At 66.2% G+C, this 57671-nt stretch carries 48 protein-coding genes and 1 pseudogene (1 of these 49 running past the window's edge); 20 read left to right on the plus strand and 29 right to left on the minus strand.

The features are described from left to right. Positions 1–1380 (plus strand): sugar porter family MFS transporter (locus tag AC5Y5W_RS10410; protein ID WP_500009365.1); only part of this gene is annotated, 1380 nt, incomplete at its 5' end. Positions 1381–1388: 8 nt separating this feature from the next. On the opposite strand, the gene AC5Y5W_RS10415 is transcribed toward AC5Y5W_RS10410, so the two are convergent. Next, on the minus strand, positions 1389–2363 hold the full coding sequence (locus AC5Y5W_RS10415) for a hypothetical protein (protein ID WP_500009366.1): 975 nt from the start codon (positions 2361–2363) through the stop codon (positions 1389–1391). Between the two features lie 89 nt (positions 2364–2452). Continuing rightward, positions 2453–4111, minus strand: a complete 1659-nt coding sequence (locus AC5Y5W_RS10420; protein ID WP_500009555.1) for an acetolactate synthase large subunit — start codon at positions 4109–4111, stop codon at positions 2453–2455. Positions 4112–4166: 55 nt separating this feature from the next. Between AC5Y5W_RS10420 and AC5Y5W_RS10425 the strand changes: the two genes are divergently transcribed. After that, complete coding sequence (locus AC5Y5W_RS10425; RefSeq protein ID WP_500009367.1) at positions 4167–5540, plus strand: NADP-dependent succinic semialdehyde dehydrogenase; 1374 nt, start codon at positions 4167–4169, stop codon at positions 5538–5540. A gap of 33 nt (positions 5541–5573) precedes the next feature. Here the strand turns inward: AC5Y5W_RS10425 and AC5Y5W_RS10430 are convergent, their stop codons facing one another. After that, the gene (locus AC5Y5W_RS10430) at positions 5574–6512 is read right to left on the minus strand and encodes a R2-like ligand-binding oxidase (protein WP_500009368.1); all 939 of its coding nucleotides are present in this window, start codon (positions 6510–6512) and stop codon (positions 5574–5576) included. After that, the gene (locus AC5Y5W_RS10435; protein WP_500009369.1) at positions 6509–7192 is read right to left on the minus strand and encodes a TetR/AcrR family transcriptional regulator; all 684 of its coding nucleotides are present in this window, start codon (positions 7190–7192) and stop codon (positions 6509–6511) included. Before AC5Y5W_RS10435 ends, AC5Y5W_RS10430 begins: the two co-directional genes overlap by 4 nt. A 314-nt stretch (positions 7193–7506) precedes the next feature. On the opposite strand from AC5Y5W_RS10435, the gene AC5Y5W_RS10440 reads away from it, so the two are divergent. The 3 genes and pseudogenes from AC5Y5W_RS10440 (at position 7507) to AC5Y5W_RS10450 (ending at position 10978) form a co-directional block, all read left to right on the plus strand. After that, positions 7507–8958, plus strand: coding sequence for a cytochrome P450 (locus AC5Y5W_RS10440; RefSeq protein ID WP_500009370.1), 1452 nt, complete (start codon positions 7507–7509; stop codon positions 8956–8958). Continuing rightward, a pseudogene (locus AC5Y5W_RS10445) lies at positions 8952–9043 on the plus strand (hypothetical protein); the annotation flags it as partial. The gene AC5Y5W_RS10440 and the pseudogene AC5Y5W_RS10445, both read left to right, overlap by 7 nt. 522 nt (positions 9044–9565) lie before the next feature. Further along, positions 9566–10978 carry a cytochrome P450 gene (locus AC5Y5W_RS10450; protein ID WP_500009371.1) on the plus strand — a complete coding sequence of 471 codons (1413 nt, stop codon included), beginning with the start codon at positions 9566–9568 and terminating at the stop codon, positions 10976–10978. Positions 10979–11190: 212 nt separating this feature from the next. Here AC5Y5W_RS10450 and AC5Y5W_RS10455 read toward each other — a convergent pair whose 3' ends face one another. The 3 genes from AC5Y5W_RS10455 to AC5Y5W_RS10465 all read right to left on the minus strand — a co-directional run bounded on the left by AC5Y5W_RS10455 (position 11191) and on the right by AC5Y5W_RS10465 (position 14983). Beyond that, positions 11191–13377, minus strand: coding sequence for a carbamoyltransferase C-terminal domain-containing protein (locus tag AC5Y5W_RS10455; RefSeq protein WP_500009372.1), 2187 nt, complete (start codon positions 13375–13377; stop codon positions 11191–11193). Further along, complete coding sequence (locus AC5Y5W_RS10460; RefSeq protein ID WP_500009373.1) at positions 13374–13652, minus strand: hypothetical protein; 279 nt, start codon at positions 13650–13652, stop codon at positions 13374–13376. Before AC5Y5W_RS10460 ends, AC5Y5W_RS10455 begins: the two co-directional genes overlap by 4 nt. A gap of 482 nt (positions 13653–14134) precedes the next feature. Next, the gene (locus tag AC5Y5W_RS10465) at positions 14135–14983 is read right to left on the minus strand and encodes a DUF5996 family protein (protein ID WP_500009374.1); all 849 of its coding nucleotides are present in this window, start codon (positions 14981–14983) and stop codon (positions 14135–14137) included. Between the two features lie 121 nt (positions 14984–15104). Here AC5Y5W_RS10465 and AC5Y5W_RS10470 point away from each other — a divergent pair, with 121 nt between their 5' ends. Continuing rightward, complete coding sequence (locus AC5Y5W_RS10470) at positions 15105–16085, plus strand: phosphotriesterase family protein (RefSeq protein WP_500009375.1); 981 nt, start codon at positions 15105–15107, stop codon at positions 16083–16085. Next, positions 16082–17560, plus strand: coding sequence for an AMP-binding protein (locus tag AC5Y5W_RS10475; RefSeq protein ID WP_500009376.1), 1479 nt, complete (start codon positions 16082–16084; stop codon positions 17558–17560). The genes AC5Y5W_RS10470 and AC5Y5W_RS10475 overlap by 4 nt, the downstream gene beginning before the upstream one ends. Here AC5Y5W_RS10475 and AC5Y5W_RS10480 read toward each other — a convergent pair. Further along, positions 17526–18680: an acyltransferase family protein gene (locus AC5Y5W_RS10480; protein ID WP_500009377.1), complete on the minus strand. Its 1155-nt coding sequence runs from the start codon at positions 18678–18680 to the stop codon at positions 17526–17528. The genes AC5Y5W_RS10475 and AC5Y5W_RS10480 overlap by 35 nt on opposite strands. A 173-nt stretch (positions 18681–18853) precedes the next feature. On the opposite strand from AC5Y5W_RS10480, the gene pgfA reads away from it, so the two are divergent. Beyond that, the gene (gene pgfA / locus AC5Y5W_RS10485; protein ID WP_500009378.1) at positions 18854–20110 is read left to right on the plus strand and encodes a cell envelope lipid trafficking protein PgfA; all 1257 of its coding nucleotides are present in this window, start codon (positions 18854–18856) and stop codon (positions 20108–20110) included. Between the two features lie 8 nt (positions 20111–20118). Beyond that, positions 20119–21855 (plus strand): MmpA family trehalose lipid delivery protein, encoded by a 1737-nt coding sequence (locus tag AC5Y5W_RS10490; protein ID WP_500009379.1) that lies wholly within the window; start codon positions 20119–20121, stop codon positions 21853–21855. 44 nt (positions 21856–21899) lie between these two features. Here AC5Y5W_RS10490 and AC5Y5W_RS10495 read toward each other — a convergent pair whose 3' ends face one another. The 5 genes from AC5Y5W_RS10495 to AC5Y5W_RS10515 form a co-directional block, all read right to left on the minus strand. After that, positions 21900–22289 (minus strand): type II toxin-antitoxin system VapC family toxin, encoded by a 390-nt coding sequence (locus tag AC5Y5W_RS10495; protein WP_500009380.1) that lies wholly within the window; start codon positions 22287–22289, stop codon positions 21900–21902. Further along, positions 22286–22513, minus strand: coding sequence for a FitA-like ribbon-helix-helix domain-containing protein (locus AC5Y5W_RS10500; RefSeq protein ID WP_500009381.1), 228 nt, complete (start codon positions 22511–22513; stop codon positions 22286–22288). Before AC5Y5W_RS10500 ends, AC5Y5W_RS10495 begins: the two co-directional genes overlap by 4 nt. Before the next feature lie 151 nt (positions 22514–22664). Further along, positions 22665–24098: a PPE family protein gene (locus AC5Y5W_RS10505; RefSeq protein ID WP_500009382.1), complete on the minus strand. Its 1434-nt coding sequence runs from the start codon at positions 24096–24098 to the stop codon at positions 22665–22667. Between the two features lie 211 nt (positions 24099–24309). Continuing rightward, positions 24310–25494: a cupin domain-containing protein gene (locus tag AC5Y5W_RS10510; protein ID WP_500009383.1), complete on the minus strand. Its 1185-nt coding sequence runs from the start codon at positions 25492–25494 to the stop codon at positions 24310–24312. 3 nt (positions 25495–25497) lie between these two features. After that, complete coding sequence (locus tag AC5Y5W_RS10515) at positions 25498–26688, minus strand: glycosyltransferase family 4 protein (RefSeq protein ID WP_500009384.1); 1191 nt, start codon at positions 26686–26688, stop codon at positions 25498–25500. Positions 26689–26726: 38 nt separating this feature from the next. Between AC5Y5W_RS10515 and AC5Y5W_RS10520 the strand changes: the two genes are divergently transcribed. Both AC5Y5W_RS10520 and AC5Y5W_RS10525 read left to right on the plus strand, forming a co-directional pair. Next, the gene (locus AC5Y5W_RS10520) at positions 26727–27512 is read left to right on the plus strand and encodes a class I SAM-dependent methyltransferase (protein WP_500009385.1); all 786 of its coding nucleotides are present in this window, start codon (positions 26727–26729) and stop codon (positions 27510–27512) included. Between the two features lie 51 nt (positions 27513–27563). Further along, positions 27564–29039 (plus strand): aldehyde dehydrogenase, encoded by a 1476-nt coding sequence (locus AC5Y5W_RS10525; RefSeq protein ID WP_500009557.1) that lies wholly within the window; start codon positions 27564–27566, stop codon positions 29037–29039. An 80-nt stretch (positions 29040–29119) separates the two neighbouring features. Here the strand turns inward: AC5Y5W_RS10525 and AC5Y5W_RS10530 are convergent, their stop codons facing one another. Further along, positions 29120–29923 carry a crotonase/enoyl-CoA hydratase family protein gene (locus AC5Y5W_RS10530; protein ID WP_500009386.1) on the minus strand — a complete coding sequence of 268 codons (804 nt, stop codon included), beginning with the start codon at positions 29921–29923 and terminating at the stop codon, positions 29120–29122. A gap of 207 nt (positions 29924–30130) precedes the next feature. Here AC5Y5W_RS10530 and AC5Y5W_RS10535 point away from each other — a divergent pair, with 207 nt between their 5' ends. Further along, positions 30131–30277, plus strand: coding sequence for a hypothetical protein (locus tag AC5Y5W_RS10535; protein ID WP_500009388.1), 147 nt, complete (start codon positions 30131–30133; stop codon positions 30275–30277). A gap of 8 nt (positions 30278–30285) precedes the next feature. After that, complete coding sequence (locus AC5Y5W_RS10540; RefSeq protein WP_500009389.1) at positions 30286–30900, plus strand: TetR/AcrR family transcriptional regulator; 615 nt, start codon at positions 30286–30288, stop codon at positions 30898–30900. A gap of 72 nt (positions 30901–30972) precedes the next feature. On the opposite strand, the gene AC5Y5W_RS10545 is transcribed toward AC5Y5W_RS10540, so the two are convergent. From AC5Y5W_RS10545 to AC5Y5W_RS10560, 4 genes are all read right to left on the minus strand, one after another. Further along, positions 30973–31269 (minus strand): hypothetical protein, encoded by a 297-nt coding sequence (locus AC5Y5W_RS10545; RefSeq protein WP_499887845.1) that lies wholly within the window; start codon positions 31267–31269, stop codon positions 30973–30975. Beyond that, positions 31266–32774, minus strand: a complete 1509-nt coding sequence (locus tag AC5Y5W_RS10550; RefSeq protein ID WP_500009390.1) for a class I adenylate-forming enzyme family protein — start codon at positions 32772–32774, stop codon at positions 31266–31268. Before AC5Y5W_RS10550 ends, AC5Y5W_RS10545 begins: the two co-directional genes overlap by 4 nt. A gap of 75 nt (positions 32775–32849) precedes the next feature. After that, the gene (locus AC5Y5W_RS10555) at positions 32850–33671 is read right to left on the minus strand and encodes an arylamine N-acetyltransferase family protein (RefSeq protein ID WP_499989326.1); all 822 of its coding nucleotides are present in this window, start codon (positions 33669–33671) and stop codon (positions 32850–32852) included. Positions 33672–33691: 20 nt separating this feature from the next. Beyond that, positions 33692–34507, minus strand: a complete 816-nt coding sequence (locus tag AC5Y5W_RS10560; RefSeq protein WP_499989324.1) for a crotonase/enoyl-CoA hydratase family protein — start codon at positions 34505–34507, stop codon at positions 33692–33694. 98 nt (positions 34508–34605) lie between these two features. Between AC5Y5W_RS10560 and AC5Y5W_RS10565 the strand changes: the two genes are divergently transcribed. Both AC5Y5W_RS10565 and fadD12 read left to right on the plus strand, forming a co-directional pair. Beyond that, entirely contained in the window at positions 34606–35412 is an 807-nt protein-coding gene (locus AC5Y5W_RS10565) for a 1-acyl-sn-glycerol-3-phosphate acyltransferase (protein WP_499989322.1), read from the plus strand. A gap of 5 nt (positions 35413–35417) precedes the next feature. Continuing rightward, entirely contained in the window at positions 35418–37007 is a 1590-nt protein-coding gene (gene fadD12, locus AC5Y5W_RS10570; protein ID WP_500009391.1) for an acyl-CoA ligase FadD12, read from the plus strand. A 90-nt stretch (positions 37008–37097) separates the two neighbouring features. On the opposite strand, the gene AC5Y5W_RS10575 is transcribed toward fadD12, so the two are convergent. Continuing rightward, the gene (locus AC5Y5W_RS10575; RefSeq protein ID WP_500009392.1) at positions 37098–38516 is read right to left on the minus strand and encodes a WS/DGAT/MGAT family O-acyltransferase; all 1419 of its coding nucleotides are present in this window, start codon (positions 38514–38516) and stop codon (positions 37098–37100) included. Between the two features lie 43 nt (positions 38517–38559). After that, positions 38560–39744, minus strand: a complete 1185-nt coding sequence (locus AC5Y5W_RS10580) for an alpha/beta hydrolase fold domain-containing protein (RefSeq protein ID WP_500009559.1) — start codon at positions 39742–39744, stop codon at positions 38560–38562. Positions 39745–39864: 120 nt separating this feature from the next. On the opposite strand from AC5Y5W_RS10580, the gene AC5Y5W_RS10585 reads away from it, so the two are divergent. Continuing rightward, entirely contained in the window at positions 39865–40749 is an 885-nt protein-coding gene (locus AC5Y5W_RS10585) for an alpha/beta hydrolase (RefSeq protein ID WP_499989317.1), read from the plus strand. 80 nt (positions 40750–40829) lie between these two features. On the opposite strand, the gene AC5Y5W_RS10590 is transcribed toward AC5Y5W_RS10585, so the two are convergent. From AC5Y5W_RS10590 to AC5Y5W_RS10600, 3 genes are read right to left on the minus strand one after another with little or no spacing between them, the layout of a single operon-like run. Further along, the gene (locus AC5Y5W_RS10590) at positions 40830–42134 is read right to left on the minus strand and encodes an amidohydrolase family protein (protein WP_499989315.1); all 1305 of its coding nucleotides are present in this window, start codon (positions 42132–42134) and stop codon (positions 40830–40832) included. Further along, a complete protein-coding gene (locus AC5Y5W_RS10595; RefSeq protein WP_499989313.1) occupies positions 42128–43315 on the minus strand; it encodes a CoA transferase in 1188 nt (395 codons plus the stop codon). Before AC5Y5W_RS10595 ends, AC5Y5W_RS10590 begins: the two co-directional genes overlap by 7 nt. A 51-nt stretch (positions 43316–43366) precedes the next feature. Further along, positions 43367–44365, minus strand: a complete 999-nt coding sequence (locus AC5Y5W_RS10600) for a MaoC family dehydratase (RefSeq protein ID WP_499989311.1) — start codon at positions 44363–44365, stop codon at positions 43367–43369. Between the two features lie 14 nt (positions 44366–44379). Between AC5Y5W_RS10600 and AC5Y5W_RS10605 the strand changes: the two genes are divergently transcribed. Then, positions 44380–45534 (plus strand): acyl-CoA dehydrogenase family protein, encoded by a 1155-nt coding sequence (locus tag AC5Y5W_RS10605; RefSeq protein WP_500009393.1) that lies wholly within the window; start codon positions 44380–44382, stop codon positions 45532–45534. 5 nt (positions 45535–45539) lie between these two features. Here the strand turns inward: AC5Y5W_RS10605 and AC5Y5W_RS10610 are convergent, their stop codons facing one another. From AC5Y5W_RS10610 to AC5Y5W_RS10630, 5 genes are all read right to left on the minus strand, one after another. Continuing rightward, positions 45540–46415 (minus strand): enoyl-CoA hydratase/isomerase family protein, encoded by an 876-nt coding sequence (locus tag AC5Y5W_RS10610; protein ID WP_500009561.1) that lies wholly within the window; start codon positions 46413–46415, stop codon positions 45540–45542. 11 nt (positions 46416–46426) lie between these two features. Next, positions 46427–47944, minus strand: a complete 1518-nt coding sequence (gene fadD4, locus AC5Y5W_RS10615; RefSeq protein WP_500009394.1) for a fatty-acid--CoA ligase FadD4 — start codon at positions 47942–47944, stop codon at positions 46427–46429. 75 nt (positions 47945–48019) lie between these two features. Continuing rightward, positions 48020–49840 carry a phosphoenolpyruvate carboxykinase (GTP) gene (locus AC5Y5W_RS10620; RefSeq protein ID WP_500009395.1) on the minus strand — a complete coding sequence of 607 codons (1821 nt, stop codon included), beginning with the start codon at positions 49838–49840 and terminating at the stop codon, positions 48020–48022. Between the two features lie 126 nt (positions 49841–49966). Next, positions 49967–51451, minus strand: coding sequence for a hypothetical protein (locus tag AC5Y5W_RS10625; RefSeq protein ID WP_500009396.1), 1485 nt, complete (start codon positions 51449–51451; stop codon positions 49967–49969). After that, complete coding sequence (locus AC5Y5W_RS10630) at positions 51448–52407, minus strand: hypothetical protein (protein WP_500009397.1); 960 nt, start codon at positions 52405–52407, stop codon at positions 51448–51450. The genes AC5Y5W_RS10625 and AC5Y5W_RS10630 overlap by 4 nt, the downstream gene beginning before the upstream one ends. A 196-nt stretch (positions 52408–52603) precedes the next feature. On the opposite strand from AC5Y5W_RS10630, the gene trmB reads away from it, so the two are divergent. From trmB to mmpL3, 3 genes are read left to right on the plus strand one after another with little or no spacing between them, the layout of a single operon-like run. Beyond that, the gene (gene trmB, locus AC5Y5W_RS10635; protein ID WP_500009563.1) at positions 52604–53380 is read left to right on the plus strand and encodes a tRNA (guanosine(46)-N7)-methyltransferase TrmB; all 777 of its coding nucleotides are present in this window, start codon (positions 52604–52606) and stop codon (positions 53378–53380) included. Continuing rightward, positions 53377–54078: an NYN domain-containing protein gene (locus AC5Y5W_RS10640; protein ID WP_500009398.1), complete on the plus strand. Its 702-nt coding sequence runs from the start codon at positions 53377–53379 to the stop codon at positions 54076–54078. Before trmB ends, AC5Y5W_RS10640 begins: the two co-directional genes overlap by 4 nt. A gap of 49 nt (positions 54079–54127) precedes the next feature. Further along, positions 54128–57037, plus strand: a complete 2910-nt coding sequence (gene mmpL3 / locus AC5Y5W_RS10645) for a trehalose monomycolate exporter MmpL3 (RefSeq protein ID WP_500009399.1) — start codon at positions 54128–54130, stop codon at positions 57035–57037. On the opposite strand, the gene AC5Y5W_RS10650 is transcribed toward mmpL3, so the two are convergent. Beyond that, positions 57034–57671, minus strand: the 3' portion of a protein-coding gene (locus tag AC5Y5W_RS10650; protein ID WP_500009400.1) for an AI-2E family transporter. 502 nt of this gene lie beyond the right edge of the window; only the last 638 of its 1140 coding nucleotides appear in the window; the start codon falls outside the window, past its right edge — the gene reads right to left on this strand; it ends in the stop codon at positions 57034–57036. The two genes, mmpL3 and AC5Y5W_RS10650, sit on opposite strands and share 4 nt — an antisense overlap.

Genomic DNA, 57671 nt, shown 5'->3' on the forward strand with positions numbered 1-57671 from the left:
CCCGTCCGGCCAAGCCTGCTGGTAGGCCTCACCGCGGTGAGTATCGGCCTGATTTCCGGCTATGACGTCTCCAGCGTGGGCGGAGCGTTGCTGTTCATCACCGATGAGTTCAATTTGACCGCAGGCCACCAGGAATTGGTGACGACAGCGCTGGCGATTGGTGACATGGCCGGAGCAATCGGTGCCGGTGCCCTCGCCAACGCGATCGGACGGCGAAAGTCGCTGATGCTAGTGGTCGCGACCTACGCCGGCTTTGCGGTGCTCGGTGCGGTATCGAGTTCGTTTTCGGTCCTCGTCGCGGCGCGACTGTTAGCAGGCTTGTCCATCGGAGCGTCGTATGTGGTGGTTCCGGTGTTTGTGGCTGAGTCAACGCCGGCCGGCGTGCGGGGTTCCTTGTTGGTCGCATATCAGGCTGCCAACGTAACCGGCATGGTCGTCGGCTATCTCGCCGCCTATCTGCTGGCTGGTACGCAAAGCTGGCGGTGGGCGCTCGGGTTGGCTGCCGTTCCGGCCGTGTCGGTGTTGGTGCTGTTGCGGCACGTGAACGACACCCCTCGGTGGTACATGGTCAAGGGCCGCATCGCCGACGCGCGGCGCGCCCTGCAACAGGCGGAGCCTTATGCAGACCTCGCCGCTGGCCTCGCCAGAATCAGCCGCGCACTCGGCGAAGAGAAAGCAGGTAGCGGCGCGCTCATTGAGATGGCGCGAGCACCGTATTTACGGGCGACCGTCTTCGTCATCACTCTCGGATTTCTGGTTCAGATCACTGGCATCAACGCGATCGTCTCGTACAGCCCGCGCCTCTTCGAGGCGATGGGCATGCGCGGCAATTTCGCCCTGCTGGGTTTGCCCGCGCTCGTCCAAATCTTCGCCTTGGCTGCGGTATTCGTTTCGATGGTGCTCGTCGACCGGGTCGGCCGACGGCCGCTTCTGTTATCTGGAATCGCCATGATGATCGCTGCCAACCTCCTGCTGATCGGCTTTTTCGCACTGGGCGACGGCTCTAGCGGCGCGCTTGCGGTAGTCGGGTTTTTCGGCGTGCTGCTTTTCACGCTGGGCTTCAATGTCGGCTTTGGCCCGTTGGCATGTGTGTACGCCGGTGAGAGTTTGCCGTCGCGACTGCGGTCGATTGGATCGGCGGCGATGCACACCGCGAACCTTGGAGCCAACGCGATAGTCGTCGCCGTCTTCCTCACACTGTTGACTTCGCTCGGCGGCGCAGCCACGTTCGCTATCTTCGGCGTCCTGGCGCAATTGAGCTTCGTCTTCGTCTACCGGTTTGCTCCCGAGACCAAAGGCAGGCAACTGGAGGACATCCGGCATTTGTGGGCCAACCGCGGCGAAAGCTTTGCTGCCCTCAGGGCGGTCGACGCGGCGTGACCGTTCGGTTACGGTGCGGCTTCCAGCTTCTCGACCTGAGCGTTGAACAGCTTCACCACATTGCTCGCCGCGTCGGGGTCGATCGAGGCGCCGCCCGTCGACCGGGGATTGAGCGCGTTGTAGGCAGCGACGACGAATACGCCACGGTAATAGCCCGTGATTGTGGCGGCCGCCATCGTCATGGTGCCGGGGATGCGGGCGGTAGACGCGGTGGAGCTTTTCATCACCACGCCGACCGCCCAGGGCGGCACGCCCGACGCGTCAAGAGGGTCGACCTGGGTCTCCAGAGTGATGGTGTGCCCCGGTGCCTCGAACGAGGCCGTAAACGTCCGGCATTTCTGCAGAAAATCCTTCAAACTCAGCCTGTCCGGAGTGATGGCCAGGTGCACTTCCACCATGCGCATACCGTTGGGCCCCGCACCGGCGAGCGTCGCGGCCGCGGCTTGGGTGGCTGATTGCGGGTTGCCATACAAGTTCGCACATTCCCGGGGGTTGATCGTCAGATCCGACGGGCCGTGCCGCTTCGGCCCGGTGTCGCTGAGGCCGCTGCGCCAGGTAGTCGGACCCCCGGGATCGGGGAACGCCGATTTCCCGACCAGAAGACCTTGGGTCAGTTGCGTGATATCGGACTTCTTGGACGGTTTCTCACCACCGGCGGAGGTTGCTCCGCCGCCCGGGCCAAAAACCACTACCGCAACAACAACCGCGATGGCCACCACAGCGACCGCGGCCACCGACGCCCAGAGCGCAATGCGCGCTTTGGGCCTGGCCGCCGGCGGGGGCGGCCATTGCGGCGGGTACATGGGCGGGAATTGGGCTGGATAGTCAACAGCGAACTGCGACGGATACTGCGGCGCCGCATCGTCGACCCACAACGGCCAGCCGGACGGTGGTGGCGGCAACGACGGATCCGGAACCCAGTTGCTGTCCGGCGCCCAGCCTGGCGGAACCGGCGGCCAGTTGGGTGGCGGGTTGAAGCGCATCTGGTCTTTCCCCTGTCGGCGTATTGAGGCTGGCTTGGCCGGAGCCTACGCCCGGCCACGTGCATTACGGGCGAAGCTAAGTCGCTCCGTCACAGCGTGGTGTCCAGTTGGCCGAGCCGGTCGGTCAACCGCAGGTTCTCCGAGTAGTCGACGGGACAAGAAATCAGCGACACACCGTCGCTGTCGAGCGCGGTTTTCAGCGTCGGCAACAACTCGTCGGCACTGTTGACGCGATAGCCCTTTGCACCGAAGCTTTCCGCGTAGCTGACCACATCGGGGTTGCCGAACTTGACGTAGTAGTGGTCGCCGAGTTCGAGGTCCATCTTCCATTCGATGAGCCCGTAGCCGCCGTCGTCCCAGATCAGCACAACCAGCGGTATCCGCTCCCGCACGGCGGTCTCGATTTCCTGAGAGTTCATCAGGAAGGCGCCGTCGCCGACGACGGCCAATACTTTGGACTCCGGCCGCGCCAGCTTGACTCCGAGAGCTCCGGGCAAGGCAAAAGACATGGTGGACAAGCCATTCGAAATCAGACAGGTATTGCGCTGGTAAGTCGGATACAGGCGGGCCATCCACATCTTGGTGGCGCCGGTGTCGACCAGCACGATGTCGCTGCGGCCCAGCGCGGCGCGGGTGTCGGCGACCACCCGCTGCGGTGCCATTGGATACCTCGAATCCTGTTGTCCGCGAGCGAATTCCTCCGTCAACAGGTGGCATCCCGGCGTCGTGGCGTCGGTGTCGAAGCGCTGCCCGGCCAATGCGTCGGTCAGTGCGTTCACCGAGTCGCTGATGTCCCCGATGATGCCGACGTCGACCGAATAGTGCACGTCGACCTCGGCGGGGAAGCGATGCACATGGATGATTCTCTTGTCGGCCGTGGGGTTGATCTTGGTGGGATCGAACTCCTGCAGCTCGTAGCCGACCGCGATGACGACGTCGGCGTTGTCGAAGCCGAAGTTGACGTAGTCATGGGCCATGAAGCCCATCGTTCCGATGCTGTTGGGGTGGTCGTCGGGCATCACGCCCTTGCCGTGGAAGGTGTTGGCGACCGGGATGGCCAGCTCCTCGGAGAACCGGACCAGCGCGGCCGTCGCGTCGTTGCGGGCAGCGCCGTGGCCGGCCAGCACCACCGGCCGCTGCGCGCTGCGCAGGATCTCGACCGCCCGCTCGACTTGACCGACGGCCGGCGCGTCGGCGCGCACCACGTTGCGCGGCAGCGGCGCCAAGTCGTAGTCGGTCTCGTCGACATCGATGTGCTCGGGCACCGCCAGGTAGACCGCGGCCGGGCGCTCGGTTTGGGCCACTTTGAACGCCTTGCGAAACATCTCCGGTATTGCGCGCGCAGTGGGAACGGCGTCGGCCCAGCGGGTGATCGGCCGGTACATCGACACCAGGTCGACGTACTGGTGCGACTCTTTGTACTGGCGGTCTTGGCCGACTTGGGCCGAAATCGCGACCAGCGGCGTGCTGTTGGTGGTGGCGTCGGCCACCCCGAGCTGCATGTTGATCGCGCCGGGGCCCAGCGTGGCGGACACCACGGCCGCCCGGCCGGTGACCCGGCCGTACATCTCGGCCATGAATGCCGCCGCCTGCTCGTGGCGGGTGAGCACATAGCGGATGTCGGATCCGGCCAGAGCTCGGACGAACCGGATGTTCTCCTCGCCGGGCAGCCCGAAGACCACCGACACACCCTCGTTTTCCAGGCACTTCACCATCAACTCAGCGGCTGTACTCACAGTCGCCACCATAGTGGCAGGCTGGATGTCGAACATCCCGCCAGACCAGCCAGCAGAGGAAGTCAGCGTGTCCATCGCCACGATCAACCCGGCCACCGGAGAGACTGTCAAAACCTTCACGCCCGCCACCGCTGAGGAGATCGACGCCGCGATCGCCCGCGCCCATGACCGCTTTGTCGACTATCGGCGCACCAGCTACGCGCAGCGCGTCGAGTGGACCAACGCGACCGCCGATTTGCTGGAGGCCGAGGTCGATGAGGTCGCAGCGATGATGACCCTGGAGATGGGTAAGACGCTGGCGTCGGCGAAGGCTGAAGTACTCAAGTGCGCCAAGGGCTTTCGGTTCTACGCTGAGCATGCCGAGCGGTTTTTGGCCGACGAGCCGGCCGACGCCGCCGCGGTGGATGCGGCCCAGGCTTACACGCGGTATCAGCCACTTGGGGTGGTGCTGGCGGTAATGCCGTGGAACTTTCCGCTGTGGCAGGCCGTGCGGTTCGCAGCGCCCGCGTTGATGGCCGGCAACGTCGGCATCCTCAAGCACGCCTCCAACGTGCCGCAAACCGCGCTCTACCTCTCCGACGTGATCGCCCGCGGCGGGTTCCCGGATGGCTGTTTCCAGACGTTGCTCGTCCCCTCGAGCGCGGTGGAAGACATTCTGCGCGACCCGCGGGTCGCGGCGGCCACCCTGACCGGCAGTGAGCCGGCCGGCCAGTCGGTTGCCGCCATCGCCGGCGACGAGATCAAGCCCACGGTGCTGGAGCTCGGCGGCAGCGACCCGTTCATCGTGATGCCGTCGGCCGATCTCGATGCGGCGGTCAGCACCGCGGTCACCGCTCGGGTGCAGAACAACGGCCAATCCTGCATCGCCGCGAAACGCTTCATCGCGCACGCCGACATCTATGACGAGTTCGTGGACAAGTTCGTCGAAAAGATGGCCGCGCTGCGCGTGGGTGACCCGACCGACCCGGACACCGACGTCGGTCCGCTGGCCACCGAGTCCGGCCGCGCTGACGTCGAAAAACTCGTCGACGAGGCGGCCGCGGCCGGTGCGGTGATCCGGTGCGGCGGGAAGCGGGTCGACGGGCCCGGCTGGTTCTATCCGCCGACGGTGATCACCGACATCAGCCGCGACATGCCGCTCTTCTCCGAGGAGGTGTTCGGGCCGGTGGCGTCGGTGTATCGCGCCGCGGATATCGACGAGGCGATCGAGATCGCCAACGCCACTACCTTCGGGCTGGGGTCCAACGCCTGGACCAGTGACGAGGCCGAGCAGCAGCGTTTCATCGACGACATCGAAGCCGGCCAGGTCTTCATCAACGGGATGACGGTGTCCTATCCCGAGCTGCCGTTCGGCGGTGTCAAGCGTTCCGGCTACGGGCGCGAACTCGCGGGCATGGGCATCCGCGAATTCTGCAACGCCAAAAACGTGTGGGTCGGGTAGTTAGCGCCTGCGGGCCGCGCCTTGCTCGCGCCATCAGACCGCCGCGAGAGCCTTCCTGTCCTCGTCGGCGAAGCTGTCCTCCAGGTCCACCGGCGAGTAGTCCAAGTCGATTTCTTCGACGGGCCGGCCACGGGCGCTGCTGATGGTGCCGAACCGTCGCATCCCCTTGTCGCTGGCGTAGGCCACGAACTCCGCTGGATTCAGCCCAAAGGGCACGTCGTCGCCGTAGATCGCAAACCCCTCTTCGGTGAGACGTAATGCCAGCGGCATGAGCTCGTTCATCCGCGTTTCGAACACTGTCCAGTTGGCGTCGTCGGCGGCGACGTGGCGCCGGCAGGTGAAGGTGCCCCATGCCATGTGGCGTCGCTCGTCGTCGCCGATGTGCCGGATCAGTGCCTGCATGCCGGGCAGGATGTCACGCTCCACGCAGATCTTGTGCCAAGCGTGGTAGCCGGTCAGCGCCAGCATGCCCTCGACGATGTGGTTGTACGTCACCGAGGCCCGCACCTGGGCCGCCGGTGAGGGATCGCTCGAGAGCGTGGCCAGCGATGCGGGCAGTTCCTGGTTGAACATCTGCACATACGCCGGGAGTTCGTCGAGGAAACTGTGCAGGTCGTCGTCGATGCCGACGGCGTCAAGCCACATGCGGAACACCTGGGTGTGTTTGGCTTCCTCGAACGCGAACTGGGTCAGGTACATCTCGTCGCCCAACCGGCCTTCGCTGCGCATTGCGGCCATGAACGGCTGGATGTCTTGGGTGACCGCTTCCTCGCCCGCGATGAACTGGGCGCACAGTCGGGTGGCTTGATCGCGCTCCCGGTCGGTCAACGCTTCCCAATCGGCGCGGTCGCGAGAGAAGTCGATGTCGGCGGGGTTCCAGAACTTTGCGTTGCCGCCGGTAAAAAGCTTGAGCGGCAGGCTGTTCCAGTTGAGCCCGCCCGCACCGAGCGAGCCGTAGCGTGTCCGTGTCATGCGTTGACCTCCTTCAGACCATTCCGGTGGGCTTGCGGCAGCGCGGAGAATGCGGCCGCCAACACGGCGACGAGCCGGCGCACCGCGAGGGCGGGCTGTTCGGGTGTGGGTTCGTCGAGCCCGAGGATCGGATCCATCCCCCGCACATAGGGGGCCAGCGCCAGATGCGGAAAGATCAGCAGCAGCAGCGACAACAACACTTCGGTATCGGAATCGCGACGCAGATCGCCCCGGGCATGCGCATCGCGCACTAACGGCCTCAGCACCTCCAGGTAGTGGCGGTGGATCACGGATCGCACGCTGATGCGGGCGTCGGTGTCGACCTCCAAGCTCGCTGCGGCATGCAGCGAACGCTCGCGGGGGTGATCGGCGAAATACCGGACCCAGTCGTCGAGCAGATCGGTGAGGAAGTCGAAAAATGGTCTGCTGGCATCCAATTCGCGGATGCGATCCTCCATGTAGGCACGCACCCGCTGGCTGCCGACGTCCGCGATGAACGCATAGAGGTCGCGCTTGTCGGCGAAGTACTGGAACAAACTGCCTTTGGCCACCCCGGCGCGCCGGGCGATGACGTTGAGGCTGCCGCGGGAGAACCCGTGCGCGCCGAACTCAGCTTCGGCGGCTTCTATCACCGCGGCCCGGCGAGCCGGGTCGACGCGGGCCCACGTCACCGTCGGCATCGGTCTCCTCACGTCGATGACCACTGGTCATTCTACTGTGAGGCGCGTCACTCCTCAAGGCTTTTCGCTAGAACGGCGCACCGACTGGCGCACCATTCACCGCGGCAGCTGCCGCCATGTTCTGGGTCTGTCCCGCGCGCGCACGGGAGCGTTGCGACTCATGCGGCTCAGTAGTGCCAGCACCGAAACCGCGTGAAATTGCAGTAGGGCGCTACTGGGCTCGCCGTAGCCAACGCAAGCGACGATTTCCATCACGGAACTCGGAGCCCGGCGTGGCGGCCATGTTCCGCGGTGACATCGATGGAGGCACCACGATGGGTAGCGCAACGTACATCGATCGGGTCGGCCGCACCGATTCGCGTCCTCGGGCGGCCCCGGCCAAACGGCTGAGCACCTGGACGATGACCCGCGAGGCCCTCACCGTCGGATTCCACGCCGGCGACGGTTTCCTGGGCCGGACGCGAGGCAGCGATATCACCCGATTTCGTTGCGCTGGACGATGTTTCGTATCCATCAGTCACCCTGACTATGTGCATCACGTGCTGCACGAGGCCCGGCTCAAATACGTCAAGTCAAATGAATATGAGTCCCTCCGAGCCGGCGCGATCACTAATCTGTTCACCGAGGAGGGCGATTCCTGGGCCGCCCACCGCGGGGTGCTGAACCCTACCTTCGCCCGGCGCCACCTCAACGACATCGTCGACCTGATGATCGACCCGATCAGCGACGTCGCCGACGCGCTGCCAACGGGCGCCCAGTTCGACATGCACGAGGCGATGGTCGAGGCAACCCTGCGGTTGGTCGCCAATTCCCTGTTCAGCCACGACTTCGGGCCGTTGGTCCATGCCATGCATGACCTGGCGGCCCGGGGGTATCAGCATGCGGAGCGGCAGCAGCGACTTGGGCTGTGGGGCCTCATGCCGCGTCCGGTCTACGCCGTGCTGCGCTGGTTAATCTTCTCTGGGCTACGCCTGCCGCCACCGTTGGGCGACCTGCAGGACGTCGTGCTGACCCTCTACCGCGCCGCCAACACGCTGATCGATCAGCGATTGGAGCACCCGACCGACTCCGCTGACCTGCTCAACGTGTTGCTGCGCGCCGACGGCGGAACGTGGCCGCGCCGGCGGATCTGCGACGACGTCCTGACGTTCATGATCGCCGGTCACGAAACGACTGCGAATGCCATGTCCTGGTTCTGGTATCTGATGGCCCTGCATACCGAGGCCCGCGAGCGGATGCTCGCAGAGGTCGACGATGTGCTGGGCACCCGCCGCCCGGGCGCCGGCGACCTGGGCAGACTGCCGTGGACGACCGCGTGCCTGCAGGAATCGCAGCGCTACTTTTCTGCGGTGTGGCTCATCGCGCGGCGGGCCATCGAGGACGACGTCATCGGCGGGCATCGCATTCGGCGTGGCACCACCGTTGTCATCCCGATCCACCACATTCACCACGACCCGCGCTGGTGGCCGGACCCGGAAACCTTCGATCCCAGCAGGTTCTTGCAGGGAGCCAAGGACCGTCCCCGCTCGGCATATCTGCCGTTCGGCGGTGGTCGACGCAGCTGCATCGGGCAGAGCTTCGCGTTAATGGAGATGGTTCTGATTGCGGCAATCATGAGTCAGCGCTTCACCTTTGACCTACCTTTCGCGCTAGCGTCCGAGCACCCCGTCGAACTCGAGGCGACGATGATGCGGAGGCCCAAGAACGGAGTGCACCTGATCGCGCGCTGTCGCACCGGAGGACCGCACCCGATTAGGACGTGCTGATCGAAGCCGGCGAGGGTGGGGCGGCACTTGGCACCGGAACACCTATCCCGGTATCGCCGTAAACATGCCGTCGTTCTTCAGCCAGTGTGGTTCTGTCCACGGCCGATCTGGGCCGCACCATCCCCTCGACCTGGGCCACTCGCCGCCACAAACAACCCGGCACCCTGCGACGCCTCCGCCGGATCATCCGGCCCTCACCGACAGTGACGACTGCACCTCAACTGAGGGTAGTTCCGGCAGCGTCAGCGACCTGAGCAATGGCTGTTCGTAGCGGTCAGTGCCCGCGAGCGTACAGCCGAGCAAGTCCCTGCCGAAATCCCCATAGTGCCCTCCCGTTCGCTCAATTGTTCACCACTCTGCAATGCCAAGACTGCCGCTATTGTGCCGCACTCCAACCGCCCTGGCGGTTGCCGCCGGCAGCTTCTGGGTCTGTCCCGAGCGTGGAAGGGGAACGTGTGGGACTCAGTGCCCCAACCGAAACCGTGCGAAATTGCAGTAGCGCGCTACCGAGCTCGTCGCAGTCAACGCAAGCGACGATTTCCATCACGGAGCCCGGCCGCCCGACGTGGCGGCCATATTCCGCCATGACATCGATGGAGGCACCTTGATGGACAGCGCAACATACATCGATCGGGTCGGCCGCACGGATTCGCGCCCCCGGGCGGCACCGGCCACACGGCTGAGTACCTGGACGATGACCCGCGAGGCCCTCACCGTCGGATTCCACGCCGGCGACGGTTTCCTGGGCCGGACGCGAGGCAGCGATATCGCCCGATTTCGTTGCGCTGGCAGACGGTTCGTATCCATCAGCCATCCTGACTACGTGGATCACGTGCTGCACGCGGCCCGACTCAAATACATCAAGTCGAACGAGTATGAGCCCATTCGAGCCGCGGCTAGCATCAATTTGTTCACCGACGAGGGGGACTTCTGGGCCGCCCATCGCGCGCTGCTGAACCCTACCTTCGCCCGGCGCCACCTCAACGGCATCGTTGACCTGATGATCGACCCGATCACCGGCGTCGCCGACGCGCTGCCAACGGGCGTCCAATTCGACATGCACGAGGCGATGGTCGAGGCATCCCTGCGGTTGGTCGCCAATTCCCTGTTCAGCCACGACTTCGGGCCGTTGGTCCAGATCATGGACGACCTGGCGACCCGCGGGCATCGGAAGGCGGAGCGGCTGCAACGACTCGGACTGTGGGGCCTCATGCCGCGTCTGGTGTACGACACAGTGCACCGGCTAGCCTTCTCGGGCCTGCGCCTACCGCCGCCGTTGCGTGACATGCAGGTCATCACCCTGACGCTCGAGCGCGCGGTCAACGCGGTGATTGATGAGCGACTGGCGCACCCGATCGACTCCGCTGACCTGCTCAACGTGTTGCTGCACGCCGACCGCGGCACGTGGCCACGGCGGCGGATCCGCGACGACATCCTAACGTTCATGATCGCTGGTCACGAAACGACTGCGAATGCGATGTCCTGGTTCTGGTATCTGATGGCCCTGCATACCGAGGCCCGCGACCTGATGCTCGCCGAAATCGATGATGTGCTGGGCTCCCGCCGCCCGGGCGCCCACGACCTGGGCAGACTGCCGTGGACGACCGCGTGCCTGCAGGAATCGCAGCGCTACTTCTCCGGGGTGTGGGTCATCGCGCGACGGGCCATCGAGGACGACGTCATCGGCGGGCACCGCATTCGGCGCGGCACCACGGTCATCATCCCGATCCACCACATTCACCACGACCCGCGCTGGTGGCCGGACCCGGAAACCTTCGATCCTCACAGGTTCTTGCAGACCACCAAGGACCGTCCTCGCTCGGCATATCTGCCGTTCGGCGGCGGTCGACGCATCTGCATCGGGCAGAGCTTCGCGTTAATGGCGATGATCCTGATTGCAGCAATCATGTGTCAGCGCTTCACCTTTGAGCTTGCGTCCGATTCTCCCGTTGAGCTAGAGGCGTCGATGACGCGGCGGCCCAAGAACGGAGTGCACCTGATCGCGAGCAGCCGCTCATGAGAACCACATCCGATTACGACGCGCTGATCGTCATGCGCGGAACGCCGCGGCGCAACTGCGGAAAAGGAGACCCGCAGCACCACAGCACCTGAGCCGTGGCCATCGCCATGAACAGGACTGACATGATCCGTGGCGCAGCGATGACGATGGGGCCAACGCGTTGCCGCCCGGACATCACCGCAAGGTTGGTGTCGCCGTGCGCTCGATGCTCTTCAGTAGTTCGCGATCGACGGCGGACATTCAAACGCGTTCGCGCTGTTTGTCCACGCCGACAGCCACCCGGTAAACCGGCCGCTGTCGCGCTCGCCGTGGTGCCATGCCGCGTGCACGACGCCATCGTTTGCCACCAGCAGCACCACGTCGAGACCCTTGGCGCGGCGCAGCGTGTCGATCGCCTGAACCGGGGTCTGCGCGATCGGGCCGGCGACATTGAAGGAAGTATTGACCGACATTTCCACGCCGATGCGACGGCCGAGCGCCTTCAGGTAGGCGTAGGTGAGGGGATCGTCTTCATGGCGCACAATCTGGATCCGGCCGGTGCCGTCGGCGTGAATCACCGCCGGAATCTTGTCGCGGGCGAGCGGCTTCGCGTGCGCCGTGAAAACCATGTAGTTGTAGGCGTTGTAATCGGCGTCGGATGCGCCCGGATGCAGCTCGAAATATTCATGCGCCGCTTCCAGTGTCGCCATCGGCGCCAGCGGGCGGATCGCCTCGCGGTATTTGACGCGTTCGTTGAGCCGCTCACGCGTCTCGGGGTCGCAGGGGTTGGCGAAAATCGAGCGATGCCCCAGCGCGCGTGGTCCAGTCTCGGCCGGCCCCTGATACACCGCGATGACGGCGTTCTGCGCCACCATGAACGCCATCAGATCGGCGACGGCATCGCGACCCTGGGGTGTCGAGATGTCGCCGACCCGGCGCGAGGCAATATCGTCAGCCGCGAGCGCCGCCGCGATGTCATCACGTGACGGCGCGGTGCCGCAGTAAAACGCATGCGTCATCGCTGCGCCGCGCGGCGCACCGGCGATACGGGCGAACAGCCAGGCGGCGCCGATGGTGACGCCGGGGTCGCCGGGAGTCGGCGGCACCCACAGATGCAAGCGGGCTTTGCGCTGCTGCGCTGTCGCGAACCACGCCTCGTCGAAATGTTCGAGCAGCCGCATGTTGCCGACGGCGTTGAGCGCCACGCCGCCGGTCAGCACCACCCGGCTGGCGCCGGTCGTCCGCAGCAAATGATCGACGACATGGATCAAAGCGTCCTCGAACACCAGTTGCGTCGCCGCCGCCTTATCGAGGCGGTCCTTGGTGTCGGGCCGATGATCGATGTCCTCGACGCGCAACATCGCGTCGGGGTTCCAGAGCTGGTCGGCCGTCAACGGCTCGCCGAGGATCTCGATCAGCGGGGCCTTGTAAGGATTGTCAAGGACTTGGCAATACCAGTTGGCCATCGCGCGGTTGAGCTTGATCTCGCCACCGTCGCCGAAATGCAGGACCTCTTTCAGTCCCCGATAGTACGGATTGCTCGCGCGATCCATATCTCCCCAGGCCGCGGCGCCCATGTAGCGTCCCTCGCTGGAGAGGATGGTCCAGCCGCCCTGGGTCGCGGAGATCACGCCGTAGAAGGCGCCGAGTGAGTCGGACACGCTTGCATTGCAATACAGTTGACGCATCGCGCCATGCTCGGCGACGTACAGCGAGACCGATCCGCGGTCGCCGGTGCCGTCGAGCACCGCGATCGCGACCGGCTCCTGATCGTCGGCGAAGGGCGAGGCCGCGAACGAAAACCACGCGTGATTGTCATGGTGCGGCATGCAGATCAGCGGCACCGGTTTCTCTAATCCCAGTTGCCTGGCGAGAATTCTCGGTGTGCGCCAAATCTGGACCAAACGGCGCTTGTGTATGCCGGCGAAATTGGAAACACCGAGCAATCTGAGGCTGGCCGGCGCTTCTTCGACGACCGTACGCGTCAGCGTGGCGAAAAACGTCGGATAATCCCAGGTGGTGACAAAAGCGGCGATGTCGCCGACGTCGCGCCCCATGCTGCGCAGCGTCGCGACCATCGCGTCGAGCGATTGGCGCGGATATTCGGTGGTGTGCTTGTTTCCCGAAAAGCGTTCTTCTTCATTATTGACGATGATGCGCGGACCGTTCGACTGCGTCACCTCAACGAGCGCGACGCCGGTGTTGTGGGTCCCCGGTGCCGCAAGGCCCGTGAGATAGACCGTCTCGCCGCGATTCAATTTCTCCCGGATCGATGCGATCCGCTGATTGGCGACTTCCGACCCAAGGCCATGAAAACCTACGCGCGCCATCGACCGGGCGGCAATCCAGCGCACAAAATGAAAGCTTGCGGCGCCAAGTTTCGGGCGGCGCGGGCCAATTCTTATGTCCGGCCGGGTCAATTCGGATGCTTGGGATATTTTGCGTAAAACTGGTAGCACCCTTGTGAAATCCCGCACCCGGCGACGACTGAAATAGGAATCTGGCCGCAGTCGGTGACCCACAGCACCATCCCGGCAGCTGGTGGAATTGGTCGAAATACGATCGGCGCGAGTTCTGTCCGACACGTCGCCCAGGCCGTACCAACGGCGAGCGATGCGTTGGCTGCGACCTGATACTTGGTCTTGATACTTGGTCTTGCTTTGCCGACGTCGCGACATTGTTCGATCACCTCCATATGTCAGACATCCGGTACCAGTGGTTCGCCATTGAGCGCAGGTTAGGAGCAGCCCCTGCACTCTTGCGTCAGTGGTCAGGTACTGCAATTAGTCCCGCGTGTTGGCTGCCGCTACTGAACCGGCCGCGCTTCGACCCGTCGCTGGCCCCGCCCGGACACCAACTGCTCACCGTGTGCCCGCTAGCGCCGACGACCGTTAACGAATTGTCCAGTCCGCCAGCGGAATGGGAAGAAGCGAGCCTCGCTGCGATGCGCAAGATCGTGTCGGGACTCGACGGGCACGTGTTGTTCATCGATCGCACCACCACGAGCTGGATGGCGTACTGGATAGGTATCCGGCCCGGCCATCTCCACCGCCCAGACACCCGGTCGGGTCGGTGGTATGCGCCCCACCATTGTCACGCCAATCACCGGTCTAAACCTCGCCGGGACGGCGCCGGTGGCTGCGGTGTCGGGACGGAGTTGGCGGCGAGCTCCGGAAGTTAGCGCTGCAAGACGTCGGCGTCCGGGTCATTGGCGGTGCGTACCGCCTCGTACGGCAGGATGAATTCTCCGTGCTCCGCACTGAAGTGCGCGGCTTCCGGTGCTATCGGATAGTCGGTGAAGCCGTCCGGCTGCGGGTAAGCGTAGCTGTAGAAAGCACCCTCAGCGCCACCCCCGGGCCAAAAGCCGCAGCTGCTCAACTCGTGTGAATAGCCCTCTACCATCACCCAATCACCACAGTTTGGCGCGCCGCCAGGGTGTTTGGGGGCCGGTCGGCCGGAGAAACGGGTACATGCTAAATCCATAGCCCCCCAGAAGAAATGGACTGGACTGACTTTGCCGGCAAACCGCGCGCGGAACTGGCCGATGATTCGACTTGCCTGCACCAACTGTTGCCAGAACATCCGTGCGCTGTCCGGGTCGTAAGACGCGTGCTGATAGTCGTCGGCAAACGGGATAGCCGGCTCTACCTCGTTGGGGCGAGCGTCGATCCAGGTCGCGACCCCCAAACTGTCCAGCGCCGACATGGTTTCGCCGTAGAACTCGGCGACCGGTTTGGCGGTCATCGGCACCGAGCGTTGGCGGCCGTCGCTGTGCCGCATCATCAGAGCGTTGTCGATGAAATCGAACTCCAGCTCAAAAACCCCAGTTTGGTGGGGGATCGCGTGCGTGGTCAATCCACGCGGACTGACATATAGCGTCACCTGCCACCAATGGTTGACCATCAGCATGTGTGCCAGCCGGATCTTGCCGACGATCTGGGTCCACATCTGCAAGGTTTCGCGGGTGGGCGCCCAATCGTCGACCCGTAGCGATGGCCATCGATCGGTCCTGGTTTCGGCCGCCATGTCTGCTCCTCTCACACTGGGCTCGGTCATCGAGTACCCGACGCGGTGATGTCGCTACCCAGACGGCGTCTTAACCGGAATCTCGACGAACTTAGGGCGCCATCGCCCTAGCATCGGATGCGTGTCGCAACTGAATACCGCACGAGGATCGATCGATACTGCCGACCTCGGTGTCACGCTCATGCACGAACACGTGTTCGTCATGACCACCGAGATAGCGCTGAACTATCCCGAAGCCTGGGGTGACGAGGAACAGCGGGTGGCCGACGCCATCAGCCGGCTCAACGAGCTGAAAGCCCGCGGCGTGGACACCATCGTGGACCTGACCGTGATTGGGCTGGGCCGCTATATTCCGCGCATCGCACGGGTGGCCGCGGCGACCGAGTTGAACATCGTTGTCGCAACCGGGCTCTACACCTACAACGATGTCCCGTTTCGTTTCCACTACGAGGGCCCGGGCGGAATGCTGGACGGTCCGGAGATCATGACCGAGATGTTCGTCCGCGACATCGAGCAGGGCATCGCCGACACCGGCATCAAGGCCGGCATCCTGAAATGCGCCACCGACGAGCCGGGGATCACCCCGGGTGTGGAGCGGGTGCTGCGCGCCGTCGCCCAGGCACACAAGCGCACCGGGGTGCCGATCTCCACACACACCCATGCCGGGCTGCGCCGTGGGCTCGAGCAGCAACGCATCTTCGAAGAGGAGGGCGTCGACCTGAGCCGGGTGGTCATCGGGCACTCGGGCGACAGCACCGACGTCGGCTACCTCGAGGAGCTCATCTCCGCGGGCTCATACCTGGGCATGGACCGGTTCGGCATCGACGTGATCCTGCCCTTCGAGGAGCGCGTGGGCATCGTGGCGACCATGTGCGAGCGCGGCCACGCCGACAAGATGGTGCTTTCGCACGACGCCAACTGCTACTTCGACGCGCTGCCCGAAGCCCTGGTGCCACAGATGGCGCCGAATTGGCACTACCTGCACATCCACAACGACGTGATCCCCGCACTCAAGCAGCGCGGCGTCACCGACGAGCAGTTGCAGACCATGCTGGTCGACAATCCGCGCCGCATCTTCGAACGGCAGGGCGGCTACCAGTGACCCAGGCCGAGCCGGTCCCGCCGATCGGCACTCAGATCTCACAGCTGGCCCAGCAGGCTCCCGACGAGCCGGCCGTCACCTGCGACGGGCACACGATTACCCGCGCCGAACTCGACGCGTCGACCAACCGGCTGGCCCGCGCGTATGCCGAGCGCGGCGTCGGCCTCGGTGACTACGTGACGATCCTGCTGCCCAACTCGATCGAATGGATCCAGGCCACGGTGGCGTGCTGGAAGCTGGGCGCCGTGCCCCAACCGCTGTCCGCACGGTTGCCCGCCGCGGAGTTGCAGGGCCTGCTCGACTTGCGACCACCCGCCTTGCTGGTCGGCCGCGACCATTCAGACTTGTCAAGTGTGCCAGCAGGTTTCACACCGGACCCAACCCTGTCTGACGCCGCATTGCCCGAAGCGGTCTCGCCGGTGTGGAAAGCGATGGGCTCGGGTGGCAGCACCGGTCGGCCCAAACTCATCGAAGCCGGCAACGACAGCCGGATACCAGCCCTCATCGGCTATCCACTCGGCGCGCAAGAGGGCGATACCACGCTGGTAGCGATACCGCTGAGCCACAACACCGGCTTCACCACCGCGACGATCGCTTTGTTGATGCGCCATCACCTGGTGCTGATGAGCCGATTCGACCCGCAGGAATATCTCCGGCTGATTACCGATCACCGGGTGACGTTCCTGACCACCGTGCCCACCATCATGCAGCGGATGCTGCCGGTCTACCGCGCCGACCCGGACGCCTATGACCTGACGTCGATCCGGCGGTTCTGGCACTTGGGCGCACCGTGCCCGCCGGCGATCAAACAGGCCTGGATCGACATCCTGGGTCCCGAGGCGGTCTGGGAACTCTACGGCGGCACCGAACTTCAGGCGCTGACCTTCATCTCCGGCGACCAGTGGCTGACCCACCCCGGCTCCGTCGGAATCGTCGTGGCCGGCGAGATGAAAGTGCTCGACGACGACGGCCGGCCCTGCCCACCCGGCGTGGAAGGCGAGATCTACATGCGGCCCAGCCCCGGCAGCCCACCGACCTACCGCTACGTCGGCGTCGCCGCGAAATCTCGCGACGGCTGGGACTCGCTGGGCGATCTGGGCTATTTCGACGAGGACGGGTTTCTCTATCTCTCCGACCGTCGCGTCGACATGTTCACCGTCGGCGGGCGCAACGTCTACCCGGCCGAGATCGAGGGCGCGCTGTCGGAGAACCCGGATGTGTTGTCGTGCTTGGTGGTCGGCATACCGCATGAGGACCTGGGCCAGGTACCGCACGCCCTGGTACAGACGATCGCCGACTCGGCGCTCGACGAGGAAGGCGTGCGCACGTTCCTGGCCGAACGCATCGCGTCCTACAAAGTGCCGCGCAGCGTGGAACTGGTCGATACCCCCCTGCGCGACGACGCCGGCAAGGCTCGCCGCACGGCGGTGCGCGAGGCCGTCATGGCGCGATTGCGTCCTCTTGGCGCTGGCTGACCGCCTCCCGTCGACGGATTTCCCACTGCCGCAACGCTTCCCGGCACGGCGACTCGACCAATGCGTAACTCACCGCGGCGATCGCGATCGCAAAGATCAACGTCAGCACCAACACCAGCGGCATGTGGCCCCGGAACGAGAACTCGCCGATCACCGGGAACACCATGGTCAGCGCCGCCAAATGCCAGATGAATATCCCGTAGGACCAGCGCCCCAATGTCACCATGGGCGCGGCCGCCAGAACCCGGTGGTCGGTGTCGGGCCGGTCCAGCACCAACGGCGCGACCAGCGCCGCCGCCAGCAGCGCGCCCATCGCGGTCTTCACCGCGAATTGCCCGGCTGTGCTCGGCGTCAGCCCCGCGGGCCCGGCCAGCGGAGAGGCGGCCACCAGATACGCCGTCGCCGCGACGAGAGCCATCAGCACCCGACGCCGCGCCAACCTGTGCGGCAGCGCGGCCGGGCTGTAGACCCACTCCGCGAGCAGCATTCCGGCCGCGAACCAGGAGAAGAACGCCGGCGGCCAGTTCAACGGGTTGAGCCCGGATGGCGCGTGAAACGGAATCCACCCCCAGAACCAGCTGGCGATCGCCAGACCGCCGATCACCGGTACCCGGGCACGCACCGGCAACCGCCAAGCCAGCAGCGCAAGGATCGGCAACGCCAGATAAAAGGTGACCTCGACCGACAGACTCCACATCTGGGTCAGCCCGGCGGTCAGCGTCAACGGCACATACACCTGGGTGAGGGAGAGATTGGCCAGCCAGACGGTCAGGCTCGGATGGTCGGCGTCGGGCAGCAAGGTCAGGATCACCACCGCGGCCACCACGTACGCGGGCATGATGCGGACCACGCGCGATCGCAGATAGTGACCGGTCGATGGACGGGACCCCAGGCCCCGCGCCGCCGCGGCGTGCCCGCGCCACAGCAGAAATCCGGACAACGCGAAGAACACCGCCACCGCCAGGTCGAAGCGTCCGAACAGGCGGCCGTCGACCCCGCTGGAGTGCCCGGTCTGGAACGCCACATGGGTGACCACGACCCCGATGGCCGCACATGCCCGCATGCCCTCGACGGCGGGCAGGAACCGGCGCGTGCCGCCCACCACGTCGCGGTCGATCATCAGCACAGTCTGCCCTGAGGCAATGTGCAGCGAAGTGGGTACATCCAGAAAGGCGCCTCCAGAGCGCATAAGCCAGGACTTTAAATTGTGCTGTTAGGGTCAACTGGGTTTTGTGTCGCCAGCAGGCCGGGGCCGTGCGAAACCGAATCACTCCAGAAGGAGGTCACGGCAGCGTGAACCGAGCAGTCATGTTGCGGATCGCCGCGTGCGGACTCATGGGGCTCGGCGCCGCCCTGCTGATCGCCGCGCTGCTGTTGTGGACCTATACGGCCAGCCGGGTCAGCAAAATCCCGCTCGATCTCGACACCACCCTGGTCAGCGACGGCAGCGGCGCGGCACTCGACGCGGGGTCGTTGTCCAGCGAGCGCGTCGTCGTCGACCAGAATGTTCCGCTGGTGTCCCAGCAGCAGATCAGCGTGGAATCGCCGGCCAACGCCGATGTGGTCACCCTGCAGGTAGGCACGTCGGTTCGGCGCACCGACAAGCAGAAGGACAGCGGGCTGCTGCTGGCGATCGTCGACACCGTCACCATGAACCGCAAAACGGCCGAGGCCGTCTCCGACGAGACCCATCCGGGCGGCGCGGTGCAGAAGCCGCGTAGCGTCAAAGACGAAAATCCGCCCACCAACATCGCGCTCCCGCATGACGGGTTGTCCTACCGGTTCCCGTTTAACACCGAAAAGCAGACCTACCCCTTCTTCGATCCGATCGCGCAGAAGGCGTTCGACGCCAACTACTCCGGTGAGGAAGACGTCAACGGGCTGACCACCTACCGGTTCACCCAGAACGTCGGCTACGACGCCGACGGCAAGTTGGTCGATCCGGTCAAGTACCCCTCGCTCTACGCCCACGACGAGGACAGCAAGGCTGCCGAAACCGCCGGCAGGTGGGGAATTGAAGGCGACCCGGACGAGAAGGTCAGCATGACCCGCTACTACGCGGCGCAGCGCACCTTCTGGGTGGACCCCGAGTCGGGCATAATCGTCAAGGAAAAAGAACACGCCAATCACTATTTCGCCCGCGACCCGCTGAACGCGGAAAAGGTAGTGGTGGCCGACTACACGGTCACCTCCACCGAAGAGACGATCGAGGCGCAGGTCAACGCCGCTCGCAACGAGCGCGATCGGCTCGCCTTGTGGTCACGCGTGCTGCCGATCACCTTCACCGCGACCGGCTTGGTCGCACTGATCGGCGGGGTGCTGCTGGGCATGTTCAGCCTGCGGACCGAGGCGGCGTTGCTCGACCCCGGCCTGGACACCGCCGACCACGGTTTCTTCGGCCGTGGCGGACCGCCACGCGAACCGGTGCCGGGCGCCGAGGCCGAGACCGAGAAGCTGCCCACGCCGCCCCCTGACTTGCAGGGAGGCACCGGCCCGCCTAATCCGCCCGGCTCGGGCCCGCCCCCCGCAGGTCCGCCCGACCGCCCCTGATCGCTCGAGTGGCCGGGACAGGCCGCTGGGTCCTACGGTGGTCCCGCCCCGGATACGCACTGGCGCTGGCGCTGCTGGTGACCGCGCCGCTGCTGTCCCCCGGTTATCTGCTGCTGCGTGATGCGGTCACCACTCCGCGGTCCTATCTGACCGACAGTGCGCTCGGCCTGATGTCCGCGCCGCGGGCGGTGCCGCAAGATTTCGCGGTGGCACTGGCCGCACGCGGCATCGATGGCGGCGTCGTGGTGAAGGCGCTGCTTATCGCCGCGCTGTGGCTGGCAGGTTGGGGCGCTGCCCAACTGGTCGCGACCGTAACGCCGGAGGCCGGGGCGAGCGGCCAGTTCGTCGCAATCACGCTGGCGATCTGGAATCCCTATGTCGCGGAACGGTTATTGCAGGGCCATTGGAGCCTGCTGGTCGGCTACGGCTGCCTGCCCTGGGTGGCGACGACGACGCTAATGCTGCGGTCGGAGGCTCCGCCGGCCCGGTCGCGATATTTCGCGCTGGCGTGGTGGATCGCGTTGGCCGGGTTGACGCCGACCGGGTTGATGCTGGCAGCGACGGTGGCGCTGGTCTGTGCGGCAGCGCCGGGTGCCGGGCGTCCGCGTTGGCTGTGTGCCGCTATCACGCTGGCCGCTGCCGTGGTGGCAGCGCTGCCGTGGTTGACGGCCTCGGCGCTGAGCTCCACGCTGCCCGCACAACAGGATTCGGCGATCAGCGCGTTCGCGGCGCGCGCCGAACCCGGGCTGGGGACACTCGGCAGCCTGGCCGGCCTGGGCGGAATCTGGAATGCCGAAGCAGTACCGGATTCCCGCACAACGCTTTTCGCGGTGCTGGGCACCGCGGTGTTACTCGGCGTGGTTGTCACCGGGCTACCGGTCTTGCGGCAACACCGGGCGGCGCTGCCGCTGATCGTCGTGGCAGCGGTGGCGGTGCTGGTGCCCGCGGGCCTGGCCACTGGTCCGGGGCTGGCCGTGCTGCGCGCCGTGGTCGATGCCGCGCCCGGGCTTGGTGTCGTGCGCGACGGGCAGAAATGGGTGGCGCTGGCGATGCCCGGGTACGCGCTGGCCGGCGCGGGTGCGGTGCAGACATTACGGCGGTGGCTGCACCCGGCGGTGACAGCGCTGATCTGCTGCGCGGCACTGCTATTGGCGCTACCCGACCTGGCTTGGGGCGGCTGGGGCAAGGTCGAACCGGTGCATTACCCGCCAGGGTGGCGTGCGGTGGCCGCAGCGATCAACGCCGACGCCGGACCGGTGGCGGTGTTGCCGGCCGGCACCATGCGCCGCTTCGCCTGGTCGGGTCCGCAACCGGTGCTGGATCCACTGCCGCGCTGGTTGCGAGCCGACGTGCTGACCACCGGTGACCTGACCATTTCCGGGGTTGCCGTTCCTGGCGAAGGCCGCCGGGCCCGGGCCGTCGAGCAGCTACTGCTGTCGGGAGCCGAGCGCGATGCGCTGGCCCGAGCGGGCGTGCGGTGGCTGGTTGTCGAAGGCCGAACTCCCGGCGAACTAGGCGCGGCGGCAGGGGTTTTCGAACAACTGCCTACCGTCTACCGGGACGGCGACCTGGCGTTGTACAGCGTCGGCGGCGACGCTCCCGGCGCCTCCACGGGCCGCCGGTCAGCCGTGCTGATCGCGCATCTGGCGTGGCTGGCGATGCTGGGTGTCGGAGCCGTCGGTATGGCGGCTGCGGGATGGCGTCGGTGGGTCGGTCGGACCGCGCGGCCCGACAGAGGCGACTGAGGAACGTTTTGCTTCTATGTGGTTGCGGGGGCCCGCGGCGATGATCAGGCGATAAGTTCTATTTCTGCGTCATGCCCGTGGGATTGTGCGAGTCGCCCGTCGCAAGTGATGAGCGGCGCAGCAAGGCCCTCAGCGAGCGCGACGTACACGCCGTCGGCTACGGTGTGGGTGCTGCGTAAGTGGTAGGCGCGCTGGACGAAAGGCTTTGTAGGCCAACGTCGGAGCGGCAGACCCTGGAAGTCGGCAACAGCCACGAGCCCCTCGTGATCGCTGATCAACTGGCGCACGACCGCCCGACGGATGGCACCAATCACCTCGACGTCGAAGTGGGCGGGGGCATGCACTGTCTCGCCCCGCAAGCGCCGCCCCACCACCGCGCCCGGCCGCGTCGCAAGGACGAGTTCGACAGCCGCCGAGGCGTCCAACACGATCACTCGGACCGAGCTTCGTCACGCAATTCAGCCGCAGTCACACCGAGTTCCCGGCGCGGCAACGCGGCGAGGCGATCGAGAACTTCGTCGAGGGCTGGTTCTTCAGCGATTTCGCCCAGTCGGGCAAGCAGGAAATCGCTGAGGCTCATCCGGTGTGCCGCGGCCCGGGCCTTCAACTCGTGGACAAGTCCATCAGGCACGTTCCGAACCTGAACCATTCTCGACATGCTACGAACATAGCACGCATGCATCTAACATGTATTCTCTATATCCAGGTTTCACCCAGGGGAGGTTGACGCTTTGCAACGAAGGTCGAATTCGTCACCCTAAGGCTGTCTGCCGGTTCCGACCGACCGCGCTCGGCTAACGGTCAGGTCCTCACTGGTTAGAGTCGGCGCCGTCTGCGTAGGGTTCGTCGGTATCAGCACCCCAACTGCTCGGCATCATCGGCGTAGTCGGTCTGCTACCGGATGGGACACCGGCCACCGTGGTCAGTCCCGCCGCCGGCCGGGCACCGGCCTTGTCGGCGGTTCCGGCGAACCCCAACGGGCCCGCGCCCTGATCCGAAGGCGCTACCGCGGCAAACCGCTCCGCGGGGGCCGGTGACCCGTCGGAGTCCGCGTCCAGGAATTCGTAGCGATGCCCGCGGTCGATCAATCCCGCCCGCTGCCGTCGGCGCCGGACCAGTTCCCCAGTGGTCGCAGCGGCTGCCGCCGCGGCGGTGTCGGGCGCCGCCGCCGTCTGCTTGGCGCTGGCGCTGACGCTCATCGCCGCGCCGAATCCAATCCCGGGCGGACCAACCACGTAGGGGTAGGCAAAACCTTCGCCGCCAGTGGCGGGCGCCAGCGGCGCTGCGGTGCCGGCTACCGCCGGTGCGGTTGGGGCGGGCGCAGGCGCCGGTGCGGGCGCAGGGGCGGCGGCGGGCGCGGGCAGAGCCGGTGCCATCGCGGCGACCGGTGGCGTGCTGGGCGCGGTCGCGACGGGTGTCGGCTCGACGGTGGGGATCGACTCGGGTTGGGGCAGGCCGGCCAGCCCGGCCAGGCCCAGGAAGCCGGTCAGCGCTCCTGCGGGGGAGATGGCGGGGGCGATCAGGCTGAATGAGCTCTGCGTCAATTGCGGCGCTTGGGGAAAGAACGCGTTGTAAGCCTCGCCCAACCAGTGCGGGACCTCGGACCAGGCCTGCGGGTTGGTCATCACTTCGTGTATTCGAGTTGTCCACCAGCTCAGCTGGTGTGGGTTGCCCTCGTCTTGGTTTCCGCCGCCGGACTCGTTGGCCTTCTGGATCTGCGGCGCCGGGGTGGTTTGCGGTGTCGACGCCACCGCGGCGCTGGCCGCTACTTGGTAAGTCGTCATTGTGGTGGCCGCCTGCAGCCACATCCGCGCATAGTCGGCTTCGTTGAGCGCGATCGGAATAGCGTTGATCCCAAAGAAATTCGTTGCCACCAATACCGCGTGAGTGGCATGGTTGGCCGCTAGTTCGGCCAGGGTCGGCATGGCCGCCAGCGCCGCGGTATATGCGGTGGCCACCACCTCATGGCTGGCGGCCGCCGCCGCGCTGTCCGCGCTGGCCTGCATCAGCCATGCGAGGTACGGAACATGCGCGGCCACATACGATTCCGCGCTGGGGCCTTGCCAGACACCGGTCTGCACCGCCGCCAGTAGCGCGCTGAGTTCTTCTGCCACGGAAACGTATTCGGCGCTGAGCGAGTTCCACGCCGCCGCGGCCGCCAGCAACGAACCTGGCCCGGGTCCACTGCTCAACAGCGCCGAGTGCACTTCCGGCGGAGAGGCAAACCAGATTGGCGCCGTCACGGTCAACCGTCCATGAGCGGATACGCCGCCGCACTGGCTGGGGCAGAACCATCGAACACGACGTACACCGCCATTGTGAAACTCCTCTTGTGCGGTGATTTTTCGCGCGTGCGTCCGCAATGTCAACAAACTTCCCCTGTGAATGTCCTGGTATGAGGAAACAGCCCCGCTGTCGGCGCGGGCCGGTGCCGGGCAGGATTTCCGGCGGCGTTTACGAGTGGTCGGCGAGCCGGTTAAGGAACCCAGTCGCGATCAGCGTTCGCACTAGCTTCGTCTGCTGCGCTGCGCTGAGCCCAGGTAAGTCGCCTACGCGAAACGGCTCGGTACACCCCGACAAGAACCGCATCGCGGCTTCATGGTCGGGCTCTGCGTTTATCGACAGTTGCGCGAACTCCAACACAACGTCAGCACCAACGTGCGTCACCCTCGAATAGAGCGGGTGGTGCTTCACCACCAACGTTTGTTCGTCGACGCCGACGGTGTTGGTGGCCGGTCCGACGGGCGGGCATCGGCCGCGCCGGACCAACACTTCCGCCATGGTGTCCAAGCCGTCGGCGATGACGCTCGGGTCGTCGATGGTCCTGACGATGTCGCGCAGCAGGGCGCTCACGCTCGCGTGTGTCGAGGCGTCGTCGAGATGCCGCGGTGGCAGCCGGGTATGGGCGCGGTCATCTCGCAAACTCAACGAGCGGAGGGCGTGGGTGATCAGGGTGAGCACGGTGGGCGCGTGGATCCCGACGGTCAAGTGGATCGATGGCTCCGAGTGTGTTCGGGCCGCGTGAACGTGGCCGCGCGGCAGGTAAAGTACGTCGCCGACGTCCAAGCGCAGCTCGGTCGGCAACGAGAACCCTTCGGCAGCCCCTTGCTGACGCTGCATCTCGTGCGGCGGTATAGCGGCGGCATCGGCCAAATGCCAGGTCTTGGATCCCTGCATCTGCAGGATCAAGACGTCATGAGGGTCGTAATGCGGGACGAAGCCGGTCGATTCGGGCGGCGTGACGTAGCCATTGACTCGGGTCGGGAAGTTCAACTCGACTTCGATGGAGTGCGACAGCGCAGCGATCTCACGCACGTACCGCTCGAGCCCATTCAGGACGATGGTGTAGCCGTCAGCAAAAGCCTCGCGGACGCGGGCGGGATCGAGACTGCCGTCAGCGAGCCGAAAACTGTCAGCATCCTTGCTCTCACCGCCCCGTACCAGACGCACCGCCGACGGCTCTGGCGCAACATGCTCCAACAGCTGGTCGACCGCCGATGGTCCGGGCAGGAGACGATCGAAATAGCCCACGTCGCACCGCTTGACGTGGTGGTGCGTGGCGCCCCAAATTTCGTCAAGAAAGGTCTGCACCGTAAGGGGTTGAAGCAACCAGGCTAGCGACGGTTCGCCAGTATCCATAAGTTAGACCACGCCGCTGATCCGGTCTCCGGCTACCACGGACTCGAGTACGGTGCGCATCGCGTCAGCGCTTTGCCGCCAAGAGAATTCAGTGCTGCGCGCCTGCGCCTTGGCGCCGAGTTGCTCGCGCAGTACCGGATCGTCGAGAAGCTGCTGGAGCCGGCTCACCAGTTCGGTCCGGTCGTCGACCAGAACGCCGGTAACCCCGTCGATGATCGAATCGGCCAGGCCACCCGAGGACCGGTAGCCGATGGTGGGCACCGCGTGCTGCGCCGCCTCTACCACAGCCAAACCCCACCCCTCCTTGCGTGACGGCAACAAATGAACCCAAGACTGTTGCATCACATGGTGTTTGGTGATGTCATCGACGTGGCCGTGAAACGTCACCGCGTCGCTGATGCCGAGATGCGCCGCGTGCTCGACCAACCGCTGCTGCCACCAACCGCCGCCGACGATGTCGAGGTGTAAGCCCGGTACCCGCGGCCGCAGCAGCGCGACAGCATCCAGCGCGTCCTCAATCTGCTTGTGCGGCACCAGGCGCGACAACACCACCACCCGCGGCGCAGCCGCCCGAGGGCCATGCAGCGATGGGGCGGGTGCCTCGTCCAAGCCGTTGCGTACCACGGCAATTCGTTCATTACTCACACCCAGAGCCACCAAATCGCGAGCCGACGGCAGCGACACCGTCACATATTGGTTGCGCCGGTGCAGCCGCGGCGACAAACGCGACTCGACGAACCAACCGACCCGACCGAGCACCGGGCCGGCGACCGGCCACTGCTCGCGGTGGCAGTGGTGCACCAACACCGCGACTCGCCGGCCGTACAGCAATCGGGCCAGAAACGGCAGGCCGTTCTGGGTGTCGACGACCACGTCGGGTCGCACCCGTCGCAGCGGGCCCAGCCCTAGCCGGGCCGCGGCCATCGCCAATAGCGCCCACACGTACACCGAATACCGGCCACCGGCGCGGTTGATCCGCACGCCGTCGACCACCTCGTGCCGCGGCGCGCCGGGATAGCGGGCGGTGCGCAGCGTGACGGCAATCCCGGACTGCGCAAGCTGTGCCCCGAGGCGCTGCAAATAAGTTTCGCTGCCGCCGCCCTGGGGGTGGCCGGTGTCGCGCCAGCACAGCAGGAATACCGCGCCGAGACCCCCAGAGTGCTGATCCGTGGGCTGAGTATGCGCGGCAGACATTGCTGTCCAGCCTAATGGCTAACCGTAGGGTGACATCGATGGCTGTCACCGATGCGTTCGCGCGTCGGGCGACGCTGTCTCGCTCGCTGCGGCTGTTGTCGGAGTTCCGCTACGAGCAGTCCGATCCCGACCGGTTCTACGGAGCACTGGCCAACGACACCGCGCAGATGGTCGGCGATTTGTGGCGCGGCATTCATGCCACTGGCCCTGCCGGGTGCACGCTGCTCGACGTCGGCGGTGGCCCGGGCTATTTCGCGACGGCTTTTGCCGACGCCGGGATCCGGTACATCGGAGTCGAGCCGGATCCGAGCGAGATGCATGCGTCGACGCCGACGAATGCACGTGTGGCGGGCCCATTTGTCCGCGCATCGGGTATGGCGCTGCCGTTCGCCGATGACTCGGTGGACATCTGCCTGTCATCCAATGTCGCCGAGCATGTTCGGCGTCCATGGCAGCTGGGCGGCGAGATGCTGCGGGTGACCCGCCCGGGTGGGCTGGTAGTCCTGTCGTACACGGTGTGGCTGGGCCCGTTCGGCGGACATGAGATGGGCCTCTCCCACTATCTGGGCGGTGCCCGCGCCGCGGCGCGCTACGCCCGCAAACACGGCCATCGGGCGAAGAACGACTACGGGTCGTCGTTGTTTGCGGTGTCGGCAGCCGACGGACTGGACTGGGCGGTCAGTACCGGCGCCCTGGTGTCCGCATTCCCGCGCTACCACCCCCGATGGGCGTGGCGGCTGACGTCGGTCCCGGTGCTGCGCGAGTTCCTGGTGAGCAACTTGGTGCTGGTGCTACGACCGCCGCTCCGCAACGGTGGCACTTGACTGAAACGTGTTCTCGTTTTGCCTGTCGCTGGGTAGGGTGACGCCATGACCATGACCGACAGCCAGACGACCGAATACGACAAGCTGTTCATCGGCGGGAAATGGACCGAACCGTCGACCTCCGACGTCATCGAGGTGCATTGCCCGGCCACCGGCGAATACGTCGGCAAGGTGCCGCTGGCGGCAGCAGCCGACGTCGACGCCGCGGTGGCGGCGGCCCGCGCGGCGTTCGACAGCGGCCCCTGGCCGACCACGCCGCCGAAGGAGCGTGCGGCCGTGATCGCCAACGCGCTCACGTTGATGGAGGAGCGCAAGGACCTGTTCACCCGCCTCCTCGCGAGCGAGACCGGTCAGCCGCAAATGACCATCGAAACGATGCACTGGATGAGCTCGACGGGGGCGCTGGGGTTCTTCGCCGGCCCCGCTGTTGACCAGGTCAAGTGGAAAGAGACCCGCAACGGCGGATACGGGCAAAGCATCGTCCATCGCGAGCCGGTCGGCGTCGTTGGCGCGATCATCGCCTGGAACGTTCCGCTGTTCCTGGCCGTCAACAAGCTGGGTCCGGCGCTGCTGGCCGGCTGCACGGTGGTGCTCAAGCCAGCCGCCGAAACACCGTTGAGCGCAAACGCTTTGGCGGAGGTGTTCGCCGAAGCCGGCCTGCCTGAAGGCGTGCTGTCGATAGTGCCGGGCGGAATCGAGACTGGGCAGGCGCTGACGTCCAACCGCGACGTCGACATCTTCACCTTCACCGGCAGCTCGGGAGTCGGCAAGGAGATCGGTCGACGTGCGGCGGACCTGCTCAAGCCGTGCACATTGGAGCTCGGCGGGAAGTCAGCGGCGATCGTCCTCGATGATGTCGACCTCGCCACGGCCATCCCGATGTTGGTGTTCTCGGGGATCATGAACACCGGGCAGGCCTGCGTAGCCCAGACCCGCATCCTGGCGCCGCGCTCGCGATACGACGAAATCGTGGATGCTGTAAGCGCTTTCGTACAAGCACTGCCCGTGGGGCTGCCGTCGGACCCCTCGGCCCAGATCGGTTCGCTGATCTCGGAAAAGCAGCGTGCCCGGGTGGAGGGCTACATCGCCAAGGGCATCGAGGAGGGCGCCCGGCTGGTGTGTGGCGGCGGCCGCCCCGACGGTCTGGACACCGGCTTCTTCGTGCAACCCACGGTGTTCGCCGACGTCAACAATGAGATGACGATCGCTCAGGAGGAGATCTTCGGGCCGGTGCTGAGCATCATCCCCTACGACACCGAGGAAGACGCGATCAAGATCGCCAACGACTCGGTGTATGGCCTGGCCGGCAGCGTGTGGACCGCCAACGTGCCGCGCGGCATCGAGATCTCGGAGAAGATCCGCACCGGGACGTATGCCATCAACTGGTACGCGTTCGATCCCTGCTGTCCCTTCGGCGGCTACAAAAACTCGGGCATCGGACGCGAAAACGGGCCGGAGGGTGTGGAGCACTTCACCCAGCAGAAGAGTGTGCTGATGCCGATGGGTTACACCACCGACGCCGGCTAACGCCCCTGTCTCGAGTGTGAAGCTGGGTTCACGTTCGAAGGCGAGTGTGAAGCTGGCTTCACACTCGTCGACCTAAACGATCAGCGCCCCTGGAATTGGGCTTGGCGGCGCTCGACGAACGACTGAACGCCCTCGGCGGCGTCGGCGCTGCCGAATAGCGCGGCCACCTCAGGCCGTAGCCGCTCGACCGCGGCCGCCCGGCCGCGTTCGGCCGCCAGTTGCGCCGAGGCCAGAGTGGCCCGAACACCCAGCGGCGCAGCGCGATCGGCGATGGCGTGCGCGATCTCGCGGGCGCGGGCCAACGCGGTCGCGGCGTCGTCGGCGACCCCTTGAACCAGGCCGATGCGATGCGCCTCGGTGGCGTCGAACTCGTCGCCGGTCAGCAGCCAGCGCATGGCATTGCCCCAGCCCGCCTCGCGGGGCAGTCGGATGGTCGCACCGCCGAACGGGTAGATGCCTCGTTGCACCTCGAGTTGCGCGAACCGGGTGCCGGTCGCCGCGACGCGGATATCGGCGGCCAACAGCAGCTCGATGCCCAGCGTCATGCACCAGCCCTGCGCGACGGCGACCAGCGGGGTGGTCCAGGGGCCGTCGAGGCGCCACGGGTCGCGCCCGTCGGCCGGGGACGGCAGTTCGCCCGAGGCGATCGCCGGAGCGACGTCGACCAGGTCCAGGCCGCCGGTGAAGTGGTCGCCGTGTGCGAACAGCACGCCGGCGCGGACGTCGGAGTCGGACTCCAGCACACCGTAGGCGCGGGACAGATCGGCCAGCATCGTCCGGTTGAAGGCGTTGCGCTTGTCCGGCCGGTTCAGGCCGATCAGCAGGACGTGACCGTCGCGTTCGAGCGACACGGTCTCCAGGGTTGGGAGCGAGGTGTCAGACATTGGCCAAGTACACCCCAACGCTAGGGAATATGCAATACAGCATAATATTCCACGGGCTTTTAGCGGGAGCCTGTGGAGCACAGTAAACCAGCGAACTGGGGCTTTATTGCGAAACGCCTATCATCCTTGTGTCAAAGAAACGGCTTGTTATATGCTGCCCGGCATAATCATGAGCCGGTAAGCCGGCGCATGAGGCAGGAGAAGATCATGTGGATCGTCGAGCTCAACATCGCCGGCTATCGGTTCACCCGCCAGATTCCCGACTTGCGGAGCGCATCGTTGCGCTCGGTGCGGCTGCAACCGCCTAGCCTGCACCGGCGAGTCCCGCAGCCGCCTTCCCCGCACGCTGCCTAGGCATCGCGATGACCCCAATGGCCACCAGTGCCAAGCGCGGTAAAACGCGCACCAAGATGCTGATCAGCGCCGCCGAGGTGATGCGTGAACGCGGCGCCGCCGGGGTGACCATTGACGAGGTGCTCACCCGCAGCGGTGCGCCGCGGGGATCGGTCTACTACCACTTTCCCGACGGCCGTAACCAGATCCTGACCGAAGCGCTGCGCTACGCCGGCGACGCGATCACGGCCACTATCGACGATTCCATCGAGCTGGGCGCGATGGCGCTGTTGCGCGACTTCGTCGAGTTCTGGGAGCGGCTACTGGGCGGCAGCGAGTTCAACGCCGGCTGCCCGGTGGTGGCGGCGGCGATCGGCTCGGCCGACGAGGAACCACAATTGACCGCCGAGGCCGGACAGATTCTCGGCCGCTGGTGTACCGCCCTGTCGCGGGCGTTCGTTGCCGACGGCTTTCCCGAGTCGGACGCGGCCTCGCTGGCGGTGATGTCGATCGCCACACTGGAGGGCGCGGTGGTGCTATGCCGCTCGACGCGCAGCGCCGAGCCGCTGCGCGAGGTCCACAATCAACTCGAATTCTTGATCAAGGCAAGGGAATTCGTCCGCCGTAACGGACTGGCGAAGTAACCGGCGAGCAGACGAAGAATCGCACGTTTCGTCCCGAAATCGTGCGATTCTGCGTCTGTTCGCGCAGAGGAGTTAGTCGCTGGCCGGCAGCGGCTTGGCTTCCTTGAGGCTCAGCGCGGTCTGACCGATCGCCAGTGTCCCCGCGCCGGCTTTGGTTACCAGCACCTCGGCGCCGGTCTCGTCGACGTAGCGCTTACCCATCACGTTGCCGTCGGCGAACGCCGGGTCCAGGTCGCCGGAACGCTCGGCGTCCAACGCCACCATCGGCGCGCCGCCGCAGCGCAGATCGTCGAGACTGTCGGCGCTGCGCACGACGATGACCTGCGTGTCGCACACCTGGCTGGCCAGACGGGTTCCGTTCTTGATCATGATTTCGATCCTAATGTTCCTAGGGTTCTGAGGGATTCGACGATCTCGCGACGAAGCACCTTGCCGGTCGCGTTGGTGGGCAGCCCGTCGCGGAACACGACGCGATCGGGGGTACGCGAGCCGCGCAAGCTCTTGCGGACATGCTCGCGGAGCTCATCGGGGTCCGGTTCGGCGCCGGGAGCGGGCACCACCACCGCGACGATGGCCTGGCCCCACTGCGGGTCGTCGACGCCGACCACCGCGACATCACGCACGTGGGCATGTTCGATCAGCACATCTTCCAATTCGGCGGGTGCGATGTTCTCCCCGCCGCGGATGATGGTGTCGTCGCTGCGCCCGCCGATGAACAGGTAGCCGCCTTCGTCGAGCGTGGCGATGTCGCGGGTGGCGAACCACCCGTCGCCGTCGAGCACCGACCCGATCCCGGTGTAACGGCCGGATACCTGCTCGCCGCGGACGAACAGCTCACCGGTTTGTCCCGCCGGCAGCAGCACGCCGTTCTCGTCGCGGATCTGCACCTCGATGCTGGGCACCGGTTGACCCACCGAAGCCAGGCGCTTGATGACGGCGGGATCCGAGGCCGACTGCGCGGCGCGGTGGTCTTCCGGAGTCAGCACAGCGATGGTCGAACCCGTCTCGGTCAGTCCATAGGCGTTGACAAATCCCACGTCGGGCAACAACTCCAGCGCCCGGCGCACCAGCGGCAACCCCACCTTCGAGCCGCCGTAGGCCAGGCTGCGCAGCGACGGCAGCTCGTGGCGGCCACTCGCCAGTACGGTGACGATCCGGTCGAGCATGGTCGGGACCACCGTCGCCGTGGTGACGTGCTCAGCGTTGATGAGCCGCACCCACTCCTCGGCGTCGAAGACCGGCAGGTACACCATCGTTCGGCCCGCATACAGATTCGACAGCGCCGCGCTGACACCGGCAATGTGGTAGGGCGGCACACAAATCAGTGCCGCGTCGGTCGGCTCGGCCAACCCGAATTCCACGGTTCCGGTGATGTAGCTGGTCAGGTTGTTGTGTGACAACTCGACGGCCTTGGGCTGCGACGTGGTACCCGAGGTGAAAAGGACGATCGCGGTCGACTCCGGGTCGGCGAACTCCGCGGCGGGTTCCGCGGTGCCAGCGCTGGCCAGGAACTCGTCGGAGCCGATCACCTGCTTACCGCTGTCCCCAACCATCTCCCGGTAACGGCTGTCGACGATCACCAGCGGGTCGGGCAACCGGCGGATCAGGGTCTGGATGCCTTCGGTCGAAAGCCGGTAGTTGATCGGGGTGAATGTCACTCCGGCGCGCGCCGACGCGAAGATCAGCAGCGGCAACATCGCCCCGCCGGTCCCGACGTAGGCGACATGCTGCGCATTCGAGCCGGCGATAACGCCCGCGCCGCCGTCGGCGAGGTCGCTGAGCTGCTGAGTTGTCAACCGGGTGTCGCCGGAGACAACGGCGGTTCGGTCGGGGTTGCTCGACACAGCCATCTCGAGCAGTAACGAAATGCTCAATCGTCGAACTTTCTGTGGTGCCAGCGCGTTACAAAGACCGTCAAAAGTGTCATGCCTGGCTGTAGTTTAGATCAACTAGTTGTCGAGAACCTCGGCGACCCGAGCCTCGACATCGCCGAGACCCGACACGTCGATGCCGAACCGATTGGCCAGCGCGTCGAGCACCTGTCCGGCGTCGTCGAACCGAATCCGCTCGGTTGCCCCGTCGGCATGGATGGCGAGGTTGCGGCCCCGCAAGTTCCATCGCGCCTCGTCGGTGACCAGTGCAGCGCTGAGCCCGACGACGAAGGTCGACGCCGGATGCGTCGACACGTACCAGCTTCCGACTTCCATATCGATCAGCGGACGCGGATCTGTGCCGAAGGTGTACAGCGGCTGCCACTCACCCCGCACCAGCGCCTCCAAGACGTAGTCGCGACCGTGGGTGCGCAACCGGTACGGCTCGTGACGGGTCTGCTGGACCGGCCCGACGGTGAGCCGAATGGGCGACGGCAGCGTCTGCCCGCCGAACCCGACGTCGACCAGATACGGTTCGTCGACGCCGGGAATGCGTACCGCGAGCGCCTGATGCGTCTCCGCGTGTGGTGGACCATCAAGCCCGGCCGGATCCATCCACACCACCCGGCCGGCCAGCCGGTCGACCTCGAACCCCAAATCGGCGAGCACGTATCGCATCAAGTTGTTGTGCTCGTAGCAGTAGCCGCCGCGGCGGCGATCCACCAGCTTGTCGGTCAGCGCAGCTGGGCTCAGGTCAGCCACCGGCACACCCAGCAGCGGGTCGAGGTTCTCGAACGGAATGTGGCGGGTATGGCCGGCCACCACACCGGCCAACGTCTCCAGCGTCGGAGCCCTCGATCCGGTGTAGCCGACGCGGGCGAAATAGGCTGAGAGGTTCATTAGCGGCGACCCGCTGCGACTCAGGTACCCGTCCAGCGCGGGGGTCGCTTCTCGGCGAACGCGATCGCGCCTTCCTTCGCATCGTTGGAGGCAAAGACCGGCATCAGAATCTTCAGCTGCTCGCCGAACATGGCCTCCGGGCTCCAGCCACGGGATTCGACGATGATCCGCTTGGTGGCGGCCACCGCCAGCGGACCGTTGGCGGTAATCTTCTCGGCCAGCGCGATGGCCGCGTCCAGCGCCGTCCCGGGCTCTGCCAGCACGTTGACCAGCCCCAGTGCGTGCGCTCGCTCGGCGGACAGGTTGTCGCCGGTCAGAGCGAGTTCCATCGCGATGGCGTACGGGATGCGGTGCGGCAGCCGCAGCAACCCCCCACCGCCGGCAACCAACCCGCGTTTGACTTCGGGGATACCGAAGGCCGACTCCTTGGACGCCACGATGAGATCGGTGGCCAGCGCCAGTTCGGTGCCGCCGGCCAACGCGTAGCCCTCGACGGCGGCGATCAGCGGCTTGGTCGGTGGGCGCTCGGTGAAGCCCATCCCGCGACCTTCGACGACGACGTTCTCGCCCCGGGCGAACGCCTTGAGATCCATGCCCGCGCAGAAGGATCCGCCGGCACCGGTCAGAATCGCCACCGACAGACCCGCGTCGCTGTCGAGCCGGTCCATCGCATCGGCCAGGCCCTTGCTGACCGCGGCGTTCACCGCGTTCTTGGCCTTGGGCCGGTTGATCGTGATGATCAGGATCCGGTCGCGCTGTTCGACCAGGACTTCGGGTTCGGTGTTGCCGGCATCTTCGCTCACGACGCTGTGTGCTCCTTCGAATGTCAGTGACATCTGTCGAGGAGATCGTAACGACCTTGTCCGAGTGACTTCGGCCGGAAGGCGCTGGGCTAGCATCACAGCCAAATCGGCACAAAATCCCAGGGGGACCGTTGACCGCCACCGGTATCGAACCAACCGAAATATCGAAGTGGGATCCCGGCCTCACCGAACGCGTGATCGGATGGCTCCGTCCGCTCATCAAGGGCTACCACCGCGCGGAGGTACGCGGGCTGGAGACCTTCCCGTCGGGCGGCGCCCTGGTGGTGTCCAACCACTCGGGTGGGCTGTTCCCGATGGATGTTCCGGTTTTCGCCACCGGGTTCTACGAAAAGTTCGGCTACGACCGGCCGGTCTACACGCTGAGCCACGACGTCTTACACACCGGTCCCACCGCCGACTTCTTCATCCGGGCCGGCTTCATCCGCGCCAACCACGAGAACGCCGACGAGGCGCTGCGGTCCGGTGGCGTGGTGGTGGTGTTCCCCGGCGGTGACTACGACGTCTACCGGCCCACCCTGTCGGAGAACACCATCGATTTCGACGGGCGCACCGGGTATGTGCGCGCGGCGATCAACGCCGGGGTGCCGATCGTTCCCGCGGTGGCCGTCGGCGGACAGGAAAGCCAGCTTTACCTGTCGCGTGGCACGTGGCTGGCCAAGGCGCTGCGGTTGGACAAGCTGATGCGGGTGAAGATCCTGCCGATCTCGGTGGGCTTCCCGTTCGGGCTTTCCGCAGTGGTGCCGCCAAACCTGCCGCTGCCGACCAAGATCGTCATGCAGGTGCTCGAGCCGGTCCACATAACCGCCCAGTTCGGTGAGCAGCCCGACGTCGACGAGGTCGACGCCCACGTCCGCCATGTCATGCAAAAGGCGCTCGACAAGTTGGCCAAAGAGCGCCGCCTCCCGATCATCGGCTAGTACCGGTGGCACCGTTCGGCCTGTTGGCCAGCATGGTCCGCGCAGGAATCATCGCACCCCTGCGACCTGACAAGTATCTGCGAATCACCGCAGCTGTCGCCCGCGAAGGCCTCACCGTCACAAGCGGATTCGCGATGTCGGCGCAGCGCTGTCCCAACCGCGCGGCCTTGATCGACGAGTTGGGGACGTTGACATACCGCGAGCTCGACCGGCGCGGCGACGCGTTGGCCGCGGCCTTGCAGGCGCTGCCCGGCGGGACGCCGGCGGTAGTCGGGATCATGTGCCGCAACCACCGCGGCTTCGTCGAGGCGTTGGTGGCGGCCAACCGGATCGGCGCCGACGTGTTGCTGCTCAACACCTCGTTCGCCGGGCCGGCGCTGGCCGAGGTGGTCGACCGCGAGGGCGTGGACGCGGTGATCTATGACGAGGAGTTCACCGATTCGGTGGATCGCGCACTGCTCGACCGGCCCGACACCGTCCGCATCATCGCCTGGACCGAGCAACCACACGACCTCACCGTTGAAAAACTCATCGCCGACCACGCCGGCCGCCGCGCCACCAAGCCGGGGCGCAAAGGCAAGCTCATTCTGCTGACCTCCGGAACTACCGGAAACCCCAAGGGCGCCAAGCATTCCGGCGGCGGGGCCAACGAGCTCCAGGCGATCCTGGATCGGGTGCCGTGGCACACCGAGGAGACGATCGTGGTGGTGGCGCCGATGTTTCACGCCTGGGGCTTTTCGCAGTTGGTGTTCGCCGCCTCACTGGGCTGCACGGTGGTGACGCGGCGCAAATTCGACCCCGAGGCCACCCTCGATCTCATCGACCGTCACCGGGCCACCGGCTTGTCCGTGGTGCCGGTGATGTTCGACCGGATCATGGACTTGCCCGACGACGTGCGGCGGAAGTACAGCGGACGCTCGCTGCGATTCGCCACCGCATCGGGTTCGCGGATGCGCCCCGACGTGGTCACCCGGTTCATGGACGAATTCGGCGACGTGATCTACAACAACTACAACGCCACCGAGGCGGGCATGATCGCCACCGCCACACCCGAGGACCTACGGGCCGCCCCCGACACCGCCGGCAAGCCCGCCGTCGGAACCGAGATCCGCATCCTCGACAGCGAATTCCGCGAGGTGCCCACCGGCGAGGTCGGCCAGATTTTCGTGCGTAACACCAACCGGTTCGACGGCTATACCTCGGGTACTACCAAGGACTTTCACGAGGGCTTCATGGCATCGGGCGATGTCGGCCGGCTCGACGAAGCCGGCCGACTCTACGTGGTCGGGCGGGACGACGAGATGATCGTCTCCGGTGGCGAGAACGTCTACCCCATCGAGGTGGAGAAGACGCTGATGACCCATCCCGACGTCGCCGAGGCCGCGGTGCTCGGAGTCGACGACGAGCAGTACGGCCAGCGCTTGGCGGCGTTCGTCGTGCTTGCGGGGTCGGCAACGCCGGACAACCTCAAACAGCATGTCCGCGACAATCTGGCCAATTACAAAGTGCCGCGGGAGATCGTCGTGCTTTCGGAGTTGCCGCGCAGCAGTACCGGCAAGATCGCCCGGCGCGATCTGCTGGCCCGACTCGATTAGTTGACTGACGGTGGCGTACGCGCCGAACGTGAAGCCATTGCGAAAAAATCACGGAAATCTCGCAACAGTTTCACGCTCGGTGCAAAGAGCTCAGGCTTGCGCCAACGCGATCTCGACCACGGTGAGCTCCTCCGAAAGTCCTGCAGCCCGGCGAATTTCGATGAACTCTCCGATCATGGCATCGGTCACCTCATGCGGGTCCTCGACGGTCGTGCCGTCGGCCAGGACCGAAATGTTGAGCTGATCGACGTAGCTCCACACGGTGATGTTCAGTCCGCTGCCGGCGGTCAATGGGCCCACCGAATAGATCTCGGTGACCAGTGCGCCGCCGACACGGCCACGTTCGCGCGGTCCCGGAACGTTGGAGATGTTGAGGTTGAGCACCTTGTTCTGTCCGTCGCGGCCGGCCAGCCATCGGAAGAGCGACTCTGCGGGGGCCGGCGGAAAGTACGCCGCCCACCGGCTGATCAGTTCCGGACCGATGAGTTGGTGGCTTTCCTTGGCGGACACCGCGAAATCGTGCGAAAGCCGCACCCGCTCCAGCGGATCGTCGACGTCGACGGGTAACGCCACCAGCACACCGCTGAAGCGGTTCCCCGAGATCCGGTCCGGCGAGAAGTCGAAGCTCATCGGCACCGAGGCCAATAGCGGATGGTCGGCCTTGCCGTCATAGTGCAGCGACAGCTTGCGCAACGCACCGCTGGACAGGGCCAGCACCAGGTCGTTGATCGTGACACCGAGCGCCTTTCCGGTCTCCTTGATGTCGGACAACGCCAGGGTGGCGGTGGCGAATGTGCGCTGCGGCGTGAGCATGTGGTTCATGAAGCTCGGCGGCGGGGTGAACGGGCGCGTCAACTCCGGTGACAGTTTGCGCGAACTGCGGCGCACCCGGCTGACACCCTCGGCGGTGTAGCGGACGGTCGCCGGGATCCGCCCGAGGTGACGCAGGTGATCACCGAACGCCGATCGCACCAGCTCGCCCGCCGACGGCGCGGGGTCGGGCGTAAACCGGCTGCGTCCGGTCTGCGGACCGGACGCCAAGTCCATGCCGCGAGCCAGCAGGTTCGCCGCGGCGACCCCGTCGGCGAGCGCGTGGTGAATCTTGCCGACCACCGCGATGCGGTCGTCGGCCAGGCCCTCGACGAAATACATCTCCCACAGCGGGCGGCTGCGGTCCAGCGGCGTGCTGGCGATCTCGCCGATCGCCTCGTCGAGCTCACGGCGACCGCCCGGCGCGGGCAGCCGCCACGGACGGATGTGGTAGGTCAGGTCTACTTCGCAGCTTTCCCGCCACATCGGGTGGTGGAATTTCATCGGAATGTCGACGAGCTGGTAGCAGAACGGTTCCAGCTTGTAGAGCCGGCTGTGGATGACCCGGCGGAACGTGTCGATATCGAAGTCCCGACGCTCGGCGTCCAGTTCGATCACCGCGACCTTGAGGGTGTGCATGTGCACATTCGGCGTCTCGCTGTACAGCAGCACCGCGTCCCAGCCGCTGAGCCTCTTCACCGCCCCACCTCCCTGTGCAGGCGACCTTACAGTCGGCCGGTGTTCAGATGACCTCTTTGGCTCCGATCAGCGCATGGTTGCGGTGGACTTGGTTGAGGAACAGTCCGATGGTGGTGGCCATCGCGCCGGTGCGGGCGCCGTCGGTCAGGTCGAAGCCGTGGCCGGCGCCGGGCAGCTCCACATAGCCGACCACCGAGCGGGACACCGCTCGAAGCCGCTCGACGAAGCTGCGCGCCTGCGCCACCGGGATCACCGTGTCGTTGCTGCCGTGAATCACCAGGAACGGCGGGGCACCCGGATGCACTCGGGCGATCGGCGAGGCCTTGCGGAACACGTCGGGATGACGGTCGATGCGCCGGTTGACCACCACCCGCTCCAGAAAATCGACGAACCGGGCCCGCTCGGCGGTCGAGCGGTCCTCCCAGTCGTAGCGGCCGTAAACCCCGACCACCGCGTCGACCGCGGTGTCCGAGCCCGGCGCCAATTCAGCCTGCAGCTCAGGGTCGTTACCGGTCAGCCCGGCCAACGCAGACAGATGGCCACCGGCCGAAGAACCCGCTACCGCAACGAAATTGCGGTCGCCGCCGAATTTGTCGACATTGGCGCGGGCCCATGCGATCGCGGATTTGACATCGGTGATGTGGCTCGGCCAGCGGTGGTGCGGCGCGACCCGATAGTCGATCGACAGGCATACCCAGCCCAGTTCGGCCAGGTGCGACATCAGCGCGTAGCCCTGCAGGGTGCGGCTCCCGTGCACCCAAGCCCCGCCGGGCACAAAGATCAGCACCGGCGCCGGTCGAACCGGCAAGTCTTTACGACGCCACACGTCGAGCAGTTGGGCCGGGTGTTCCCCATACCGGACACCGGCGCGGTAGAGGTGACGTCGGTGCCGTAGCGCCTGCCACACCGGCGGAGTTCGTTCGGGTTGGGGCCATTCGATGTCCAGGTCTCTCGCGGACACGATGCCGCGCAGCGCGGCGGTGGAGACCGCCTGCGTTTGGTCGCGGTCACGTTTGCGGATTTCCACCACGCCCGGCGTAAGCCACGCCTTGGCCGTCGTGGAGAGGAATTCCGGCAGCACCCGGCAGCCCCAGACGCCCATCGCGGTCACACCGCCCAGTGGCTCCAGATGCCTGCCCACCACGGGCAACGACGTCGTTGCGACGCTCAGCGCCAGCATGTAGTCGGCAGGGCGGGCACGCAGCAACCATCTCGCGCGGCTAGCCATCGTCGGACCGGGATATCGGGTCGCAGGGCGCACCATCCCGGGAGCGTACCTCGCAAGTGGTCAGTCCAAACGGTGATCACCGCCGAGCCGTCGTCTTGGTGTCGTGGTCATACTGGTTCGATGCCGAGCACCGATTTCCACCCTGACCTCCGCAGAATTGCCCGCGTTGCGCCGCGAACACTGGTCACACCTCAGACGTTGCGCCTGGTCCGTGCGTTGTCGGGACTGATCCGGCGAGGCCGCGTCGACGGCGTCGAAGCGCTCACCCTCGAGTCGGGTGCGGGCGTGCGACTGTACCGACCGGTCGGACTCACCCAGCAGGCGCCCGCGCTGCTGTGGATCCACGGCGGCGGCTACGTGATCGGCAGCGCGCGGCAAGACGACCGGCTGTGCCGGCGGTTCAGCGATGAGCTGGGTATCACGGTCGCTTCGGTGGACTACCGGTTGGCACCCGAGCATCCCTACCCGGTGCCGCTGGAGGACTGCTATTCGGCGTTGACCTGGCTGGCCCGGCTGCCGACGGTAGATCCGGCGCGGGTGGCGATCGGCGGCGCCAGCGCCGGCGGCGGGTTGGCGGCGGCGCTGGCACTGCTGGCGCGGGACCGCGGCGAAGTCACGCCCAGCATGCAGGTGCTGGCCTATCCGATGCTCGATGACCGCAGTGTCAACATCCCGAAGAACTGCAACTATCGGCTGTGGAGTCCCGACAGCAATCGGTTCGGCTGGACCGCCTATCTCGGCGGCGCCGACCCGCAGGTCGCCGTTCCGGCACGCCGCGACGACCTGAGCGGATTGGCTCCGGCCTGGATCGGCGTCGGCACGCACGACTTGTTCTACGACGAGGATCTGGCCTACGCGGAGCGCCTCCGCGCAGCCGGGGTGCCATGCGAGGTAGAGGAAATCGCCGGGGCGTTCCACGGCTTTGACCTGATAGCTCCGAAAGCACAAGTGTCTAAAGCCTTTTTCGCCAGTCAGCGCGACGTCCTGCGAGCATCCCTCTTTTGAGGCGGGTCGCCTTTGGCGCCAGCGTGCGTGTCCCCGGTCGACACGCCGAACTCACCGCCGTTTTCGCGCACGCTCGCGGCTCAGGAACGCGAGTAGACGATCTCGCCGCCGATGATGGTGGCGGCGACGAGATCAGCGTCCAGTTCGGCCAGCGCGGCTTCGGGCGGGGCAGTCAGCAGGCACAAGTCGCCCGGCTGTCCCGGTTCGACGGTGCGAACGCGGCTGGGATGTTCGGGCCAGCCCAAAAACATCATCACCGCCCGCCGCTCCGGGATGCATTCGGCGGCGTTGAGCACAGCGCCGCTCCCGGTGGTGCGGTGTACCGCGGCACGCATGGCCGCCCACGGGTCACCATCGCCGAAGGGCATGTCGGTCGACAGCGCGACGGGGACACCGGCTAGCAGCAGCGACGCCACCCGCCACAGTTGGTGATGCTCGTCGGCGGGCACCTCGGCGAGGTACTGGTCGCCGCGCTCAGCGACGAAGTTGGGTTGGGTCACCACCGTCGCGCCGAGTTCAGCGAGATCGTCGAGGGCATCGGACGGCACCACCGCGGCGTGTTCGATGCGGTCCCGTGGATGCGCGCCGGCCTGACGCAGCGCCGCGATCGTCACGATCAATTGGGCGGCCGTCACGCAGTGAACGGCGACCGGGGCGCCGGTGTGGTGCCGTTCGGCAATCCAGTGGGCCAGCTCGTCGAGGTCGAGGTCGTCGTCGCGCAGGATGCGTTTGCCCGGTGACAGGCAATGCACACGTTGACCCAGCATGCCCCGGCGATGCAACTCTTTCAATTGCACGATGTCCGCGATCTCTAGATCCGGTGTGGCGTCGGTGATTCCGGTAACGCCGTAGCGGCTCAACCGACGGCTGAGGTCAGCGAGATCGGTCTGCCGCCGGCTCAGCGCGTTCGACCAGACCGGGTCGGTGCTGCGCACCCGACCGTCGGTGTGCTCGGACAGCCCGATGCGGGCCAGACCTGCCGAGTTGAGGATCCACAGCAGGCCGCTGCGGTGCTGTATCCGCAGCGGCCTGCTCGGCGCCAGAGCATCGAGCGTCGTCCGATCCAGCGGTCCGGCAACCGAGTCGTGGTAGCCCACGGCACGGATCCAACCGTCGTCACCGACTTCGGCGGTGGCCAGCGCGTCGGCGAGGGCTTGGCGGTCCCGCACTCGCGGCGGCCCAACGTGCACCGATGTCTCGGCTGCAGCGGCGGAGTGCAGGTGGACGTGGTGATCGTGTAGGCCGGGTAGCACGGTTCCGCCGCGTGCGTCGAACACGTCTTCGCCGGGCAGCGGTGTGAGTTGTTCATCCACCTCTTCGATCGCAGCGCCGACCCGGATGTCGAGCATGGCGCCGTCCAGTCGGGTAGCTCCTCGAATTAGCATGGCGCACCACCCTTTTCCCTGAGGATGCGTTGCACAGCGGCGTTGTCTGCGCCCAACGGCGATGCCGACGGCACCGGTGGCGGTGGCCACGGAGGAGCGACGGGCGCCTCGGAGGCCGAGGATGCCTGCGGCAGTGCGGCATACCGCGCGGCCACGCCGGCCATCGACACGTCAATCAGTTCGCCGCCGCCCCTGCGCAGTGACTGCGCCACCGCCCGCGCCGCCTCTAGGCCGCTGAGCGGGTCGGCGATGGCGTCGCCGCAAAACACCGGCCCGTCGGTGCCCACGCCCACGAGCCCACCGGCGACCGCAGCGTCGTCGCCGAACGCCGGCCGGCCCGGTTGCCCGGGGTAACCGCCGATGCGTAGCCAGACTCGGCCGGGCCGGGCGGGTATGTCGTCGACGCTGAGCCGGCGCCGTCGTAGCGCAGCCGGGCGTGAACCCTCGATCACGACGTCGGCCGCTGACAGCAGATCACGCAGCGCCTGCGCGTCATTATCGAAATCGACGCCATAGCAGAGTTTTCCGAAGTTCATCCAATCGAAAAACGCCGGTTCGCCACGGCGGGTGCCATCGGGGCGGGCCAACGTTTCCACTTTGATAACGACCGCGCCGGCGCGGGCGAGCAACTGGGCGCACAGCGGTCCCGCCCACAGCGACGACAGGTCGGCGACCAGCAATCCATCCGGCGCGCGTGGCGCGGTGCCGCTACCGATCGACTGCACCGCCGGTGCCGCCGGCGCGGACTCGCTCAGTGCCGCTGCGGCGATATCCAGCAGCTGGGCGCGGGCGACAATAGCCTGAGCGGAATGTGCTGCGGCCCAATCTGTTAACGCTGGCCACGGGTCGGCGGGAACCGCGTGAGTTTCCAGCAGCGCGGGCAACGCCTCGATGTCGTCGGCGCGAGGCAGCGCGATCGCACACCAGCCGTCGGCGGCGCACAGCAGCCGAGTTGCACCGCCCGCCGAGATGCGGCCCCGCCGGGTCAGTCCGAGCAGCGCCGCGCGGCCGGCCAATACAGTGGCGGCGTCAACCTCGACAGCAGTGAGTTCAGCGATGTCCGCGGTTACCCGACGGGCCTCGGCCAGCACCGCCGAACGGGAGAAGTCAGCTCGACCGTCAGGCGGACCGGTCAGCTGGGCCAGCCCGCTGCCGGCCCAGTCCGTCGAGGCCGAATCCACTTCCCCATTGTCCTTTTCCGCCACCAGCTGACGCAAAGGTGCTCCCGCGGGTCAGAACTGCAGCGCGGTAAACCGCCAATCCAGCACCTGCCGGTCGGTTTCCGCATCGCCCGCGGCGTAGACCACCGACCGCAGTCCCAGCATGCCACCATGATCGGTAGCTTCGGCGGACTCCACATGCAGCTCGCTGTACAGGGTGTCGCCCTCGTACACCGGACCGCTGTGGTCACAGGACTGCCAGCTCAACACGGTGACCAGGTTCGGCAGCAACCGGGTGGCCTGCGCCAAAGCCAGCCCAATCGTGTGCCCGCCGTATACCAGACGCCGCCCGCCGACACGCGAATCATGGTGTACCGCGGCAATATTCAGGGTCAGCCGGGCCAGTTCTGGCGCGCTGCTGACGACGTCGCCGCTGCTGTGCAGCATCATCCCGGCCATGGCGGGTTCGAAATGCGGGCCCGGGATGCGCCGGCGGAACACATCGCCGTTCCATTCGTCGGTGGCGGGCGGTGGCGGCACCAGATCGGCGCCAATTGTGGACAGGTCGTCGGTGTGCTCCGCGGCGTTCGGTTCGGCCTCCGGACTCAACGGCAGCATGGCGCAGCGATAAAAGTCGAGGACCAAGCGGTCGGCCTGGTCGATGGTGGTCATCCGCAAGGCCACCAGCCCGGTGGGCGCCCGTCCGGGTTTGGCCGAGTTTTTCTTCAGACCCACGACCTCGGTGCGGGTGAACAAGCTGTCGCCGATGGCGGGGAAGCGGTAGAACACCAGCCCGCGATAGAACAAATTGGCCTTGACGTGCTGGGTCACCAATGTCGACTGTCCGATGGCGACGTCGCAGACCAGGCCGGGGTGGGCCAGCGGTGTCGTCGACCCGGTGACGGCCAGCGACAATTCGGCATCCAGCGGCAACCGCAGCCGATCGCCCAGGATGCTCTGATGGACGGCGGCGGCTCCGGGGGTCAGCGTCATCGCGGGAGCGGCGGGAAACACCTGGCCGACGTGCAGGTCGTCGAAGTACGGGCCGCCGGTCATCGGGTTTCCAGCCATGTCAGCATGGCCGTATGAACAGCGGGCTCAACGACGAAGAGGCGATGCTGGTCGACACGGTGCGGGAATTCGTCGACAAAGAGGTCAAGCCGACGGTGCGCGAAGTCGAGCATGCCAATGAGTATCCCGAAGCGTGGATCGAGCAGATGAAGCGCATCGGCATCTACGGTCTGGCCATCGGTGAGGAGTACGGCGGGTCGCCGGTGTCGATGCCGTGCTACGTGCTGGTCACCCAGGAGCTGGCGCGCGGCTGGATGAGCCTGGCCGGCGCGATGGGTGGGCACACCGTCGTCGCCAAGCTGCTCACCCAGTTCGGCACCGAGGAACAGAAGCGTCGCTATCTGCCGGCGATGGCCACCGGCGAGCTTCGGGCCACGATGGCGCTCACCGAGCCGGGTGGCGGCTCGGATCTGCAGAACATGTCGACGGCCGCCCTGCGCGACGGGGACGAGCTGGTGATCAACGGGTCCAAGACCTGGATCAGCAATGCCCGACGTTCGGGTCTCATCGCGTTGCTGTGTAAGACCGATCCACAAGCGACACCGCGCCACGCAGGTATCTCGGTGGTCCTTGTCGAACCGGGGCCGGGCCTGACGATCTCGCGGGATTTGCCCAAACTTGGCTACAAAGGTGTCGAAAGCTGCGAGCTGTCGTTTGACGGCTACCGCGTGCCGGCGTCAGCCATACTCGGCAGCGTGCCGGGGCACGGCTTTGCACAGATGATGAAAGGCCTTGAGACTGGCCGCATTCAAGTGGCATCACGAGCGCTGGGGGTGGCGTCCGCTGCTCTCGATGATGCGCTGGCCTATGCCCAGCAGCGGGAAAGCTTCGGCAAGCCGATCTGGAAACATCAGGCCGTCGGCAACTATCTGGCCGACATGGCTACCAAGCTCACCGCCGCGCGTCAGCTCACGCGCTACGCCGCCGAGCGCTACGACAGCGGCGAGCGCTGTGACATGGAGGCCGGAATGGCCAAGCTGTTCGCCTCAGAGGTGGCGATGGAAATCGCCTTGAATGCCGTCCGCATTCATGGCGGTTACGGTTACTCCACCGAATACGACGTCGAGCGGTACTTTCGCGACGCGCCGCTGATGATTGTCGGCGAGGGCACCAACGAAATCCAGCGCAATGTCATCGCCGGACAGTTGGTTGCCCGCGGCGGGATCTAATCCGGCTAGCCGACGGCGTCCACCAGCCCCCAGGCCAGCGCTGCCGCAGTATCGATTGTCTGCCCGGACAGCACCAAATACGCTGTGCGCCAACGCCCGATCCGGCGCGTGATGCTGACGGTGCCGCCCGCGCCGGGGATCAGGCCTAGGGCCAGCTCGGGCAGCCCGAATACCGAATCCGGTTGCGCTTCAACCTGACCGCAGAATGCCGCCATCTCCAATCCACTGCCCAGTACCTGACCGTGCACCTCGGCGCGGCAGCGCCGACCGAGCCGGCTGGTTAGCGCATCGAGCACCAGGGCGGGACTGTGGCGGGTGCGGGCCAGATGTGCGCTGGCCGGATCAGCGAAGGTGCCGAATTCCGCGAGGTCACCGCCGCTGCAAAACGACGGCCCATTTCCGCTGAGCACCACCTCGTCGACCGACGTGTCGTAGCGCGCGACGTCGAGCGCCTCGAGCAGCGCGGCGCGGGCGTCGGTGGAAAACGCGTTGTGGCGCGACGGCCGGTTGAAAGCGACACGCAATGTATTGCCATCGCGAACGGCCCGGACCGGGTCGGCAAGGTCGGGCACCCGGGCAGGCCCCCGTTCGGCAAGCCAGCGGATGAACTCCGGGCCGGACTGCAACGTGGAATAGGCCAGCGACTCGGTGACTACACCGGCCAACGTCGGGCCGTCCGGGTCGACGGTTCGCAGTACGTCGTCGCATACCGCGGCGGCCAGCGGCCAGCGTTCCAGCCGCGCCGCGAGTTCGTTGACTGCGGCCTCGATTGACGGCACGGTGATCACTCGCCGGTCGCCGCAGGACTCCTCTGCCAGCGTGAAAGCCACTTCGTCACTAGGGCTTTCGCTGCTGGTACCGACGACAATGCCGGCTGGCAACTCGACGAGCGTCACACCGAATACTTCTTGACCAGTTCGCCTTTGAACATTTTGCCGGTTTCGGTGCGCGGCAGCTGTGCCTCAAACGACAGCGAGCGCGGGCACTTGTAGTGCGATAGTCGATCGCGCAGCCAGGCCAGCAGCTCGTCGGCGAACTGGCCGGTGGCATCGGCTGGGTCGACGGTCTGAACCACTGCCTTGACGCTTTGCCCCATCTCGTCGTCGGGAATGCCGAAGACCGCGGCGTCAAGGACTTTGGGATGAGTGACGAGCAGGTTCTCGGCTTCTTGCGGGTAGATGTTCACTCCACCGGAGATGATCATGTGGTGACGTCGGTCGGTTAGGTACAGGTAGCCGTCGTCGTCGAGGTAACCGACGTCACCGACGGTCGCCCAACCGTGCTTGTCGCGTGACTTGGCCGTCTTGTCCGGGTCGTTGAGGTACTCGAAGGCGTTGCCGCCCTCGAAGTAGATTTCTCCGGGCTGATTCGGCGGCAACTCGTTGCCATTCTCGTCGAGGATGTGCACCACACACATCATCGGCTTGCCGACCGACCCGGGGCGAGCCAGCCATTCGTCGGCGCTGATCAGCGTCGAACCGTGCGCCTCGGAGGAGGCGTAGTACTCGTCGATGATCGGCCCCCACCAGTCGATCATCTGCTGCTTGATCTCCACTGGACAGGGCGCCGCCGCGTGCATCACACGCTGCAGTGACGACATGTCGTACGAACTCCGCACAGCCGCAGGCAGTTTCATCATGCGAGTGAAGTGTGCTGGTACGAACTGAGCGTGGGTGACCCGGTGGCGCTGGATGGCATCGAGGCAGCTTTCGGGATCGAATTTCTCCAACACCACTGTGGTGATGCCGGCGGCTTGCGCGCTCATCGACCACACTGACGGGGCGGTGTGATACAGCGGCGCTGGACTCAGGTAGACGGATTCGGGCGTCATCCAGACCGACACCAGCATCGACATCATGCCGGGGGCCTCCGACGGCGGGACATGCGGCAGTACGCGTTTGATGCCCTTGGGCCGACCCGTGGTGCCCGACGAGTACTGCAGCAGATCACCTTCGATCTCGTCGGCGATCGGTGTATCCGGTTGATCGGCAACGCATTCCGGGTAGCGCTGCCAACCCTCGAGATCATCGTCGGCGATCAGCAGCAGGTCGGGCAGACCGTCCGGTAAGTGCTCGGCCAGGTTCTCACACGTCTTGCGCAGCGCGGCCGAGCCGATGATCGCCCTGGCGGCGCTGTTGTCGACGATGTACGCGGCCTCCGCCGCAGTCAGGTGGGTGTTGATCGGCACGTAGTACAGGCCGCTGCGCCGAGCCGCCCACATGATCGCGTGGAGGTGCTCGTTGTTCTCCATGAGGATCGCGACGACGTCGCCTTCGGTCAGCCCGGCCCGCCGGAAGTAGTGCGCCAGTCGATTGGCGCGGGCCTCCAGCTCGTCGAAGGTGATGACCGTGCCGGACGGATGCAGGATGACAGCGGGTTTATGGGCGCCGACGTGCTCGCGGATCTGCATGCGCAGACTGTACCGCCGTCAAACTTGACGGGTGTCAAGTGGTCGGTTGACGACGGCGCTCGCGCAGGAAGGTGGCTAGCCCAGCCGCTGCTTGAGGGCCTCGAACTCGTCTTTGACGCCAGTCGGCAACTTTTCGCCGACGAACTCGAACCACTCTTCGATCATCGGCAGTTCTTCGCGCCATTCGTCCGCGTTGACCGCCAACGCCCGGTCCACATCGGCGGCCTCGACGTCGAGACCGTCGAGGTCCAGATCCTGCGCGCTGGGCACGATGCCGATCGGAGTGTCCTGGCCGCCGGCCTTGTGCTCGATGCGGTCGACGATCCACTTCAGCACCCGGCTGTTCTCGCCGAAGCCCGGCCACAGGAACTTGCCGTCATCGCCGCGGCGGAACCAGTTCACGAAGAACACCTTCGGCATCTTGGACTCGTCGGAGTTCTTGCCGATGTCGATCCAGTGCTGGAAGTAGTCACCGACGTGGTAGCCGCAGAACGGCAGCATCGCCATCGGGTCGCGGCGCACGGTGCCCACCTTGCCCTCGGCGGCCGCGGTCTGCTCGCTGCCCATGGTGGCGCCCATAAACACCCCGTGCTGCCAGTCGCGCGCTTGGGTGACCAAGGGCACCGTGGTCTTGCGCCGTGCCCCGAACAAGATGCCCGAGATCGGCACGCCCTGCGGATCGTCCCATTCCGGCGCCAGGATCGGGCACTGCGACATCGGGGTGCAGTACCGCGAGTTGGGGTGGGCGGCTTTGGTTTCCGTCTCGCGGATGATCCAGTCCTGGCCCTTCCAGTCGATCAGGTGATCCGGCTCGCCCTCCAGGCCCTCCCACCACACGTCACCGTCGTCGGTGAGTGCAACGTTGGTGTACACGGTGTTGCCCGCTTCTAGCGTGCGCATCGCGTTGGGATTGGACTTCCAGTTGGTGCCGGGGGCAACCCCGAAGAAGCCGTACTCCGGATTGACCGCATACAGCCGGCCGTCCTTGCCGAATCGCATCCAGGCGATGTCGTCCCCGAGCGTTTCGGCGCGCCAGCCGGGAATCGTGGGCTGCAGCATCGCCAGGTTGGTCTTGCCGCACGCCGACGGGAACGCGGCGGCGAAGTAGTACGCCTTGTTCTCCGGCGAGATCAGCTTGAGGATCAGCATGTGCTCGGCCAGCCAGCCCTCGTCGTGGGCCATCGCCGAGGCGATCCGCAGCGAGTAGCACTTCTTGCCCAGCAGCGCATTGCCGCCATACCCGGAGCCGTAGCTCCAAATTTCGCGGGTCTCCGGGAAGTGGGTGATGTATTTGGTGTCATTGCACGGCCACGGCACATCTTTTTGCCCCGGCTCCAGCGGCGCTCCGACCGAGTGCAGCGCCTTGACGAAAAACCCGTCGTCGCCGAGTTTTTCCAGCGCGGCGGTGCCCATCCGGGTCATCACCTTCATCGAGACGACGACGTACTCGGAGTCGGTGATCTCCACCCCGAGCTTGGGGTCGTCGGCGCCGAGCGGGCCCATGCAGAACGGCACCACCCACATGGTGCGACCGCGCATACAACCGCGGTAGAGGTCGGTCATGATCGAGCGCATCTCGGCCGGGTCCATCCAGTTGTTGGTCGGCCCCGCGCCGCTTTCCTGCTCGGTGCAGATGAAGGTCCGGGATTCGACGCGCGCCACATCGGCCGGATCGGACAGCGCCAGGTAGGAGTTGGGCCGCTTGTCCGGGTTGAGCCGCTTGAAGGTGCCCGCCTCGACCAGTTGCTCGGCCAGCCGCAGCCACTCCTCGTCGGAGCCGTCGGCGAACACCACCCGCTCGGGCTCGGTGAGCTCGGCGACCTCGGCCACCCAGGACAGCAGGCCCTGGTGGTTTGTCGGCGCGGTATCCAGACCGGGAATGGTCGCTGAGGTCATCGAAATCTCCTGCACTCTTCTGCGTTGATGTTGCGCAGCTGGTTTGCGGTAGTCCTTAATACAGGTTATCGCGGGCCGTATACCCAAAATGGCGCGGGCGTGTATCAGCTAGCTCACGGGAACGATTCAGATCGCCTCATCTGCCACAGCTGTGGGCACGGACACCGCCTCCGGCGGCATCTGATGCGGGTCACCCAGTTCGTCGCGGATGGCTTCCAGCGCGGCCCGCAGCGTCGGCATTTCCCGGTCCCGCAGGGCGGCGGCCCTCGCCGCGACGACGGCATGCTCGCGCAGTTCGGCGTCGATGCCGCCGATCTGATCGGCCAGCCGCGCACCTTCCGCCTCGTCGTGCTCACTGAGCGCGGCGCTCAGCGCGGATTCGGCAGCCACGACCCGGGTAGCGACTAACTGCTCGACCCCGGACCGCAGCGAACCCGTCGCCTCGCCGATCCAGCGGTCGAGCACCGCGCGATCGGCCAGCAGGCCGCGGGTGCCCACCACCAGAACTGTTACCGCCAGTCCGACCACTACACAGCCGGCCGCGCTGGCGGCGGTCAGGCCCGGAGCCAAGTCGACCAGCAGCCGGCTCAGCGTCAGCGCCACCCCCAACCCGAAGCCGGCGCCCAACAGCAGCATCAGCCGGGTTTCCAGCCGCCGCGACTTCAACGGCGGCGCCGGTATGTCGATCTCGGGCAGCGCGCCGGGCGGCGGTTCCACGGCCAGCTTCAACACGTGCGCCACATCGGCCAGATGCGTCGTGATGCCCTCGTCAACTTCGGTAACCACCTCTTCGATGCGGCCGCGGGCATAGGCCTCGAACTCGGGCAGTTTGCGCCGGGTCAGCCCGGCCGCATCCTCCTGCAGTTCGGAACGCACCGACGCGCAGCGGTTGCGGGCGAAATAGGCCAGCTGGACGCGGGCCTGTTGGGTCTGGCTGCGCAGCGCGATGCTGCGCTCGGATTTGGTCAGCCGCCGTTCCCGCAGCAGCGTGTTGCGCTGCTCGCGCAGGTTGTCGACGCGTGCGCGCCGACCCGCGCCGTCGACCTCCCGGTCATACCGGCAGGCGACCGTCTGTAATCGGGATTCCCAGGCCCGCAACCGGTTTCGTCGCGCGATATCCGGCGCGGCAAGTTGCGCGTCGACCGCGGCAACCAGCTCGTCAACGCGTGCAGCGCCGCATTCCGGCGCGGCGGCCGCTCCCACCCAGGGCACCCGGCGGTAGCGCGGCGCGTGCTTCGCCAACGCGTCGCGGTTGCCGGCCAGCGTCTCGCGCCAGTTGCGGTGCCGGTCGATCTTGGACACCACGGCGATCACCACGTCGGTGTCGGCCGCCGCGGCATCAAGCAGTGCACAGTCGGATCCGGTCAACGCGGCGGCCGCGGACACCACGAACACCACGGCCGTCGGCGCCTCCCCCGCCGTCAGGTCCGCGGACTCGACAAATGTGTGCCGGGGCAACCGTTGGCGCAGCGCGGCGAGCACGCCGCTGACGCCGGCGAGCCACGGACCGGTGACCAGCACGGCGTCGCGGCGCTGAACGACAGGCGCAGTCAGCCGTGGACCGATGGCATTCACCAATGCATCCACCTCGACAACCGGGTCGCGGGTCATAAGCGCCCAGCCTGCGACCACAGCCGCAACGACCCCTTGGCGATGTCCGCGCCACAGGCGCGGTGCAGGCTCGTCACCGGCCCCCGGCCGTACCGTTGCCAGCGCACCGCGCGCTGCAGATGCGCTGCGGGGCTGTCGCATCGGTCGACGTGCAGTCCGGCCGCCTCGATGACATCGGCTGCGGCGACCATCCGGGCGATCACCGTCTCATCGCGGGCCAAAAACGCAGCAACCGACGAGTCGGTGACGGCCATCGCCGCCAGGCCGGCGATGGCGTCGAGCAGCCGCTGATACCGCACCTCGGCGCCGGCGGCCGTGATGGCGCCGACGACGATGTCGATGCGGCTCAGCCGGCGCAGGCTGGCCTGGACCGACGCCGTGGGTGCTCCGGAGCTGATGGCGGCGGTCGCCCGGATGACGCCGAAGAGGTCGAGCGTGTCCAGCAGCCGCCGCCGAACCTGCACCGGCAGCGGGTGGGCGGCGGCCAGGAAACTGTCCGCAGAACTCACGTCGGCCGGCTCGCCGGCCAGCCGCCGCAGCGCGGTCCACATCGTGTCGTCCAGCAAGCCGTCGAGTACGGCGACGGCCAGCACTGCCACCATGGGCTCGATAGGTACTCCCAGCTCAGCGGTGGCTCCGGCGGCGATGTCGGCCTTGTTCAACACCGCCAGCAGCGGCCGGCGCGCGGCCGCGACTGCGGCGCGATCCTCGGGTTTGACCACTTCGGCGATGACGTAGACCTGTAGGTCCGCATCATCCTGCGACGGTGTCACCGCGATACCGGCGCGAGTGAGGGCCCGCGCGACAGTCCGGCGACCCACCCCGCGGCGCCCGCAGACGACCACCCGCACCGGCGCATTGAGCCGCTCGGCGATTCCCGCGCAGCGCTCGTCGTCGGTCTGGGCGGTGTATCGCGCCAGCTCGTCGACGAAATCCCGGTACCGCTGTCCGATCATGTCCGCCTGCTACATCAGATTGTCTGGTTGCCCGCCGGTTGCCCGGCCTGCCATTCTGGCCGAGCGGGGGTGAGGAACCGGCGGGCAGGACCTATCGAATGGTGGCATCTGCCTCGCCGGGCCGCGAGCCACCCGCCACCGTAGAAGGCAACTGTTGGGTATCAATCTGCACCACGGGCGGCTACCTGATGGGTTTATGGGTAACCATGGACAAATGCATGCACAGCCCGGGGTAGAGGCACGCCCCGATACGGCGGTGTCAGCGCAGCGCACGACCGGCAACTATCCCCGCACGACCAGTTTCCGCACCCGGCGTTCGGCCCTCAGCAACGCCCAGCAGCGGACCTGGGAGCGGCTCTGGCCAGAACTCGGCATCGCCGCCCGCGGCCCAGACGGCCCTGCCGCACAACTGAACGTCGGCGCCTGGTTCGGACGTGAAGCCCCAGTGGTTCTGGAGATCGGTTGCGGCACTGGGACTTCCACGCTGGCGATGGCACAGGCCGAGCCTGACGTCGATGTGATCGCAGTCGAGGTGTACCGCCGTGGCCTGGCGCAGCTGTTGAGTGCCATCGAACGCGAGAACGTCACCAACATCCGATTGATCCGCGGAGACGCCGTCGACGTGCTCGACCATCTCATTGCCCCTGCCGCGCTCACCGGGGTGCGGGTGTTCTTTCCGGATCCGTGGCCCAAGGCCCGCCACCACAAGCGCCGGCTGCTGCAACCGGCCACTGTGGCCCTGATCACCGATCGACTGCATTCGGGCGGCGTGCTGCACGCCGCGACCGACCACGCCGGCTACGCCGAGCAGATCGCCGAGGTCGGCGACGCCGAACCACGGCTGCACCGGCTGAGTCCCGACACCCCGGGACTGCCGATCTCGGTTGTTCGGCCGATCACCAAATACGAGACCAAGGCCCGCGACGTCGGCAGCGCCGTGACCGAGTTGCTCTGGGAAAGACGCCAACCATGAGCGTGACGGAACACGCCGGCACCGAGACACCTGATCCGGCCACACCGGGCGGTGACATCGGCGGCGTGGCACCGGCCGCATCGCGGGTGCTGCTGGTGTGGGATGCACCCAACCTGGACATGGGCCTGGGGTCCATCTTGGGCCGCCGGCCCACTGCACTGGAACGGCCCCGTTTCGACGCGCTCGGCCGTTGGTTACTCTCCCGCACCGCCGATGTGACCGCCGACGGTCAGGACGGCTCGGCTGAACCCGAAGCCACCGTCTTCACCAACATCGCGCCGGGCAGCGCCGAAGTGGTCCGGCCATGGGTCGATGCGCTGCGCAACGTGGGGTTCGCCGTCTTCGCCAAGCCGAAGATCGACGAGGACAGCGACGTCGACAGCGACATGCTCCACCACATTGCGCAGCGCCGCGGCGAGGGGCTGGCGGCACTGATGGTGGCCTCCGCGGACGGCCAAGCCTTCCGCCAGCCGCTGGAAGAGATCGCCCGCGACGGGGTTCCGGTTCAAGTGCTCGGATTTCGCGAACATGCGAGTTGGGCGTTAGCGTCGGATACCTTGGAGTTCGTCGACCTGGAGGACATACCTGGTGTTTTCCGGGAGTCGCTACCGCGAATCGGACTGGATTCGCTGCCTGAACAGGGAGCGTGGCTGCAGCCGTTCCGGCCGCTGTCGTCGCTATTGACCTCGCGTGTGTGACAACTCAAAAGCAATGCGCGGGTCGCCACAGATCCAGTAAGGAGCTTACGTGTTCGCCTGGTGGGGACGAACTGTCTACCGCTACCGATTCATCGTAATCGGGGTCATGGTGGCGTTGTGCCTCGGCGGCGGCATCTTCGGGATGAGCCTCGGTAAGCACGTCACCCAGAGCGGGTTCTACGACGAGGGCAGCCAGTCGGTGCAGGCGTCAATCCACGGCGACGAGGCGTATGGGCGCGACCGCACCAGCCACGTTGTTGCCGTTTTCACCGCGCCCAAGGGTAAGACCGTCGACGACAAGCAGTGGTTCGACGGCATCAAAAACGGGCTCAACAAGGTCAAAAGCGACCACCCGGACCAGGTGCTCAGTTGGGTGGGGTACTTCACCAACCCCGAGGCGCTGCATAACATGGCCGATCCCGACAAACAGCATGCCTTCGCGTCCATTCAGCTCAAGGGCGACGACGACGACACCATCCTGAAGAACTACCAAGCCGTCGAGCCGAGCCTGCAAAAGCTCGACGGCGGCACAGTCAAACTGGCCGGTTTGCAGCCGATCGCCGACGCATTGACCGGCACCATCGCCACCGACCAGAAGCGGATGGAGGTCCTGGCGCTGCCGCTGGTGGCAGTGGTGCTGTTCTTTGTATTCGGTGGGGTGATCGCCGCCGGTCTGCCGGTGATGGTCGGCGGTTTGAGCATCGCCGGGGCGACGGGCATCCTGCGGTTGGTCACTCTGTTCGGACCGGTGAACTTCTTCGCCCAGCCGGTGGTCTCGCTGATCGGTTTCGGACTCGCCATCGACTACGGGCTGTTCGTGGTGAGCCGCTTCCGTGAGGAGATCGCCGAGGGCTACGACACCGAGGCCGCGGTGCGCCGCAGTGTGATGACGGCCGGTCGGACCGTGGTGTTCTCCGCGGTGCTGATCATTGTCTCGGGCGCTGCCCTGCTGGTGATGCCGCAGGCCTTCGTCAAGGGGCTGACCTACGCCATCTTCGCGGCGGTGGGGCTGGCGGCGCTGCTGTCGATCACGCTGCTGCCGGCCTGCCTGGGCGTGCTGGGCCGCCACGTCGACGCACTCGGGGTGCGGACCCTGTTGCGGGTGCCGTTCTTCCGCAACTGGAAGCCGATGAACTGGTGGCTGAACTTCTTGGCGGACAAGACCCAGAAGACCAAAACTCGCGAGGAAGTCGAGGGCGAGTTCTGGGGCAAGCTGGTCAACATCGTGATGAAGCGGCCGCTGGCCTTCGCCGTCCCGATCGTGATCGCGATGATCCTGCTGATCATCCCGTTGGGCAAGCTGTCCTTCGGCGGCATGAGCGAGAAGTACCTGCCACCGGACAATTCCGCCCGCGTGGCCCAAGAGCAGTTCGACAAGATCTTCCCCGGCTTCCGGACCGAGAAGCTGACGCTGGTGATCGAATCCGAGAACCACAAGGACGTCACCAATCAACAGGTCTCCGACGTCCGCAACAAGGCGATGGCGATCAGCGGGTTCGTCAAGCCCGACGACAACTCGGCCGACATGTGGAAGGAACGCCCCGAGTTGCCGGGTGCGTCGAAGGACAAATCGGTGCGGGTGATCGAGAACGGCTTGGTCAACCGCAACGACGCCGCGCAGAAGATCAAGGAACTGCGGGCGATCCCTGTCCCCAAGGGGCTGAACCTGCTGGTCGGCGGTACCCCCGCTCTCGAGCAAGACAGCATCCATGCCTTGTCCGCCAAGGGTCCGCTGATGCTGGTGATCCTGCTGACCACCACCACCCTGTTGATGTTCCTGGCGTTCGGGTCGGTGGTACTGCCGCTCAAGGCCGCCGTGATGAGCGCGTTGACGCTCGGGTCGACGATGGGGATCCTGACCTGGATCTTTGTCGACGGGCACGGTGCAGGGTTATTGAACTTCACCCCGACGCCGTTGATGGTGATCATCATCGCGCTGGTGGTCGCGGTGGGCTGGGGTCTGGCCACCGACTATGAAGTGTTCCTGGTCTCCCGGATGGTGGAGGCGCGGGAATCCGGCATGTCCACTTCGGAGGCGATCCGAATCGGCACGGCCACCACTGGACGGTTGATCACCGCCGCGGCGCTGATCCTGGCCGTGGTCGCCGGCTCGTTCGTGTTCTCCGACCTGGTGATGATGAAGTACCTGGCGTTCGGCTTGATGGCGGCCCTGTTGCTGGACGCCACCGTGGTGCGGATGTTCCTGGTGCCGTCGGTGATGAAGTTGCTCGGCGACGACTGTTGGTGGGCGCCGCGCTGGATGAAACGGCTGCAGAACCGCCTGGGGCTCGGCGAGATCCACCTGCCTGCCGAGCGCAAACGGCCTACCCGTCGACCCCAGCAGACCCCCGTCGCGGCGCTCGTCCCGGCTGCCGCAAAACCTCGACCGCCGCACGATCCCACCCACCCGATGGAAGGACCTGTCCGTCGGCGTCCGCCCGTTCGGCCGGATCAGCGGCCGCCGGTTCCGGAGGCGCCGTCGACTGCCGGTACCACCCGGATGCGGGTTCCGGAGCCCGACAACTCAGACGAGCCGGCGACGACTCGCATCCCCAAGCCCAGAGATGCCGCACCCGCTCCCACCCGCGGCGGCGACCGCCCACCCGCGTCGAGCGGTCAACCTGCAACGGGCGAACCGCCCGCCGGTGCGGAAGATCGTGAGATCGAGTCCTGGCTCAGCGAGCTGCGTGGCCCGAAACAAGGTGAACAGCAAGCTGATTCGCGCGACACTGCCAATCCCACACCGGTGCCGCCGGACCGACCCGCCGAGGAGGCGCCCTCCGACGAGGGTGATACGACCACCGCCATCCCGATCGCGCCATCGGATGACAGCGATTCCGACGCGGCAACCGAGAAGCTGAATTCTCGCGGTGCGGATTCTCCCAACACCGAACGGCCCCGACGCCGTGGCGGCGGCCTCAGCGCGCAGGATCTGCTGCGCCGTGAAGGGCGGTTCTAGCCCGACGCCGACTCGGCTTCGACGTCATCGGGTTCGGCCTCGATGATGGCCTCGCCGTTTTCGGCGAGCTCCTCGGCCTCCTCCGACGGTTCCCGGGCGAGCAGCACTTTGAACGCGTTATTGAGGAACGCCACCGTCGGGACGGACAGCAGCGCACCGACGATCCCGGCCAGCACCCCCCCGGTCGAGATCGCCAACACGATCGCCAGCGGATGGATCGCTACCGCCCGCCCCATCACCAGCGGCTGCAGGATGTGCGCCTCGAGCTGGTTGACCCCGACGATGATGCCCAAAGTGATCAGCGCGTAGACGAATCCCTTGGCGAGCAGCGCCACCACCACAGCCAGAAAGCCACTGATTACCGCACCGATCAGCGGGATGAAGGCGCCCAGGAACACCAGCGAGGCCAGCGGCAGGGCCAGCGGCACACCCAGGATCGCCAGCCCGATGCCCACGCCCGCCGCGTCGACCAACGCCACCAGCGAGGTGCCGCGTACGTAACCGATCAGCGACCCGTATCCGGCCCGGCCTGCTTCGCGCACCCGTTCTCGCGCGTTGACGGGAAAGATCTTGGTGACGTACTCCCAGATGTTGCGGCCGCCGTAGAGAAAAAAGATCAGCGTGAACAACATCA

Source organism: Mycobacterium sp. NGS51, assembly GCF_059812525.1.

What these genes read in the sequence shown, in the direction of transcription:
- AC5Y5W_RS10510 (WP_500009383.1), bottom strand. Translation starts at nt 25,494, where the DNA reads ATGGATACTGGCGAACCGTCGCTAGCCTGGTTGCTTCAACCCCTTACG.
- AC5Y5W_RS10640 (WP_500009398.1), top strand. Translation starts at nt 53,377, where the DNA reads ATGAGCGTGACGGAACACGCCGGCACCGAGACACCTGATCCGGCCACA.
- AC5Y5W_RS10515 (WP_500009384.1), bottom strand. Translation starts at nt 26,688, where the DNA reads ATGTCTGCCGCGCATACTCAGCCCACGGATCAGCACTCTGGGGGTCTC.
- AC5Y5W_RS10450 (WP_500009371.1), top strand. Translation starts at nt 9,566, where the DNA reads ATGGACAGCGCAACATACATCGATCGGGTCGGCCGCACGGATTCGCGC.
- AC5Y5W_RS10585 (WP_499989317.1), top strand. Translation starts at nt 39,865, where the DNA reads ATGCCGAGCACCGATTTCCACCCTGACCTCCGCAGAATTGCCCGCGTT.
- AC5Y5W_RS10605 (WP_500009393.1), top strand. Translation starts at nt 44,380, where the DNA reads ATGAACAGCGGGCTCAACGACGAAGAGGCGATGCTGGTCGACACGGTG.
- trmB (WP_500009563.1), top strand. Translation starts at nt 52,604, where the DNA reads ATGGGTAACCATGGACAAATGCATGCACAGCCCGGGGTAGAGGCACGC.
- AC5Y5W_RS10420 (WP_500009555.1), bottom strand. Translation starts at nt 4,111, where the DNA reads ATGGTGGCGACTGTGAGTACAGCCGCTGAGTTGATGGTGAAGTGCCTG.
- AC5Y5W_RS10600 (WP_499989311.1), bottom strand. Translation starts at nt 44,365, where the DNA reads ATGGCTGGAAACCCGATGACCGGCGGCCCGTACTTCGACGACCTGCAC.
- AC5Y5W_RS10500 (WP_500009381.1), bottom strand. Translation starts at nt 22,513, where the DNA reads ATGTCGAGAATGGTTCAGGTTCGGAACGTGCCTGATGGACTTGTCCAC.
- AC5Y5W_RS10530 (WP_500009386.1), bottom strand. Translation starts at nt 29,923, where the DNA reads ATGTCTGACACCTCGCTCCCAACCCTGGAGACCGTGTCGCTCGAACGC.
- AC5Y5W_RS10465 (WP_500009374.1), bottom strand. Translation starts at nt 14,983, where the DNA reads ATGGCGGCCGAAACCAGGACCGATCGATGGCCATCGCTACGGGTCGAC.
- AC5Y5W_RS10580 (WP_500009559.1), bottom strand. Translation starts at nt 39,744, where the DNA reads ATGGCTAGCCGCGCGAGATGGTTGCTGCGTGCCCGCCCTGCCGACTAC.
- AC5Y5W_RS10545 (WP_499887845.1), bottom strand. Translation starts at nt 31,269, where the DNA reads ATGATCAAGAACGGAACCCGTCTGGCCAGCCAGGTGTGCGACACGCAG.
- AC5Y5W_RS10540 (WP_500009389.1), top strand. Translation starts at nt 30,286, where the DNA reads ATGACCCCAATGGCCACCAGTGCCAAGCGCGGTAAAACGCGCACCAAG.
- AC5Y5W_RS10620 (WP_500009395.1), bottom strand. Translation starts at nt 49,840, where the DNA reads ATGACCTCAGCGACCATTCCCGGTCTGGATACCGCGCCGACAAACCAC.
- AC5Y5W_RS10525 (WP_500009557.1), top strand. Translation starts at nt 27,564, where the DNA reads ATGACCGACAGCCAGACGACCGAATACGACAAGCTGTTCATCGGCGGG.
- AC5Y5W_RS10630 (WP_500009397.1), bottom strand. Translation starts at nt 52,407, where the DNA reads ATGATCGGACAGCGGTACCGGGATTTCGTCGACGAGCTGGCGCGATAC.
- AC5Y5W_RS10560 (WP_499989324.1), bottom strand. Translation starts at nt 34,507, where the DNA reads ATGTCACTGACATTCGAAGGAGCACACAGCGTCGTGAGCGAAGATGCC.
- AC5Y5W_RS10555 (WP_499989326.1), bottom strand. Translation starts at nt 33,671, where the DNA reads ATGAACCTCTCAGCCTATTTCGCCCGCGTCGGCTACACCGGATCGAGG.
- AC5Y5W_RS10430 (WP_500009368.1), bottom strand. Translation starts at nt 6,512, where the DNA reads ATGACACGGACACGCTACGGCTCGCTCGGTGCGGGCGGGCTCAACTGG.
- AC5Y5W_RS10590 (WP_499989315.1), bottom strand. Translation starts at nt 42,134, where the DNA reads ATGCTAATTCGAGGAGCTACCCGACTGGACGGCGCCATGCTCGACATC.
- fadD4 (WP_500009394.1), bottom strand. Translation starts at nt 47,944, where the DNA reads ATGCAGATCCGCGAGCACGTCGGCGCCCATAAACCCGCTGTCATCCTG.
- AC5Y5W_RS10435 (WP_500009369.1), bottom strand. Translation starts at nt 7,192, where the DNA reads ATGCCGACGGTGACGTGGGCCCGCGTCGACCCGGCTCGCCGGGCCGCG.
- AC5Y5W_RS10480 (WP_500009377.1), bottom strand. Translation starts at nt 18,680, where the DNA reads ATGATCGACCGCGACGTGGTGGGCGGCACGCGCCGGTTCCTGCCCGCC.
- AC5Y5W_RS10440 (WP_500009370.1), top strand. Translation starts at nt 7,507, where the DNA reads ATGGGTAGCGCAACGTACATCGATCGGGTCGGCCGCACCGATTCGCGT.
- AC5Y5W_RS10415 (WP_500009366.1), bottom strand. Translation starts at nt 2,363, where the DNA reads ATGCGCTTCAACCCGCCACCCAACTGGCCGCCGGTTCCGCCAGGCTGG.
- AC5Y5W_RS10460 (WP_500009373.1), bottom strand. Translation starts at nt 13,652, where the DNA reads ATGGAGGTGATCGAACAATGTCGCGACGTCGGCAAAGCAAGACCAAGT.
- AC5Y5W_RS10535 (WP_500009388.1), top strand. Translation starts at nt 30,131, where the DNA reads ATGTGGATCGTCGAGCTCAACATCGCCGGCTATCGGTTCACCCGCCAG.
- AC5Y5W_RS10625 (WP_500009396.1), bottom strand. Translation starts at nt 51,451, where the DNA reads ATGACCCGCGACCCGGTTGTCGAGGTGGATGCATTGGTGAATGCCATC.
- AC5Y5W_RS10520 (WP_500009385.1), top strand. Translation starts at nt 26,727, where the DNA reads ATGGCTGTCACCGATGCGTTCGCGCGTCGGGCGACGCTGTCTCGCTCG.